The organism is Chryseobacterium sp. CFS2 (assembly GCF_036543225.1).
Classification (GTDB): domain Bacteria; phylum Bacteroidota; class Bacteroidia; order Flavobacteriales; family Weeksellaceae; genus Chryseobacterium; species Chryseobacterium culicis_A.
Genome location: NZ_JAZHQU010000002.1, coordinates 1 through 57671 on the forward strand (window position 1 = coordinate 1; position 57671 = coordinate 57671).

Annotated in this window: 51 protein-coding genes and 1 riboswitch (1 of these 52 running past the window's edge); of the genes, 12 read left to right on the forward strand and 39 right to left on the reverse strand. The window is 36.4% G+C overall.

The window, feature by feature from the left end; translation table 11 throughout:
- Positions 1-771 precede the first annotated feature (771 nt).
- From cysS to folE, 3 genes are all read right to left on the reverse strand, one after another.
- On the reverse strand, positions 772-2238 hold the full coding sequence (cysS, locus tag ODR02_RS03385) for a cysteine--tRNA ligase (RefSeq protein WP_209786118.1): 1467 nt from the start codon (positions 2236-2238) through the stop codon (positions 772-774).
- Positions 2239-2363: 125 nt separating this feature from the next.
- A complete protein-coding gene (locus ODR02_RS03390) occupies positions 2364-2795 on the reverse strand; it encodes a DinB family protein (protein ID WP_209786119.1) in 432 nt (143 codons plus the stop codon).
- Positions 2796-2798: 3 nt separating this feature from the next.
- Positions 2799-3467, reverse strand: coding sequence for a GTP cyclohydrolase I FolE (gene folE / locus ODR02_RS03395; RefSeq protein ID WP_047376638.1), 669 nt, complete (start codon positions 3465-3467; stop codon positions 2799-2801).
- A gap of 101 nt (positions 3468-3568) precedes the next feature.
- Here folE and ODR02_RS03400 point away from each other — a divergent pair, with 101 nt between their 5' ends.
- Positions 3569-4720 (forward strand): hypothetical protein, encoded by a 1152-nt coding sequence (locus ODR02_RS03400; RefSeq protein WP_309511627.1) that lies wholly within the window; start codon positions 3569-3571, stop codon positions 4718-4720.
- 268 nt (positions 4721-4988) lie between these two features.
- Here the strand turns inward: ODR02_RS03400 and metF are convergent, their stop codons facing one another.
- The 8 genes from metF to ODR02_RS03440 form a co-directional block, all read right to left on the reverse strand.
- A complete protein-coding gene (gene metF, locus ODR02_RS03405) occupies positions 4989-5948 on the reverse strand; it encodes a methylenetetrahydrofolate reductase [NAD(P)H] (RefSeq protein WP_105683388.1) in 960 nt (319 codons plus the stop codon).
- A 7-nt stretch (positions 5949-5955) separates the two neighbouring features.
- Positions 5956-8616 (reverse strand): methionine synthase, encoded by a 2661-nt coding sequence (gene metH, locus ODR02_RS03410; RefSeq protein ID WP_309511628.1) that lies wholly within the window; start codon positions 8614-8616, stop codon positions 5956-5958.
- A gap of 1 nt (position 8617) precedes the next feature.
- On the reverse strand, positions 8618-9709 hold the full coding sequence (locus ODR02_RS03415; protein ID WP_309511629.1) for a fatty acid desaturase family protein: 1092 nt from the start codon (positions 9707-9709) through the stop codon (positions 8618-8620).
- A gap of 83 nt (positions 9710-9792) precedes the next feature.
- The gene (locus tag ODR02_RS03420) at positions 9793-10803 is read right to left on the reverse strand and encodes a homocysteine S-methyltransferase family protein (RefSeq protein WP_105683385.1); all 1011 of its coding nucleotides are present in this window, start codon (positions 10801-10803) and stop codon (positions 9793-9795) included.
- Complete coding sequence (locus tag ODR02_RS03425; RefSeq protein WP_209786124.1) at positions 10778-11161, reverse strand: four helix bundle protein; 384 nt, start codon at positions 11159-11161, stop codon at positions 10778-10780. Before ODR02_RS03425 ends, ODR02_RS03420 begins: the two co-directional genes overlap by 26 nt.
- Before the next feature lie 27 nt (positions 11162-11188).
- Positions 11189-12349 (reverse strand): O-succinylhomoserine sulfhydrylase, encoded by a 1161-nt coding sequence (locus tag ODR02_RS03430; protein WP_309511630.1) that lies wholly within the window; start codon positions 12347-12349, stop codon positions 11189-11191.
- Positions 12350-12473: 124 nt separating this feature from the next.
- Positions 12474-14012 carry an ACT domain-containing protein gene (locus tag ODR02_RS03435; protein WP_309511631.1) on the reverse strand — a complete coding sequence of 513 codons (1539 nt, stop codon included), beginning with the start codon at positions 14010-14012 and terminating at the stop codon, positions 12474-12476.
- Positions 14012-14956 carry an alpha/beta fold hydrolase gene (locus tag ODR02_RS03440; protein WP_309511632.1) on the reverse strand — a complete coding sequence of 315 codons (945 nt, stop codon included), beginning with the start codon at positions 14954-14956 and terminating at the stop codon, positions 14012-14014. Before ODR02_RS03440 ends, ODR02_RS03435 begins: the two co-directional genes overlap by 1 nt.
- Positions 14957-15016: 60 nt before the next feature.
- A riboswitch (SAM riboswitch) is annotated at positions 15017-15124 on the reverse strand.
- A gap of 188 nt (positions 15125-15312) precedes the next feature.
- Between ODR02_RS03440 and ODR02_RS03445 the strand changes: the two genes are divergently transcribed.
- Positions 15313-17928 carry an MGH1-like glycoside hydrolase domain-containing protein gene (locus tag ODR02_RS03445; RefSeq protein ID WP_309511633.1) on the forward strand — a complete coding sequence of 872 codons (2616 nt, stop codon included), beginning with the start codon at positions 15313-15315 and terminating at the stop codon, positions 17926-17928.
- Between the two features lie 78 nt (positions 17929-18006).
- Here ODR02_RS03445 and ODR02_RS03450 read toward each other — a convergent pair whose 3' ends face one another.
- The 8 genes from ODR02_RS03450 to ODR02_RS03485 all read right to left on the reverse strand — a co-directional run bounded on the left by ODR02_RS03450 (position 18007) and on the right by ODR02_RS03485 (position 25291).
- On the reverse strand, positions 18007-18426 hold the full coding sequence (locus tag ODR02_RS03450; protein ID WP_209786129.1) for an OsmC family protein: 420 nt from the start codon (positions 18424-18426) through the stop codon (positions 18007-18009).
- A gap of 27 nt (positions 18427-18453) precedes the next feature.
- Positions 18454-19776 (reverse strand): DUF58 domain-containing protein, encoded by a 1323-nt coding sequence (locus ODR02_RS03455; RefSeq protein ID WP_209786130.1) that lies wholly within the window; start codon positions 19774-19776, stop codon positions 18454-18456.
- A 67-nt stretch (positions 19777-19843) separates the two neighbouring features.
- The gene (locus ODR02_RS03460) at positions 19844-20194 is read right to left on the reverse strand and encodes a four helix bundle protein (protein ID WP_309511634.1); all 351 of its coding nucleotides are present in this window, start codon (positions 20192-20194) and stop codon (positions 19844-19846) included.
- 64 nt (positions 20195-20258) lie between these two features.
- Positions 20259-21290 carry an AAA family ATPase gene (locus ODR02_RS03465; protein ID WP_309511635.1) on the reverse strand — a complete coding sequence of 344 codons (1032 nt, stop codon included), beginning with the start codon at positions 21288-21290 and terminating at the stop codon, positions 20259-20261.
- A gap of 118 nt (positions 21291-21408) precedes the next feature.
- On the reverse strand, positions 21409-22566 hold the full coding sequence (locus tag ODR02_RS03470) for a hypothetical protein (protein ID WP_309511636.1): 1158 nt from the start codon (positions 22564-22566) through the stop codon (positions 21409-21411).
- Between the two features lie 11 nt (positions 22567-22577).
- Positions 22578-23369 (reverse strand): DUF4129 domain-containing protein, encoded by a 792-nt coding sequence (locus tag ODR02_RS03475; RefSeq protein ID WP_309511637.1) that lies wholly within the window; start codon positions 23367-23369, stop codon positions 22578-22580.
- Positions 23362-24324: a DUF4013 domain-containing protein gene (locus ODR02_RS03480; protein ID WP_309511638.1), complete on the reverse strand. Its 963-nt coding sequence runs from the start codon at positions 24322-24324 to the stop codon at positions 23362-23364. The genes ODR02_RS03475 and ODR02_RS03480 overlap by 8 nt, the downstream gene beginning before the upstream one ends.
- Positions 24308-25291, reverse strand: a complete 984-nt coding sequence (locus tag ODR02_RS03485; RefSeq protein WP_105683373.1) for a stage II sporulation protein M — start codon at positions 25289-25291, stop codon at positions 24308-24310. Before ODR02_RS03485 ends, ODR02_RS03480 begins: the two co-directional genes overlap by 17 nt.
- Positions 25292-25319: 28 nt before the next feature.
- On the opposite strand from ODR02_RS03485, the gene ODR02_RS03490 reads away from it, so the two are divergent.
- Together ODR02_RS03490 and ODR02_RS03495 are read left to right on the forward strand one after the other, a co-directional pair.
- A complete protein-coding gene (locus ODR02_RS03490) occupies positions 25320-26069 on the forward strand; it encodes an RDD family protein (RefSeq protein ID WP_209786136.1) in 750 nt (249 codons plus the stop codon).
- Positions 26070-26231: 162 nt separating this feature from the next.
- On the forward strand, positions 26232-26522 hold the full coding sequence (locus tag ODR02_RS03495) for a GNAT family N-acetyltransferase (protein ID WP_105683371.1): 291 nt from the start codon (positions 26232-26234) through the stop codon (positions 26520-26522).
- Here ODR02_RS03495 and ODR02_RS03500 read toward each other — a convergent pair.
- The 5 genes from ODR02_RS03500 to smpB form a co-directional block, all read right to left on the reverse strand.
- Positions 26511-27482 (reverse strand): glycosyltransferase family protein, encoded by a 972-nt coding sequence (locus tag ODR02_RS03500; RefSeq protein WP_309511639.1) that lies wholly within the window; start codon positions 27480-27482, stop codon positions 26511-26513. The genes ODR02_RS03495 and ODR02_RS03500 overlap by 12 nt on opposite strands.
- Positions 27483-28307: a UDP-2,3-diacylglucosamine diphosphatase gene (locus tag ODR02_RS03505; protein ID WP_105683369.1), complete on the reverse strand. Its 825-nt coding sequence runs from the start codon at positions 28305-28307 to the stop codon at positions 27483-27485.
- 57 nt (positions 28308-28364) lie between these two features.
- Entirely contained in the window at positions 28365-29105 is a 741-nt protein-coding gene (locus ODR02_RS03510) for a YebC/PmpR family DNA-binding transcriptional regulator (RefSeq protein WP_105683368.1), read from the reverse strand.
- Positions 29106-29200: 95 nt separating this feature from the next.
- Positions 29201-30712 carry an OmpA family protein gene (locus ODR02_RS03515; RefSeq protein WP_209786139.1) on the reverse strand — a complete coding sequence of 504 codons (1512 nt, stop codon included), beginning with the start codon at positions 30710-30712 and terminating at the stop codon, positions 29201-29203.
- Between the two features lie 77 nt (positions 30713-30789).
- On the reverse strand, positions 30790-31248 hold the full coding sequence (gene smpB / locus ODR02_RS03520; protein WP_105683426.1) for an SsrA-binding protein SmpB: 459 nt from the start codon (positions 31246-31248) through the stop codon (positions 30790-30792).
- A 121-nt stretch (positions 31249-31369) separates the two neighbouring features.
- Between smpB and ODR02_RS03525 the strand changes: the two genes are divergently transcribed.
- On the forward strand, positions 31370-32992 hold the full coding sequence (locus ODR02_RS03525; RefSeq protein ID WP_209786140.1) for an ABC-F family ATP-binding cassette domain-containing protein: 1623 nt from the start codon (positions 31370-31372) through the stop codon (positions 32990-32992).
- Between the two features lie 81 nt (positions 32993-33073).
- Here the strand turns inward: ODR02_RS03525 and ODR02_RS03530 are convergent, their stop codons facing one another.
- Positions 33074-33886: a M48 family metalloprotease gene (locus ODR02_RS03530; protein ID WP_209786141.1), complete on the reverse strand. Its 813-nt coding sequence runs from the start codon at positions 33884-33886 to the stop codon at positions 33074-33076.
- Between the two features lie 109 nt (positions 33887-33995).
- Between ODR02_RS03530 and recJ the strand changes: the two genes are divergently transcribed.
- The 3 genes from recJ to ODR02_RS03545 all read left to right on the forward strand — a co-directional run bounded on the left by recJ (position 33996) and on the right by ODR02_RS03545 (position 36849).
- Positions 33996-35708 carry a single-stranded-DNA-specific exonuclease RecJ gene (gene recJ / locus ODR02_RS03535; protein ID WP_209786142.1) on the forward strand — a complete coding sequence of 571 codons (1713 nt, stop codon included), beginning with the start codon at positions 33996-33998 and terminating at the stop codon, positions 35706-35708.
- Positions 35709-35841: 133 nt separating this feature from the next.
- Entirely contained in the window at positions 35842-36426 is a 585-nt protein-coding gene (gene nadD, locus ODR02_RS03540; RefSeq protein WP_209786143.1) for a nicotinate (nicotinamide) nucleotide adenylyltransferase, read from the forward strand.
- An 84-nt stretch (positions 36427-36510) separates the two neighbouring features.
- On the forward strand, positions 36511-36849 hold the full coding sequence (locus ODR02_RS03545) for a DUF3817 domain-containing protein (protein WP_079240268.1): 339 nt from the start codon (positions 36511-36513) through the stop codon (positions 36847-36849).
- Positions 36850-36910: 61 nt separating this feature from the next.
- Here ODR02_RS03545 and ODR02_RS03550 read toward each other — a convergent pair whose 3' ends face one another.
- Positions 36911-38692, reverse strand: a complete 1782-nt coding sequence (locus ODR02_RS03550; RefSeq protein ID WP_309511640.1) for a carboxypeptidase-like regulatory domain-containing protein — start codon at positions 38690-38692, stop codon at positions 36911-36913.
- 323 nt (positions 38693-39015) lie between these two features.
- On the opposite strand from ODR02_RS03550, the gene ODR02_RS03555 reads away from it, so the two are divergent.
- From ODR02_RS03555 to ODR02_RS03565, 3 genes are all read left to right on the forward strand, one after another.
- Positions 39016-41277, forward strand: a complete 2262-nt coding sequence (locus tag ODR02_RS03555; protein WP_309511641.1) for an outer membrane beta-barrel family protein — start codon at positions 39016-39018, stop codon at positions 41275-41277.
- Between the two features lie 45 nt (positions 41278-41322).
- Positions 41323-43590 carry a TonB-dependent receptor domain-containing protein gene (locus ODR02_RS03560; protein WP_309511642.1) on the forward strand — a complete coding sequence of 756 codons (2268 nt, stop codon included), beginning with the start codon at positions 41323-41325 and terminating at the stop codon, positions 43588-43590.
- Positions 43591-43671: 81 nt separating this feature from the next.
- Positions 43672-44532 carry an alpha/beta hydrolase gene (locus ODR02_RS03565; protein ID WP_309511643.1) on the forward strand — a complete coding sequence of 287 codons (861 nt, stop codon included), beginning with the start codon at positions 43672-43674 and terminating at the stop codon, positions 44530-44532.
- A gap of 49 nt (positions 44533-44581) precedes the next feature.
- On the opposite strand, the gene ODR02_RS03570 is transcribed toward ODR02_RS03565, so the two are convergent.
- From ODR02_RS03570 to ODR02_RS03620, 11 genes are all read right to left on the reverse strand, one after another.
- On the reverse strand, positions 44582-46336 hold the full coding sequence (locus ODR02_RS03570) for a discoidin domain-containing protein (protein WP_309511644.1): 1755 nt from the start codon (positions 46334-46336) through the stop codon (positions 44582-44584).
- A gap of 27 nt (positions 46337-46363) precedes the next feature.
- Complete coding sequence (locus ODR02_RS03575) at positions 46364-47389, reverse strand: hypothetical protein (RefSeq protein WP_309511645.1); 1026 nt, start codon at positions 47387-47389, stop codon at positions 46364-46366.
- 9 nt (positions 47390-47398) lie between these two features.
- Complete coding sequence (locus tag ODR02_RS03580; RefSeq protein WP_309511646.1) at positions 47399-48925, reverse strand: NAD(P)/FAD-dependent oxidoreductase; 1527 nt, start codon at positions 48923-48925, stop codon at positions 47399-47401.
- 37 nt (positions 48926-48962) lie between these two features.
- Complete coding sequence (locus ODR02_RS03585; RefSeq protein WP_309511647.1) at positions 48963-50477, reverse strand: polyamine aminopropyltransferase; 1515 nt, start codon at positions 50475-50477, stop codon at positions 48963-48965.
- Entirely contained in the window at positions 50470-50685 is a 216-nt protein-coding gene (locus ODR02_RS03590) for a DUF350 domain-containing protein (protein WP_045491052.1), read from the reverse strand. Before ODR02_RS03590 ends, ODR02_RS03585 begins: the two co-directional genes overlap by 8 nt.
- Positions 50686-50697: 12 nt before the next feature.
- Positions 50698-50898, reverse strand: coding sequence for a hypothetical protein (locus tag ODR02_RS03595; RefSeq protein WP_209786152.1), 201 nt, complete (start codon positions 50896-50898; stop codon positions 50698-50700).
- Positions 50895-52229, reverse strand: coding sequence for a DUF4178 domain-containing protein (locus tag ODR02_RS03600; RefSeq protein ID WP_309511648.1), 1335 nt, complete (start codon positions 52227-52229; stop codon positions 50895-50897). Before ODR02_RS03600 ends, ODR02_RS03595 begins: the two co-directional genes overlap by 4 nt.
- A gap of 129 nt (positions 52230-52358) precedes the next feature.
- On the reverse strand, positions 52359-52718 hold the full coding sequence (locus ODR02_RS03605) for an S-adenosylmethionine decarboxylase family protein (protein WP_105683354.1): 360 nt from the start codon (positions 52716-52718) through the stop codon (positions 52359-52361).
- A gap of 20 nt (positions 52719-52738) precedes the next feature.
- Positions 52739-53662: a citrulline utilization hydrolase CtlX gene (gene ctlX, locus ODR02_RS03610; RefSeq protein WP_309511649.1), complete on the reverse strand. Its 924-nt coding sequence runs from the start codon at positions 53660-53662 to the stop codon at positions 52739-52741.
- Between the two features lie 58 nt (positions 53663-53720).
- On the reverse strand, positions 53721-54125 hold the full coding sequence (locus tag ODR02_RS03615; RefSeq protein ID WP_209786155.1) for a four helix bundle protein: 405 nt from the start codon (positions 54123-54125) through the stop codon (positions 53721-53723).
- A gap of 105 nt (positions 54126-54230) precedes the next feature.
- Complete coding sequence (locus ODR02_RS03620) at positions 54231-55145, reverse strand: dimethylarginine dimethylaminohydrolase family protein (RefSeq protein WP_209786156.1); 915 nt, start codon at positions 55143-55145, stop codon at positions 54231-54233.
- A gap of 290 nt (positions 55146-55435) precedes the next feature.
- Between ODR02_RS03620 and ODR02_RS03625 the strand changes: the two genes are divergently transcribed.
- Positions 55436-55600 carry a hypothetical protein gene (locus tag ODR02_RS03625; RefSeq protein WP_158521335.1) on the forward strand — a complete coding sequence of 55 codons (165 nt, stop codon included), beginning with the start codon at positions 55436-55438 and terminating at the stop codon, positions 55598-55600.
- 116 nt (positions 55601-55716) lie between these two features.
- Here ODR02_RS03625 and ODR02_RS03630 read toward each other — a convergent pair whose 3' ends face one another.
- Together ODR02_RS03630 and eno are read right to left on the reverse strand one after the other, a co-directional pair.
- Entirely contained in the window at positions 55717-57003 is a 1287-nt protein-coding gene (locus ODR02_RS03630; protein ID WP_105683347.1) for a citrate synthase, read from the reverse strand.
- Positions 57004-57091: 88 nt separating this feature from the next.
- Positions 57092-57671, reverse strand: partial view of a phosphopyruvate hydratase gene (gene eno, locus ODR02_RS03635; RefSeq protein WP_105683346.1) — the final stretch only. It continues 713 nt past the right edge of the window; only the last 580 of its 1293 coding nucleotides appear in the window; its start codon lies off the right edge, out of view; the stop codon is at positions 57092-57094.

The window sequence follows — 57671 nt, forward strand, 5'->3', positions numbered from 1 at the left end:
AAGCATGCTAATATTGAATATGATTGTAGTGAGAATGGGTATTGGTTGGGATGCGTGGTTATTTTTTCCCACAGATGGCACGGATTTGCACAGAGGATGATGGATATAATATAGGTATACAAAAAAAGTGTGTAATGAAAACGGGATCAAGCAACGCTAATATTGAATATGATTGTAGTGAGAATGGGTATTGGTTGGGATGCGTGGTTATTTTTTCCCACAGATGGCACAGACTTGCACAGAGGATACTGGATATAATATATAATATAGGTATACAAAAAAAGTGTGTTATGAAAACTAGATAAAGCTTGTTCTTATGGAATATAAATACTGATGAGGATAATATAAAATGAGGATCGTAATAATACGAAGCCTGAAAATCCGGAACTCAAATATCAAAAAACAGAACACGAAACCCGAAACTCAAGACCCAAACCCCGAATTCATCATTCATCATTCATCATTCATCATTCATCATTTATAATTAACAACACCTCTCCCCTAGCCCTGATAGAAATGGTTACCCCGCAGCTTGGGTTGGAGAGTGGATGGGTCTGAGTGTGGGAGCGTGCAGGCGTGAGGAGTATGAATGGATAGCAGGAAATAGCTCCTCATTAAGTTTGAGGGTTTGAGAGTTTGAGAGATTGAGAGATTGAGAGTTGATGAGTGAAAGAAGTAATTTAATATTTGTAAAAGGGGTAAAAAAAAACATTCCGTAAGAATCCTAAATGTGGGACTCCTACGGAATGGGTATAAAACGAAGTTATATTTTTAGTTCAGAACGTATGATGTTCCGTCTCTTCCGTCTTTTAATTCGATTCCTTCAGCAAGCAGTTTGTCTCTGATCTGATCTGAAAGGTCAAAATTCTTAGATTTTCTTGCCTGGTTTCTCAGTTCGATCAACACCTTTAGGGTCTGATCAAGCTTTTCATTATTATTTTCTTCTATGGTCTGTAATCCCAAAACGTCAAAGATAAAGGCATTCAATGTTGATTTTAAATCTTCAAGATCTGCAGTTGAGATTGTTTCTTTCCCATCATTCAAAGCGAAGATGTATTTTACTGCTTCAAACAGGTGAGCAATCAGGATTGGTGAATTGAAATCGTCTGTTAAAGCTTCATATGCTTTATTTTTCCACTCCTTCAGGCTGAAACCGGATTGTTTTGTATCATCAGGCGTAATGGAATTCAATACTTTTACGGCTTCCATCAGTCTGATAAATCCTTTTTCACTGGCCAGCATTGCATCGTTTGAAATATCCAGCACACTTCTGTAATGTGCCTGCAGGAAGCAGAAACGTACAATTGAAGGGTGGAAAGGTTTTTCAAAGAAATCATTGTCTCCTGTAACCAATTGCATAGGAAGGATATAGTTTCCTGTAGACTTGCTCATACGTTGTGAGTTCATTGTCAACATATTGGCATGCATCCAGTAATTTACCGGTGCTGCGTCATTGCAAGCTTTCCCTTGTGCTATTTCACATTCGTGGTGAGGGAATTTAAGATCCATTCCTCCTCCATGGATGTCGAATGTTTCACCTAAATATTTAGTACTCATTGCAGTACACTCAAGATGCCATCCCGGGAATCCTTCTCCCCAAGGAGAGTTCCATCTCATAATGTGAGCCGGAGATGCTTTTTTCCACAATGCAAAATCCTGCGGGTTTTTCTTTTCTCCCTGTCCGTCAAGATCTCTCGTATTGGCAAAAAGTTCTTCTATATTACGTTTTGAAAGTTCACCATAGTTCAATCCCCTTTTGTTGTATTCTAATACATCAAAGTATACTGAACCGTTGCTTTCGTAAGCGAATCCTCTTTCAATCAGTTTTTGAGTCAGCTCTATCTGTTCTACAATATGTCCTGTAGCTGTAGGTTCGATATTAGGAGGCAACAGATTGAACATATCCAATACTTTATGGAAGTCTACCGTATATTTCTGTACGATTTCCATGGGTTCCAGCTTTTCCAACCTGGTTTGTTTTACGAATCTGTCGTTATCTACATTCCCATCATCGGTAAGGTGACCTGCATCAGTAATATTTCTTACATATCTTACTTTATACCCCAAATGCGTCAGGGTACGGTAGATAAAATCGAAGGAAAGAAAAGTTCTTACATTTCCCAAATGTACATTGCTGTACACTGTAGGTCCGCAGACATACATTCCGACATTTCCTTCTAAAATAGGTTTGAATATTTCTTTTTCCGCAGTAAGAGAGTTATATATTTTTAATTGCATGTATTTTTAAGTTAAAAGATTTAATGATTTTAAAGATTCAAAATTGAGTTAAAAATTACTTTTGTCACAACAAATAATTGTTGTGATAAAAATCTTATGTGAAACTTTTTTAAATTTTATCATAATTAAATCGCTTTTAAATGATGCTGTAAATGATCTACATAATCATTGATAATAAACTCCAACGTATACACCCGAGGTTCTGTTTTAGTTGTATCGCAGGTTCTTTGTAATGCTTCATCCGGAATATTTTCCACGATATGAACAATCTGATAGTTCAAAGACTTCCAAAGATCAATAAGATCTGAAGTAGGAACATTCTGATAGTTCTGAGCTTTTACCCAGAAATTCTGGTCATATACAATATTTTCGTTCTCTTTGTATTGGGTTACCACAAATCTACGGATATTTGTAAAAGCACTGTCACAAAGATGACCAATAATTTCTTTTTTAGACCATTTTTCTGAAAAACTTCTATGTGACCATTCTTCTTCAGGGATATTTTGAAATCTCTGAAGTTCGGCATCAATAATGTTTTTAAGGATTTCGTATTTCATTGATTAATAATCCAGTTTGGCATGGCTTCCTACATAATGTAAGAACTCCTGTCTTGTAATAGGGTTTGTTCTGAAAATACCACTTAATTCTGCGGTAATCGTAGAACTTGCGGTGTCTTTTATTCCTCTGCAGTTTACACAAAGGTGTTTTGCATCAATGATACAGGCTACATCTTTTGTTCCCAATGCTTCTTTCAAAGCATCTACAATCTGCATGGTAAGTCTTTCCTGAACCTGTGGTCTTTTCGCATAGTAATCAACAATTCTGTTGATTTTTGAGAGACCGATTACTTCACCATTGGAAATATAAGCTACGTGGGCTCTTCCTATGATGGGTAAAAAGTGATGTTCGCAGAAAGAGTATACGGTGATATCTTTTTCCACCAACATCTGGCGGTATTTGTATTTATTGGAGAAAGTAGAGATTCCTGGTTTGTTTTCAGGAAGAAGTCCTCCGAAAATCTCGTTCACATACATTTTGGCAACACGTCTTGGAGAGTCTTTCAGAGAATCATCTGTCATATCCATTCCTAGTGTTTCCATAATCTCCCCAAAAAGCTCAGTAATTTTTTCTATTTTTTCCTGTGGCGATTTATCAAAAGCATCTTTCCTTATAGGCGTATGTTCTTTTCCAGTGAAAATATCATCGTCGTTATCAGTAAAATCAACCATTTTTATTTAATTTGCAGCAAAAATACGGATAATATCTATTTCTCTATTTCAAATAAGGTGAAAAACATTATCTTTTATAGCCATTTCTGATTAAAAAGCCTATGATTATTGTCGAGGAAGTACAAAATAAACACCATAAAAGGGAATTTCTGGAATTCCCAGTCCGCCTTTATGAACGCGACAAAAATTATATCCGCCCTTTAGATCAACATATTGAGGAGATTTTTGATCCTGAAAAAAATAAGTTCTTTAAAAATGGGACATGTAAAAGGTTTCTGTTTAAAAAGAACAATCAAACAGTAGGTAAAGTAGCCGTTTTTATCAATGGGTGTTATGAGCAAAAGCAACCTACGGGAGGAATTGGTTTTTTCGACTGTATCAATGATCAGGAAACTGCCAACTTTATTTTTGACCACTGTAAAAACTGGCTTCTGGAAAAAGGTATGGAAGCCATGGACGGACCTATCAATTTTGGGGAGCGGGATAAATTCTGGGGACTTTTAACGGAAGGTTTTATTGAGCCTTTATTTGGGATGAATTACAATCTCCCTTATTACAAAGAGCTCTTTGAAAATTATGGGTTTCAGGTTTATTTTGAACAGCTTTGTTTTACCCGGCTTGTATTTTCAGAAGTTTCGAGGATTTTCACCATTGCTCACGAAAAAAACAGAAGAAATCCTGCTATTTCAGCGCAACCCATGAAAAAGAATAACCTGGCTAAGTTTGCGAAAGACTTTACTGAGGTTTATAACAAAGCATGGGCCTGCCATGGAGAAGGAAAACAACTGGAAGAAGCCAAGGTTCTGAAAATGTTCAACACAATGAAACCTATTATCAATGAGCATATCTCCTGGTTTGTGTATGAGAATGAAAAACCTATTGCCATGTGGATTAATATGCCTGACCTCAATCAGTGGTTTAAATATCTGAATGGGAAGTTTGGAATTTTCGAAAAACTCAAGTTCTTGTTTTTAAAACGATTTAAAAAGAATGAGAAAATGGTGGGGCTTGTTTTTGGTGTTGTACCGGAATGGCAGAAAAAGGGCATTGACGGGTATATGATCTGGGAAGGAACTCAACATTTGAGAAAGCATACAGATTTTACGATTACAGAACTGCAGTGGATTGGTGATTTTAATCCCAAAATGATTAAGATTGCTGAAGCTCTTGATACAACCGTTACCCGAAAACTGGTAACTTATCGATATTTGTTTGACAGGAATAAGGAATTTGAGAGACATGAGATTCTTTAGGGTAAGGAAGATGGGAGTTATTGAAGCGTGTTTATTAACTAAAAGTTCAAGTTTACTTTTTTTTAATACTGTAAGCTATTTGATGCAGAGTCTTTATTTGCAACTGTTATATTTTTGATGGAGCAAAGGTTGAATCAACTTTATTGATTCTTTCTAAGCGGATGTATAGCCTGCGGCTTACTTAGTTCATCTTATTTTCTGTATCGGATTCTGATTAAAATAAAAACCCTGCCTTTTACAGCAGGGTTCCTTCATTTTGGTACTTTTATTAGAATAGCTCACCGGCTACTTTTTTTATGTTATCGCTTTTACCCATTGAGTAGAAATGCAAAACAGGAACTCCGAAATCCAGCAGTTCTTTGCATTGAGCAATGGACCATTCTATTCCGATCTGCTTTACAGCTTCATTATTTTTTGCATTTTCCACTTCACTAATCAGTTCTTCGGGAAGGTCTATTTTGAATACCTGTGGCAGGATTTTCAAATGTTTCTTGGTGGCAATAGGTTTGATCCCCGGAATAATAGGAACGGTAATTCCCATTTCTCTTGCTTTCTGAACGAATTCAATGTACTTTTTATTGTCAAAAAACATTTGAGTAACGATATAATCTGCTCCGGCATCTACTTTTTGCTTCAGCCATTTCAAGTCATAATTCATGGAAGGAGCTTCCATATGTTTTTCAGGATATCCGGCAACTCCGATACAGAATTTATTTAATTCATCACAAACCTGTTCTTCGTTATGAAGGTATTTTCCTCTTCCAAGGTTGTTAATCTGATTCACCAGATCCATAGCACTTGCATGCCCGCCATGAGTAGGTTCAAAATATTGATGTCCTTTCATAGCATCTCCTCTCAAGGCCATTACATTGTCTATCCCCAGATACATACAGTCTACCAACAGATATTCTGTTTCTTCCTTGGTAAAACCTCCACAAAGAAGGTGTGGTACTGTATCTACATTGTATTTATGCTGGATTGCCGCACAAATTCCTAATGTTCCCGGACGCATTCTTGTAATACGGCGTTCCATCAGGCCGTTTCCTTTGTCCAGATAAATGTATTCTTCTCTGGATGTGGTAACGTCAATGAAAGGCGGTTTGAACTCCATTAGCGGATCTATATTGGTATAGAGATCTTCAATCCCGATTCCTTTCTGTGGCGGAACAACTTCTAAGGAGAATAAAGTTTTTCCATTTGCGTTTTTAATGTGTTCTGTTATCTTCATGTCAATGTTAATCTGCTAAATTGGGTGACAACCATTTTCTCGCTTCCTGAATGCTACAACCTCTTCTTGCTGCATAATCTTTAAGCTGGTCTTCTGTAATTTTTCCTAATCCGAAATATTTGGCGTGCGGGCTTCCGAAATAATATCCGGAAACTGATGCTGTTGGGAACATGGCAAGGCTTTCTGTAAGGAAAACGCCTGTATTTTCTTCTACTTTTAAAAGATCCCAGATGGTTTTCTTTTCCAGATGATCAGGGCAAGCCGGATATCCCGGAGCCGGACGGATTCCTTTGTATTTTTCGGCAATCAATTCTTCGTTGCTTAAACTTTCCTGATTGGCATATCCCCAATACTCGGTTCTTACTTTTTTGTGTAAGAATTCTGCATAGGCTTCTGCAAAACGGTCTGCCAGGGCTTTCACCATGATGGAATTATAGTCATCATTAGCCTTTTCATATTCGTTGGACAATTCATCTGTTCCAAATCCGGTGGTTACGCAGAATGCTCCCACGTAATCGGTTTTTCCGGAACTTTGAGGAGCAATGAAATCACTTAGCGCTAGATAGTCTTTTCCTTTTGATCTCTGAGCCTGCTGTCTTAGGGTTAAAAATTTAGCCTGCTCATTATTATTTTCATCAAAAATTAAGATATCATCGGATTCATTGGAATTAGCTTTAAAAATTCCGAAAATGGCTTTTGCTGTTAAAAGCTTTTCATCAAGAATTCTCTTTAGAATCACCTGGGCATCTTTGAATAATTCTTTCGCCTGAACGCCTACGACCTCATCTTCCAGGATATTCGGGTATTTTCCGTGAAGATCCCAGCTTCTGAAAAACGGTGACCAGTCGATAAAAGGAAGAAGTTCTCTCAGATCCTGATTTTCGATCACTTTTATTCCTATCGTATTCGGAGTGAAAATTTCTTCGTTTTCCCAATCAATTTTAAAATGATTCTCTCTTGCTTCTTCAATGGAGACATAATCTTTATCTACCTGTCTGTTCAGAAACTTTTCCCTGAAATCGGAATAGTCATTCTTTAAATCCGAAACATATTCTTTATTCCTGTCGCCCAGCAATGAGCTTACTACGTTTACAGCTCTTGAAGCATCATTCACGTGAACGACAGCATTTTTATATTTTAAATCGATTTTCACTGCAGTATGTGCCTTGGACGTTGTAGCACCACCTATCAATAACGGAAAATCTAAATTTTGTCTTTCTAATTCTGAAGCGATGTATACCATTTCATCCAAACTTGGGGTAATCAGTCCGCTCAGCCCGATAACGTCTACTTTTTCTTCAATAGCAGTCTGGATAATCTTTTCAGCGGGAACCATTACTCCAAGGTCAACGATTTCATAATTGTTACAACCTAAAACGACACTCACAATATTTTTACCGATATCATGAACGTCACCTTTTACAGTTGCCATTAATATTTTTCCGTTGGCAGGTTTTGCTCCGTCTTTTTCAGCTTCAATGAAAGGCTGTAAATAAGCCACGGCTTTTTTCATTACCCTTGCAGACTTTACAACCTGTGGTAAGAACATTTTTCCGCTTCCGAATAAATCTCCCACCACTCCCATTCCGGTCATCAGATTGATTTCTATGACATGAAGCGGTCTTGCGGCCAATTGTCTTGCTTCTTCTACATCTTCTTCAATAAAACGGTCAATACCTTTTACCAGGGCATAAGTAATTCTTTCCTGTAATGGATTATTTCTCCATTCCAAGTCTTCGGTCTTTTCTTTTTTTACAGATTTGTGTTTTTCCGAATAGTCGAGAAGTCTTTCTGTAGCATCTTCTCTTTTATCCAAAATTACATCTTCTACAAGTTCCAGAAGTTCTTTATTGATTTCATCATACACCTCCAGCATCGCCGGGTTTACAATACCAATGTTCATTCCTGCCTGGATGGCATGGTAAAGGAATACAGAATGCATGGCTTCTCTCACCGTATCATTTCCACGGAAAGAGAAAGAAACATTACTCACTCCCCCACTTACGGATGCATAGGGAAGATTTTGTCTTACCCAGCGCGTAGCTTCAATAAAATCGATGGCGTTTCTTCTGTGCTCATCCATTCCTGTTGCCACCGGAAAGATATTTAAGTCGAAAATGATATCTTCTGCCGGGAAGCCAATTTGGTTCACCAGAATATCATAAGAACGTTTTGAGATTTCAATTCTTCGTTCAAAACTGTCAGCCTGCCCTACCTCATCAAATGCCATTACAATAACTGCTGCACCGTATCTTTTAATGGCTTTGGCATGTTTGATAAATTCTGTCTCTCCTTCTTTTAAACTGATAGAATTCACTACACATTTTCCCTGAGCAACCTGAAGACCTGCCTCCAGGATTTCCCATTTGGAAGAGTCTACCATGATTGGAATTCTTGCGATATCCGGTTCTGAAGCAATTAAGTTCAGGAATTTGATCATGGATGCTTTTCCATCAATCAATCCATCATCGAAGTTGACATCCAGAATCTGGGCACCTCCTTCTACCTGATGGCGGGCAATATCTAATGCTTCAGAGAATTTCTCCTCTTTAATGAGTCTTAAAAACTTTTTGGATCCGGCAACGTTAGTCCTTTCACCAACATTGATGAAATTACTTTCCGGCGTTATGATAAGAGGCTCGAGGCCTGATAATCTTAAATATTTCATTTTATTCTTCTAAAATATAGTAGGCATTATGGGCATTCTGCCTCAATAAATCCCTATGCTTGCTTAAAGCTGTAATCAGGGGAAACCTTTTGTAAGCTAAATCATGTTCTTTAGCAAATTCCTCAATCTCCTCTGTGATCTCGTTATAATACATATAACTGTAATTCGGGAATAGATGATGGGCTACATGAAAATTGAAATTTCCCAACACATTTCTTACCCACCAGTTATTTTCTTTTAAATCATTGGTCACTTCAAACTGGTGACGAAGCCAGCTAAACGGGAGACCATTTTCCTTATTTAATTTTGGAAAGGCATTATCAGGAAGCGGATGCAAAGGCAGTAAAACAAACAATGCAAAAATACTTGCTGAAATCACCTGTAAAAACCATGCTCCTAAAGCCAATCCTATTGATACTTTAAAGAACATCACAGGAACCACAATCTGATAAAAGAAATAGAACAGTTTATAACTGATCATTTTTACTTTCTCAATGACCGGTATTCTTCCCTGGGTCTTTAAAATCACCCTTTCCTTATCAAAGAAGTCCCTGAAGTCTCTTATAAACATCCAATTGAATAGATACAACGGATAGACTAAAAAGAAAAACTTATCCTGATATTTCTGTACTCCTTTTGCTTTGATCCATGGCACAATTAAAAGCAATCCGCTCTGTTCAATATCTGTATCCCATCCATCCACGTTAGGATAGGCATGGTGGCTTGCGATATGTCTTTTTTTCCAGATGTAGGAATTAGCTCCTATAAAATCAAAAATGTGAAGAACCAGCGTATTCAGTCTTTTACTTTTATAGATATTATTATGAGCGGCTTCATGAATTAAGTTTAAATAAATTAAAACCAAAAAAATTCCCATTAAAACAAAACTCAGAATGTAGATCCAATGCTTTTCGGCATTCAAAAGAGCCAGGAAATACAACCCGATATAGACCAATGGCAGCACAACCGCTTTGATCTGAATGTAGATATCTCTGTTCTCAGAAATGGCTTCCACTCTCTGGTTTACTTTCTTTCTCAGCTCATTAAATAATCTGATATCTTCCGAATCTTTTAAATAAATTGGCTTTTCCATAATATTTAACTTTGTGGTTTACATAAAGTTACTATTTATAATTTAGCCTTCATTCTTGATTTTAATTAAAAAAATCTATCAAATCACACAAATTCCTTCAATTTCCTTGGTGGATATTGTTCTACCAGGTCCGCAATTGCCTTAATATGCTCAGGTGTAGTCCCACAGCATCCTCCGATAATATTGATTAATCCTTTTTCTACATATTCTTTGATCTGTCTTGCCATATCTTCCGGGGTCTCATCATATTTTCCGAAAGCATTGGGTAAACCGGCATTCGGATAGGCTGAAACGTAGAATTCTGAATTATGGGCCAGTGTTTCAAGGTAAGGAGTCAGCTGATCTGCTCCCAATGCACAGTTAAAGCCTACACTTAATAAATTCAGATGGGAAACTGAGATCAGAAAAGCTTCTGCGGTCTGACCACTCAAAGTTCTTCCTGAAGCATCGGTAATCGTTCCTGACACCATGATTGGAATTTTGATTCCTCTTTCATCCTGTAGTTCGTCAATAGCAAACAAGGCTGCTTTTGCATTCAGGGTATCAAAGATGGTTTCTACCAACAGAATATCTGAACCACCATCCAGCAAAGCTTCACACTGCTGCTTGTAAGCCACTCTCAATTCTTCGAAAGTGATGGCTCTGTATCCTGGATCATTAACGTCTGGACTTAAACTTGCTGTTCTGTTTGTTGGCCCGATAGATCCTGCTACGAATCTCGGTTTGTCCGGATTTTTTGCCGTGTACTCGTCACAGGCCTTTCTGGCAATTTTTGCCGACTCATAGTTCAGGTCATATACCAATTCTTCCATGTGATAATCTGCCATCGCAATGGTAGTTCCTGAGAAAGTATTGGTTTCAATGATATCAGCTCCTGCTTCCAGGTATTTCTTATGAACTTCTTCAATAGCCTGAGGCTGTGTCAGAGAAAGCAGGTCATTATTTCCTTTCACCGGATGTTCCCAATCTTTGAAACGCTCTCCACGATAGTCTTCTTCTTCGAACTTGTATCTCTGAAGCATAGTTCCCATCGCACCATCAAGAATTAAAATTCTTTCGGATAGAGCTTTATATAATTGTTCTGAATTTTTCATTTTCTATCAATTTATAGTTTATAAATCCGCTCACCAGTTTTTTACATAAGAGGATTTTTTTATTGATTATTTCAAAATCTTCTTTAGAAATATAGTGTTGGTCTAAAGCCAAATGGAATTGAGTTTCCAGTTTATAAAGAGATTTCCCGGCCATATGCAGGAATTGTAAAGTATCTTCAGGAGCCTGTGTTCTACTTCCTTCCGTTATATTGAACGAAACTGAAGTTGCCATTCTTCTTATGTGACTCGTTAAAGCCAATAATTCTTCTTTAGGAAAATTTGCAGTAAGAATATAAGTTAGAGTAACCAACTGTCTTCCTTCTCTCCAAATTACTAATTCTGTGTAGTTTCTATCCATTTGGCTCTATAAACTGTGAACGATTAATTAATCTAAAGCCTGTTTCAAGTCTGCAATGATATCCTCTACATTTTCCAGTCCTACTGAGCAACGAACCAATCCTGCCGTAATCCCTACTTCATTTCTTTCTTCGTCTGAAAGTTTGGAGTGGGTTGTAGATGCCGGATGGGTAACGATCGTTCTTGTATCACCTAAGTTAGCCGACAGTGAGCACATTTGTATCTTATCTAAAAAGTTTCTTCCGCCCTCTATTCCGCCTTTGATTTCAAATGCTACGATATTTCCTCCAAGCTTCATCTGCTTTTTCGCTACTTCATAACTCGGGTGAGATTTCAGGAATGGATATTTTACTAATTCTACGTTGGGATGGCTTTCTAAAAACTCTGCTACCTTCAATGCATTCTCACAGTGCTTTTCTACACGAATAGACAATGTTTCCAGACTTTTTGATAATACCCATGCATTAAAAGGAGACAATGCAGGCCCTGTATTTCTTGCGAAAAGATAAATTTCTCTGATCAGGTCTTCTTTTCCTACTGCTATTCCTCCTAACACTCTTCCCTGTCCGTCAATCAGTTTTGTTGCGGAGTGTACAACAATATCTGCACCATATTTAATCGGTTGCTGAAGGTAAGGCGTTGCAAAACAGTTATCTACAATAAAGATAAGATTGTATTTTTTTGCAATCTGCCCGAAGAACTCCAGATCCAAAATTTCAATCGCCGGATTGGTAGGAGTTTCAAGGTATAAGATCTTTGTATTGGGTTTAATATATTGTTCAACATTCTCAGCATCTCCTGCTTTGAAATAAGAAGTTTCAATATTCCATTTCGGGAAATATTTGGTAAACAATGTGTGTGTAGATCCAAAAACTGACTGGCAGCTTACGATATGATCTCCGGCATTCAGTAGGGCAGCAAATGTAGAATAGATGGCTGCCATTCCCGTTGCAAAGGCATATCCTGCTTCTGCACCTTCCATTTTAGCTATTTTATCTGTAAACTCTGTTACATTCGGATTGGAAAAACGGCTGTATAGGTTTTTAGGTTTTTCTTCGGCAAAGCTTGCTCTCATATCCTCTGCATCCTGGAATATAAAACTGGAAGTAAGATATAATGGCGTAGAATGCTCATCAAACTGAGATCTTTCAGTCTGGGTTCTTATTGCTGATGTTTCAAAATTTTCCATATAGTTTTAATTGATTTACCAATATAGCAGTCTAACAATGTACCAATGAAATTCTTCGCTTTGCTCAGAATAACGACACCAATTATTGGTAAACTGATACATTATTAGATTGTTATATTAAATATTATTTAGTTTCACTTACTCTTAAAATATCTCCGAATACCCCTCTTGCTGTTACCTGGGCTCCGGCTCCGGCTCCCATGATCACAATCGGATTTTCCCCGTAACTTTCTGTATAAATTTCAAAGATGGAATCTGAACCTTTTAACTGTCCTAATGCTGAAGTGGCAGGAACAGAAATCAGTTTCACATCCAGTTCTCCTTTATCTTTCTGCAGATCACCATGTAAATCACCTACATATCTCAGCACATGACCAGGCTCCTGATTTTCCTTAATTTTCTGGTATTCTTCATCCAATTCATCCAATCTTGAAAGGAATTCTGATTTTGAAACTTCAAGCAGGCTTTCAGGAACCAGATTTTGTATATTGATATCTCCAAATTCATTGATTAAGTCCAGTTCTCTTGCCAGGATTAATAATTTTCTTGCTACATCATTTCCGGATAAATCTTCTCTTGGATCCGGTTCTGTGTACCCTTTTTCCAAAGCTTCGCTGATGATGGTTGAAAATTTATCGTCTCTCAAAGAAAAATTATTGAAAACATAGCTCAATGTTCCAGAGAATACGCCCTTGATTCTTGTGATATTTTCTCCTGAAAGGTGTAATAACTTGATGGTGTCAATTAACGGAAGACCAGCTCCTACATTAGTTTCATACAGATAACGTCTGTTATTTTTACTCAACGTATATCTTAGTTTTCTGTATTCCTCAATAGGAAGGGTATTGAAAATTTTATTGGAAGAAACCAAATCGAATCCGTTTTCTGCCAAAGCGTGATAGTTTTTCACAAAATCCTTACTTGCAGTGTTATCCACAACGATCAGGTTCTCCAGTTGATTTTCATTGGAGAAATTAATTAATTCTTCAACGTTAGAAGAATGTTGCGCGGCCAAAACCTCATCCCCCCAATTGGCATCAAATCCTTTTTTATTGAAGGCTATTTTCTTTGAGTTGGCTACAGCAACTACTTTAAGATCTATTTTTTTACGTTTCTTAATTTCTTCTGCAGATCCCAAAACCTGTTCTATCAAAGTCTTTCCTACGTTTCCGTGACCAATAATTGCCAGATGAACTGTTTTTGGTTTTTTGAAAATTTCAGATTCTATGATATTTCTTGTTTTCTCATCCTGTGAAGAAGTCACTACGATGTTGACTCTGTTTTCTCCGGCTACCTGATTCAGCAATAATGGGAAAACATTGTTTCTGGCCAGTTCAGCAAAGACTTTATTGAAATCTTCTGCCACAAAACCAATCACAGAAACATTATTGATACTATAGATCTGAGAAACTTTTCCAGATTTCCTTTCTGTTTCGAATTCATCAATAAGACAAGCAACCGCTTTTTCTGCATCATTTTCCTGAACCAAAATAGAGATTCCGTTTTCTATAGCTTGTTGAGAAATTACTCCTACACTGATACGCGCTAAAGTAAGCGCCTTAAAAATACGTCCGTCAATCCCGATTTCTCCAAGGAAATCTTCTCCTTCAAATTTGACGATTGATCTGTTCTTCAAAAATTTTATTTCGTTAGCATTTTTCATTACTTCTGTAAAATGTTTTTTATGATATTATTTAATTGTTGATATTCCATTAGGAAGGCATCATGCCCGTGTATAGATTGGATCTCGTGATAAGAAACATCCTTATTTTTCTCTTTTAAGTTTTCAAAACACATTCGGATTTCAGAAGCCGGGAAGAATAAGTCTGTATCTACGGAGATCATGTGCATTCGTGCCTGTATGCTCTCCAGTGCTGTTTCATCAGCATTGATATTCATCAGGAGATGATTCATCAGCTTGTACGCTTGTAAACTAAACCTTTCGTTTAATGCATTACCATGATAAACCAACCAGTCTTCTGATTCCAGGCGTTGATTTTCCTTATTATATTGGTTTTGAAATCTGTCATTGAGTGATTGTGGAGTTCTGTAACACAACATGGCATGAATTCTTGCTTTCTGTAATGGTTCTTCTTTATCATTCAATAAAAATTTCTGAACCAGACATTGGGCATGCAGCCAATCGTGTGTTCTGTAATCACAGGCTATGGGAATAAATATTTCTGCGAGATCCGGCTGCTTGGCAAGCATTTCCCAGGCAATCCCTCCTCCCAGAGAACCTCCAATAATGGCATATATATTTTTGATATGTAAAGCTTCAAGCCCTTTCAGAAATATCGCAGCGATATCTGAAGGAGTGAAATCTTCATAGTCTTCAATTAAAAAATTGTCATATCCGTTTCCGGGTATATTGAAACACAGAACAGTGTATTGATCAGTATCAACAATCTGATTTTCTCCTACCAATTGTTTCCACCAGCCTTTTTCTCCGGATACATTTGAATTTCCGGTAAGAGCATGGTTGATTAAAATGATCGGGGCTGTAAACAGATCTTTCCCAAAAAGCTGATAGCTTAATGAGATATTGTATTCCTTTTGAGAATAAGTTTGATACGAAAGATTAATATAGTTTAGTTCTGTTTTCAATTCTATTAAATTTTAATACAATTGAAAATGCCACAGGAAATGGCTGAAAAGAACTTCAGTAAGTTATCTGTCCAAAATAATTTTGGTAGAACGTAGCACCTTCTTTGCTTGCACAAAGGGTTGCTAAGGTTTCATAGGGTCTAATCCCTCAACCTTTCTTGATAACATTTTCAATATTTGAATGAACGAATGGTGCAAAGGTAGTTCTTTTCTTTTAATTTCAAAAAAAAATTATTTTAATATTTTTAAAAGCCCTTAAACACAAGTATTTCAAGACTATATTAATAATTATTCAGATGAAAAAAATTGGAATTACTTCTCAAAAAAACTAACTTCGTATGGAAAAATGATGAGATATGACCGCTGAAAAAGAAAGATTACAAGATACCAAATGGAAAAACTGGGGACCTTATGTAAGCAACCGGCAGTGGGGAAATGTACGCGAAGATTATAGCCCAAACGGAAACGCCTGGAATTTTACCAACCATAATAATGCTGAAAGCTACACTTACCGCTGGGGAGAGGAAGGCATCGCCGGAATTTCTGATGTAAAGCAGCTGTTCTGTTTTGCTTTTTCGTTTTGGAATAAGAAAGATAAAATGGTAAAAGAACGATTCTTCGGATTGAGTAACCCTCAGGGGAATCATGGAGAAGACATCAAAGAAATCTTTTATTATCTGGATAATACACCTACTCATAGCTATATGAAGATGGTATATAAATACCCGATTAATGAATTTCCTTATGATGAGCTTGTTGCAGAAAACGGAAAACGCAGCAAGAAAGAACCGGAGTATGAAATTTTCGATACCGGAATTTTCGATAATGATGAATATTTTGATATTTTCATCGAATATTGTAAAGCAGATCACAATGATATTCTGGCCAGAGTAACAGTCTGCAACCGAAGTCAGCATGCTGCCCCTATTCTTGTGGCTCCTACTGTATGGTTTAGAAACAACTGGAAATGGGGATACAATACTTATAAAGGAGAGCTCAATACTTCTCACGACGGAAGTATCAATATTGGACACGACAGTATTTCAATCAAAAAACTGTATTCCCGAAATTCAAATGCACAAAGTGTATTTTGTGACAATGAAACCAATACTCCAAAGCTTTACGGAGCTCCCCCATTTGAAAACACCTATTTTAAGGATGGAATTAATGATTTTATTATTCATCAGGGAAACACTGTAAATCCTGGAAAAAGAGGAAGCAAAGCTGCTTTTCTTGTTGATGAGATTATTGATGGCGGGGAATCAAAAGTTTTTGAGTTCAGGCTATGTCCGGATGAAGAAGATAAGCCTTTTGAAAACTTTGACCCTATTTTTGAAACCCGTAAAGCTGAAGCCGAAGAGTTTTATAACGGAATTCAGAATGATACCGTTAACGAAGATGAAAGAAATGTTCAGCGACAGGCTTTTGCAGGGCTTCTCTGGAATAAGCAGTTCTATCATTACAATATCGGAAAATGGCTGAAAGGAGATCCTAATTTGGAAGCTCCAAGAAACTTCAATGAATATGTAAGAAATACAGAATGGAATCATCTTCATAATAAAGATATTATTTCCATGCCTGATAAATGGGAGTATCCGTGGTATGCTACATGGGATCTGGCATTTCACTGTGTGCCTTTCTCCATTATAGATGCAGAATTTGCCAAAGGACAGCTTTTGCTCCTTACCAAAGAATGGTATATGCATCCTAACGGACAGCTTCCTGCTTATGAATGGAATATGAGTGACGTGAACCCGCCTGTACATGCGTGGTCGTGCTTCCGTGTTTTTAAAATTGATGAAAAAAATAATGGAAAACCGGATTTACTATTCTTAGAAAAAGTATTCCAGAAACTGCTTCTTAATTTCACCTGGTGGGTAAACCGAAAGGATAAGAACGGAAAAAACATCTTTGGTGGAGGATTTCTTGGTCTTGATAATATCGGAGCCTTTGACCGGAATATGGAATTAAAGGATGGCCAGCATCTTGAACAGGCTGATGGCACAAGCTGGATGGCGATGTATGCATTGAATATGATGCGTATTGCCATGGAACTGGCCCAGTATTATCAGGTATATGAAGATATGGCTATTAAATTTTTTGAGCATTATCTTTATATCGCCGAGGCCATGGAAAATCTGGGTGAAAGCACGAAAGGCCTGTGGAATGAAGAAGACGGATTTTTCTATGATGTTCTGCAGCTGGGAAATGGAGAAAGCGTTTCTTTAAGATTAAGAAGTATTGTAGGTTTGATTCCTATGTTTGCGGTTGAAATTGTAGATCATCATTTATTGGAAAAGATGCCGAATTTCAAAACCAGAATGGAATGGATTCTAAAAAATAAACCGGAACTCACCAAACTGGTCTCTCACTGGGATGAGGAAGGACATGGAAGAAAACACCTGATGAGTATTCTGCGAAAAAACAGACTGACAAAGGTATTGACCAGAATGCTGGATGAAAATGAGTTTCTAAGTTCTTACGGAATTCGGGCAATGTCTAAAGTATATGAAGAAAATCCTTTTGTATTCTCTGTACACGGATCAGAAAATATGGTGTATTATACTCCTGCAGAAAGTGACAGCCGGATGTTTGGTGGAAACAGCAACTGGCGAGGTCCCATCTGGTTTCCTATCAACTTCCTGATTGTAGAAAGTCTGCAACGCTTCCATTTTTATTATGGAAATAGTTTAAAAGTAGAATTTCCAACCGGAAGTGGTGATAAAAGAAATCTTGATGAAGTGGCACAAAACATCAGCAAAAGGCTCTGCTCCATATTTTTAAAGGATGAACATGGGCAAAGGGCTTTCAATGGAGGTAATCCAAAGTTCAATTATGATGAGCATTTCAGAGATTATATCACCTTCTTTGAATATTTCCATGGAGACAACGGCCGCGGTGTAGGAGCTTCTCACCAAACAGGATGGACTGCTACTGTGGCGAAATTGATAAAACCAAGACTTACCTTCTAGATGAGTAATCAGTAACAGATAATGAGTAATAAAAAAGCCGGATGATTCATCCGGCTTTTTCTATTTTTAAATAAGAGATTATATTTTTTCTCCGTTCACATAGACTTCGTAACCGATTTCGACATTAGGTTCTAACGTTTTGGATACAGAACAGTATTTTTCAAAAGAAAGTTCTGCAGCCTTTAATGCTTTTTTAGGATCAATTTCTCCTTCTAAAAGGAATTTAACGGTAATTGACTTAAAAGGTTTTGCATCTTCTACCTGTATTCTTTCTCCTTCTACCTCTGCCTGAAAACTTTTGATATCCTGACGCTGTTTCTTTAAAATAGAAACCACATCAATTCCGCTGCAGCCTGCTACTGCCATCAGTACACTTTCCATTGGAGAAACTCCTTTTGCTCCTGGCTGGGAAGTATTATCCAAAAGAATGGAATTCCCTTGTGCATTGGTACATTCAAATAAAAAATCGTCGTTTATTCTGTTAAGTGTAATTTTCATTGCTTATTGCTTATTGCTTCTACAAAGTTATAAAATTCCTCTCGCTTTTATCTCCAGATATTTATTGATAACATCAATATTCAAATTTTCCGGAAGGGTATAAACGGTATAGATTCCGTATTTGCGGAGTTCCTGAATGATCAGTTTCTTTTCAAATTCGAACTTTTCAGCAATGATCTCATCATAAATTTCCTGCATATTTTCAGGATTTTTGTTGATCAGCGTCTGCAGTTCTGAGTTTTTGAAAAATACAACTACCAGCAAATGGTTTTTAGCAATTCCCCGGAGATATTTCAATTGTCGGTTCAATCCGTCCAACGTTTCAAAATTGGTAAAAAGCAGAATTAAGCTTCTTTGATTGATAGAATATTTTACATCCTGATACAAACGGTTGAAATCACTTTCAAAGAAATCTGTTTTAATATTATAAAGAGCTTCGGAGATTTTTTTCAGTTGTCCTGATTTATTATCAGCAGCAATTTTATTTTCAGCTTTTTTAGAAAAAGTCATCATACCGGCTCTGTCACCTTTTCTTAAAATAATATGAGATAAGGCCATCGTGGCATTGATTGAATAATCCAGTAAGCTTAATCCGTTGAAAGGCATTTTCATGGTTCGTCCTTTATCAATCAACATAAAAATACGCTGCGATTTTTCATCCTGAAACTGGTTGACCATTAGACGATTTGTTTTGGAGGTTGCTTTCCAGTTGATTGTTCTGATATCATCTCCGGGTACATATTCTTTAATCTGCTCAAATTCCATAGTGTGTCCCAGCTTTCTGACTTTTTTGATTCCACCCAATAAAAACTCACTTTGAATCGCCATGAGTTCATATTTTCTGAGATGAATAAAAGACGGATAAGCAGGCAGCATCGCATCTTTCTGGAAAATGAATCTTTTTGAGATCAGTCCTAATGGGGAAGATGCATAGATATTTAAGCCTCCAAAATTATATTCTCCTCTTTCCTTGGGCTCCAGTGAGTATTGAAAGAATGTATTTGCTCCGGAAGCAATTTGTTTTTCAATCAAAAAATCTCTTTTCTGAAACTGGAACGGAATTTCATCAATAATCTTGGTGCTTATGCTAAAGCTGTAATTATTTTTAATATCAATTTTCACAAAATTCTCATCTCCGTTGGACAGCTTTTCCGGCAGAATCCTTTGAGCCTGCAATGCATTCTTTTGATTAAAAAGCAACAGAAAATCTACCATTGCTGCCAGAAAACAGATCAACAGTACGATATGGGCTGCCCACATCAGCACCGGAAAGAAAAATGCCAGAACATACAGAATCCCCACTCCGATGAGTGTAAAAAAGAAACGTGTATTGATGTATAAGTTTTTCATTGGTTAGGTTGCAGGTTGCAGATGAAAGGTTTTAGGGGGTCGTTTTTTAACTTTTTCACATTCATTATTATTGCAGGGAATTAATTAACCCATTCAACATTTTAGATATTTCTATAATCCTTTCATTTAATTTTAAATACTCATCTTCGCTTAAAAAATTGAGATTTTTTGAAATAACTAATTGTGTTTCTACTTCTGCACAACTGCCTCTTGATATTTTTAAAAATTGCAGATAATCTGGTTTACTTCGTCTAGAGTTTCCTTCGGCAATATTAGATGGTATAGAAATGGCGGCTCGTCTGATCTGTGATACTAATCCATAGATTTCGGCTTTAGGAAAAATTTCAGTAGTTCTATAAACTTCCGTCACAAAATCAATAGACTTCTGCCAGACTAAAAGTTCTTTAAAGTTTGCCATATATAATAATTTTGTAACTATTTAAACATTCACCACCTGCTACCTGCCACCTATTAACTACTCCCTACCTAGGAATCTCTATTCCTTCCAAAATCTGGCGGATAATTTCATCGGCAGTAAGCCCCTCCATTTCTCTTTCCGGAGATACAATGACTCTGTGTCTTAAAACAGCGTAGCTTGCTTCTTTAATATCTTCAGGCGTTACAAAGTCTCTTCCTTTTATAGCAGCAAAGGCTTTCGATGCCGTAAGAAGTGCCAGTGAAGCTCTCGGAGAAGCACCCAGATATAAGAATTGGTTTTCTCTTGTGTTGATGATAATCTTAGCAATATATTCCATCAGCTGATTTTCCACAATGATTTCTTTTACCAGATTCTGGTAGTTTTTCAACTGTTCAGCGGTGATAACACGGTTGATTCCTTCTGTTTTATCTTCTTTTTTACTTTCGTGCTGATTTTTAATGATGGCAATTTCCTGCTCAAGATTAGGATATCCTACATTGATTTTGAATAAAAAACGGTCTAACTGAGCTTCCGGAAGTCTGTATGTTCCTTCATGCTCAATAGGGTTTTGAGTCGCTATAACCAGGAAAGGTTCTTCCAGAATATAGCGGGTACCATCCATGGTGATCTGCCTTTCTTCCATTACTTCAAATAATGCTGACTGTGTTTTTGCAGGCGATCTGTTGATCTCATCAATCAAGATGAAGTTGGAAAAAATAGGCCCTTTCTTAAATTCAAACTCAGAGTTTTTCACATTAAATACGGATGTTCCCAGAATATCGGAAGGCATCAGATCCGGTGTAAACTGAATTCTGCTGAAACCTACATCAATTGTTTTGGCCAGTAATTTTGCGGTGATCGTTTTGGCGACTCCCGGAACACCTTCAATAAGGACGTGCCCGTTTGAAAGCAATGCCGCTAAAAGATGCTCAATCATCTTCTCCTGTCCTACAATTACTTTCCCGATCTCAGATTTTACTTTCTCCAGGCTTGCACGAAGTTCAATCATATCAATTCTCGACTGAAACTGCTCTTCCTGTTTATTAAGATTGATAGAGCTTTGGTTTTCTATATTGGGGTTATCAAAGTTTTCCATAATAAAATTTATTTACCGATCTAACGATTATCAATGCAATAATTACATCCCTTCCTGGGAATACTCATGATTGTCATTATCATTCGCTGCATCGTTATATTATTATCTAATTATTATATTATTTAAATATTTCATCAAGGAGTTTATTAATCCTTGTAAGGTCTTCTTTCATTACACTGGCGTAAGGATCCTGCGCTTTTTTGATAAGCAGTATAGCTTCATTGATCATCTCCATGGTTTTTCCGGTTTTCAGATGCAGTTTTTTGGCAAATTCTTCATCTATATTCTGGGTGTCTATCAACAAATCCATTCTCACTTTGTTCAGAAAATATTGAGCTTTCTTTGCCATCATATCATGAAAATCACCTTCCTGAAGATACAGATTTCCAATACTTTTCACAAAATCCAGGGAAGTATTTCTTAATGGCTCTGTGACAGGTACTATTCTCTGTTTTCTTTTTGCATTAAAGAAAATAAACAAGACAAGTCCTCCTAAAAACACCCACCAGGCATATTTTAAAGACGGATTTGACAATACAAATCTCATAAAGAAACGTGATGTTGAACTTTTGTTGGATACAAACCAAAGAGTTTCTCTATCCTGAAGATAGGAAAATACATCCTGTGCATATTTGGTATTCCCAGGTTTCAGAAGATAATAATTGGTCAGAAAAAGAGGTTCAGAGTGAGCATAAATAGTTCCTTTTCCAAACTTTACTTTAATAAAGTTGGCCTGATCTGTATTTTTTTTCTCCACCGTTTTTCCTAAAACTTCCACTTTAGGTTTTATAAATGAAAATCCTCTACCTGACGGAAATTTATCCAGTTTAATAAAATCATTCTGAAATTTTTTATCAGTCAGTTTCAATACATTTTCTTCTTCAAAAGAGATCTCGGAATCGTAATATCCGATGCTGTCTGAAATTTCTTTAGGCATACGGGTTACCATCAAAAAAGCATCTGAGCCTTCAGACACCTGAGTCAGTATCTTTTTCCATGACTCTCCATCGAGGTTGTTTTCAATAACAACAATATTGTGGGCTTGTTTTTTATGCTGGCTGTAGTATTCGTAAGGAACCTGCTCAATTTTCTTCAGGTTATTATTAAAAAGAGCTTTCGCTTCATTATTAAAAACAAACAGTCCGAACGGAGATTTTTCATTGATATCAAAATTCTTGCGCCAGTCTGTCGTTTCTTTTTTGTTAACTTCAAGCAATGCCAGAATAACCATCACAATGATGAAAATTGCAGCATATGTTTTGAAAGTTTTATTCATGGTTGTTATTGTTATGGTTTAAATGCCTGATACTGATTTTTAAATTTCTGGTAGCTCTGTTCTTCAATACTGAATTCTCCATACCAGACATAATCAAAAATATAAGACAGATTAGAGAAATCGTTTTTCAGATGGGGAGCCTTTATCTCTGTGGCATAATCCTTATTGGTTTTTTCCGGATTCCAGTTAATCAGTTTTTTGTCACTCAGTTTTTTAAGAATAAACAGAAACTGATAACGGACTGCTGAACGGTAATCTCCTACATGTTCAAATTTTGCAATACTTTCAGGGAAATTGATTTCATGGATATTCTCATGGAGTTCCTGAACGTTAAGATCCAGCTTTTTATTCTTTTTACCAAAAATAAAATTTCCATCTCTTCCCATGATGTATTTAATAATGAAGTAAAGCAGAAAACCTACAAGAATAATGGCAAACAGACGAATAAGAACCGTTGTAAACTCTGCAGACTTCGTTAATGTGGTTTCACCAAAAATTCCCTGTATAATCTGATTAAGCTTTCGCATCAACTTTTGAAAGAAAGATTCCCTAGGTTTTGATACTGAATAATCAAACTCATTTCCTTTATATCTTGATGGAATATTTTCTTTGAATGTTTTCGGATACACCTCATTTTCTGATACCGGATATTTCATCAGTACAGAATCTGCACGCAGCATATTTCTATAATGCCCGGTTGTATATAATGAATCTACCAGATCATCAGCAGTAGGATTGTCGTCCTGAGCGCGAACCAACCCAAGAGAGAAAAAAAGCAGTAATAAAAAAAGAATTTTATTCATTGATTCCAATCGTGTCTATTTCTGCAAGTTCTACTTTCTGATGAAGGTCTGTTCTACTGTCGTAATACATTAATCCTGCATTCACATACATCAGGTTTGAAAGAAAAAATGAAAGCAGCATTGAAATTCCGTAGAAAACAAAAAACAAAATGCCGACCGTTCCGGTAAAAGGATTTTGTTCAAAGTTTCCATCCGGTGTTGTCGTAAGGAGCGATCCGTAAAAGAATATCATCGGAATAAATGTGAAGATTGAGGTTACAATGTAAATAATAATAAACATTACAAATGCAGCACCCCAATATTTCCAGTATGGTGATTTTTCACTGCCATTCGGGTAAGAAAACTGTGATCTTAAAGCATAGCTCAGGCTTTCCCAGAAACCTCTATCCGAATTAAAATAATCATACATCAGAAATGTAGTGAAATTAAATATGGTAGGATAAAGAAGCATTATCAGGAACAATCCGATAATAATAAAAATAAGGATGTAAGAAAACCCTACGACGAACAATATGATCGGAGTAACAATAAAGATCATTCCCAGACACAGCTTCGCAATTCTTCCGGCATTATTCTTAAAGTCACCCAGAATTTCATCAGCTTTTATCTTTTCTGCACCTTGTGCAATTCTTTTTAAGTAAAAGACCGGATACAGATAATTGACGATCATCAGAACCATGAAAAGCAGGAAGGTAAGCAGCCCTACGGTAATCAGCATACCGGAGTTTTCTGAAAAATATTGTTCAAAATAATAGCTCTCACCGCCTAGATTAGATCCGAATATCTGTGAAAAGAGTTCTTTATACCCAAATACTACAACAGTTATCATTAAAATCAACAGTAAGCCATTGATCAGGATATAGTTTTTAAAGTAATTCTTTCCGTATAATTTGAAAAAATTGAAACTGTCACTGATAAAAGTTCCAAAATCTCTTTTTTTATAAAATTGTATCATTGATGTGCTTATTAGTTTTTTTATAGACAACAGACGGATATACAAAATAGTAGAATCCTATAATTGCCAGTGAACCAAAAATAATGATTATGTTCAGAAACAAAGGCATCTTCAGTGCATGTCTTGTGACATAACCTTCTATGATCCCCGCACAAATAGTGAAAGGAACTGTACTTAAAAATATTTTAAATGAATCTTTAAATCCTTTTTTAAAAGAGTTGAATCTTGAAAATGTTCTCGGAAATAAAATAGAAGCTCCCAGAATCAATCCGCACATCGCTTCTACTACCATCGCAAAAATTTCAAAAACTCCATGAAGCCATATTCCTCTTGCACTGTCTTTCAATGCTCCATAATCATAGAAAAAGTATTGGAAAGCTCCCAGCATCACACTGTTGGAAAGCAATGCAAATAATGTCCCTACTCCTCCTGCAATTCCATAAATATAAAGTTTTGCCCCTACCTGAATATTATTGAAAATAATCCCGATTGTACTGCCCCAGGTACTTCCGCTCTGATAAACCCCTACAGCATTATTATTTTTAATATTTTCAATGGTTTCGTTTACATATCCTTCCCCCAAAATAATATTCACAAAGTCTTTGTCGTAAATGGCAGAAAGTACTCCTATTGAAGTAAATAATATGAAAAAAAGAAACGCATACATCAGATATCTCCGGTACTGATACATCAGCAATGGGACCTCAGTTTTGAAAAAATAAATGAACCTGTTCTCCTCTACCCTTTTTGTTTTATAGATCTTCTGGAAAATCTGGGCAGATAAATGATTCAGATAAACTGTAGTATTGCTTTTAGGATAATAAGTCTGGGCAAAAGAAAGATCATTGATCAGGTTTATATACAATGAAGACAGGTCATCAGGATTTTTTTTAATTTTCCCTTGAATAACCTGTTCTATTCCCAACCATTTTTCTTTATTTTGTTTAATGAAATAAACTTCTCTCATAATTGTTAAGGCTAAAATAATAAAAAATATGTCTCAAATTGCGATAAATACCTCACAAAATGTAAATATTAATTTTAATATTGCAGGCGTAGGAGAAAGGATGCTTGCCTTCATTATTGATCTTCTGATCAGGATTGCTTATGTGGTGATTATCCTGTATTTGTTCTTCAATATTTTCGATTTGGGATATTTGTTAGATGGCCTTGATGACTGGTCCATACGAGCGGTATATCTCATTCTTACTTTCCCTATTTATATTTATCCTCTTGTACTGGAAAGCCTTATGGAAGGGCAAACTCCCGGTAAAAAACTCATGAAAATCAAAGTGGTAAAGATTGACGGTTACCAGGCCAGTTTCGCGGATTATATGATCCGTTGGGTTTTCAGAATTGTAGATGTTTCATTTGCCGGAGTAGTAGGACTTATTTCTATGATTGTTTCTAAAAACAACCAGCGTTTGGGTGACATTGCTTCCGGAACAGCTGTTATTTCTCTAAAAAACAATATCAATATCTCCCATACCATCCTGGAGAATATCCATGAAAATTATATCCCTTCTTTCCCACAGGTAATTGCTTTGAGTGATAATGATATGAGGATCATCAAAGATAACTATACAAAAGCCTTAAAAGTTGATGACCGCCAGATCATCAGTAAACTGTCTGATAAAATCAAAAGCATTCTGAAACTGGAAGTAGACGCCACTAAAATGACGGAAAGACAGTTTATTAATGTTATTATTAAGGATTATAACTATTATACGGGGAAAGATAATTAGTCCGGTCAATCGTGAATTTTGCTTCGCAAGTGAATTGTCAATCGAGAATTGATAGTATTATAAATTGACCATTGATTGTTGATTGTTGATTGTTGATTGTTGATTGTTGATTGTGCAAAGGTCGGTGCAATTTTTGTATCTTTAATCCTAAAGTTCAGAATTATGAAATTTGAAAACAATAAATCCGGAAACGGCGGAGTTCTTACTTTAAATAACGAAATAAAAGAAGTTGGTAGGCTTACCTATACCATTTTTCCTGAAGACCATAAATTCATTATTTCTTTTGTACTTGTACATCCGGAATTTGAAGGAAGAGGAATGGGAAAATTTTTAGTAGAAGAAGCCATCAGATTTGCCAGAGAAAACAACTGGAAAGTATATCCTCACTGTTCTTACGCAAGATCCGTAATGATGAGAATGAGTGATGTGGACGATATATTTTTAAAGAATTAAAACTTCATTGAGCAAGATATCTTCAATATCATCCTGATAATCCACTTTTAGATGATGGTCAGAAGCTACCCACTCCATAATTTCCTGAAGATCTAAAACCTTGGAATTGGGAATCCCCATTTTGTCCAGAGCACATGCATTACATTCCTGTTCATATTGATTGTGGATAGGAATCACAAATAGTTTTTTATCCATAAACAGTGCTTCTGCCGGAGTTTCAAAACCTGCGTTACATAATATTCCCTCGCATCCTTCGAAATATTTCAGATACTGGCTTTCATCTATAGGAAATACTTCTACATTTTTTACTTTTACCTGTACCTTGCTGTATTTTGAAAATACTTTCCACTCCACAGGAATCTTTCTTAAAACCTTAATGATATTTTCATCTGCAAAACTGGGAAGGTAAACAAGATAATATCCCTGTTTATAAGGATTAAGATTTCTTATTTTTCTTCTGATCACAGGTTTTTTAATCTGTGGATGATAGTTTTCAAAATGAAACCCGATTTTCCTTTCACTGGGAACGTAGTATTTTAAAATCATTTCACCCAGAAAATCCTTTTCCTTTGGCTTGGGTGTTTCCGCAAAACTCATGGAAGCCTGATGGCTAAGCTCTATCATCGGGAGCTTTTTCAGCTTGGAAGCCCAGCCTGTCAAAGGCTCATAATCATTAATTATTAAATCATATCGGGAGAGTTCCAGTTCTCTGATTGTTTTGGCAGCTTCAAAGAATTTATTTTCCGTGAACGTTTTTCGGTAGGATAAACCGCCTGTTTTGTTATAAAGAAGTGAAATACCCCTGTATTGGTAATTAATGTCGAAATCAGCCTTTAATTGCGACTGGTGTCCACTGATCAGGGTATCAACAGATGCATATTTTTTGAGAAGAGGAATAATTTCCTGTGCTCGGGCAACGTGGCCATTTCCAGTACCCTGGAATGCATACAAAATCTTCATTTAGGAAAAGTTGGTTACAATTTTTAAAAGCGCAGAATTATCCATTTCAGGAATGTCTTCTACTTCATCATCTTTCAGTAAATGTTTATGCTCGTCATAATAAAAAATCTTCCATTCTTTATCATGATATTCTAAAGCAGAGAGATTTTCAATCCAGTCACCTGAATTCAGATAAGTGCAGGATCCTTTTTTATTAACCACCTCACGAATCTGTGGCTGGTGGATATGGCCACACACCACATAATCATAGTGATTGTCAATAGCCAGCTCAGAAGCGGTCAGTTCAAAATCACCGATATATTTTACTGCTTTTTTCACATTGTTTTTGATCTTTTTCGAAAACGAGTATTTCTCTTTACCCATTTTTTCTAAGAACCAATTTACAACATTATTGATAACAATTAAAAGGTCATACCCTTTTCCGCCAAGTTTGGCGATCCATTTTGAATGCTGGACGGATGCATCGAAAACATCTCCATGAAATATCCAGGTCTTTTTCTGATCAATATTCAGACAGATCTTATTACAGACTTTCAGCTTTCCCAATTCAAAATCTGTGAACTTACGGAACATTTCATCGTGATTGCCTGTAATGTAATAGACATCTGTGTTCTTGGTAGCCAATGAAAGAATCTTTCTGATTACTTTCAAATGAGGTTTAGGGAAGTAAGACTTTTTAAACTGCCAGATATCAATAATATCACCGTTTAAAACTAAAGTTTTAGGCTGGATGGAATTGAGATATCTCAACAATTCTTTAGCCTTACATCCATAAGTTCCCAAATGAACATCCGATATAACAACTAATTCAACGTTTCTTTTCATAGTTTTGTACAAAGAAACTAATTGAAAATTAACTGTATATGAATGCTATATTATTTTTTATAAAGAGTTCATCAGCTCTTCTGTGATTTCCATGTTGTGGTAAACGTTTTGCACGTCGTCATCCTCTTCGAAACGTTCAAGCATTTTCATATTAGCTTTGAACTGTTCTGCATTAACTTCTTTTGTATTGTTTGGAATTCTTTGAAGTTCTGCACTTTTTGCTTCAATCCCCAGATCATCTAACTTGTGAGATAGCAAACCGAAATCTTCAAAAGCAGTTGTAATCATTACTTCCTCTTCGTCTTTTTCTACGTCTTCAGCACCGCCATCAATCATTTCCATTTCAAAATCATCCCAATCCATTTTGATCTGAGCCAAATCAATTGTGAAAATTCCTTTTCTGTCGAAGATAAATGCCAGTTCACCATTTTTCCCAAGGTTACCATCAAACTTATTGAAAACAGCTCTTACGTTGGCAACCGTTCTTGTTGTATTGTTTGTAGTACATTCTACAAAAAAAGCAACACCACCTTGTCCGTAACCTTCATATGTGATTTCTTCATAGTTCTCAGCATCAGCACCACTAGCTTTCTTAATTGCACGTTCTACATTATCCTTAGGCATGTTTGCTCCTTTCGCATTCTGGATACATCTTCTCAGGGCCGGATTGGATTCCGGATCTGTTCCACCAGCTTTTACAGCTAATGCAATATCCTTTCCTATTTTAGAGAATGTTTTGGCCATTTTATCCCATCTGGCCATTTTAGACGCTTTTCTATATTCAAATGCTCTTCCCATTTTAATTTTTAAATTTCCAACAAAATTACTCAAAAGTCAACAAAAAAAAAATACCTCCAATCAAATTGGAGGTATTCATTATTTAGAAAAATTAATTATTTTTTCTTTTTAGCAGCAGCTTTTTTCTTAGCTGGAGCTTTTTTAGTAGCTTTTTTAGTAGCTTTTTTCGCTGGAGCAACAACATCAGATTTCTGATATTTGTTCCATTCGCTGTCATCACCAATGTATCTAACAGTTACTTTTCTATCAGCTTGTCTTTCAGCATCAGAAGCAGATTCTGCAACTTTAGCATTTTGCTCTCCAATACCAACTGATTTTAATGCGTTGATATCTACACCTCTTGCATCTAAAGCAGCAACTACAGAAGCAGCTCTTTCTTTAGATAATTTCAAGTTGTAAGCATCACTTCCTTTTTTGTCAGTTTCACCAACTAATAGGAATCTACCACCATCTTTCTTAATGATTTCAGAAGCAGTATCTAAAGCTCCTTTAGATTCAGGCTTGATTGTAGCTTTGTTGAAATCGAAGTATACACTCTTAAGGTTTTTCTCAACATCAGTAGCTGTTACTTCTTTTGGTTTAGGACATCCGTTGTATTCTGGAAGACCTGGAACAGTAGGACAAGCATCATCTTTATCTAGGATACCGTCACCGTCTGTATCTGGCCAAGGACAACCATTGTTTTCAGCAGGACCTGCTACTGTAGGACAAGCGTCATCTTTGTCGATTACACCATCACCGTCAGTATCTGGCCAAGGGCATCCGTTGTTTTCAACTGGACCTGCCACTTCTGGACATTGATCGTCTTTATCTGGAACTCCGTCACCGTCAGTATCAGGACATCCTTGGAATTCTGGTAAACCTGGAGTATCTGGACAAAGGTCATCTTTATCTAGGATACCATCCTTATCTCTGTCTCTGTTTCCAAATCTGAATAAGATAGAAGCAGAAGCTTGCCAAAAGTTAGCAACAGTAGATTTGTCACCTGGAGTTGATACGTAATCTCCTTGTACACCAAGACCGAAGTTTTTAGTTACCCAGAAGTTAGCACCAGCACCTGTAGCTACAGTAAAGTGGTTAGCTTTACCGTTTTCATTACCATCCTTACCGTTAGTTACAGTTTCGATTGCGTTACCGTTAGCATCAACAGATGTTCTAGGGAAAGTAAGAGCTGTATAGTCATGTCTTAAGTAGTTAGCACCAACTCTTAAATATGGATCAAACCAAGATTCTTCGTTCCATAAAAGACCTGCAGCGTGAGCCTGGAAACCAAGACCTGTCATTAGGAAAAATTCTTTCCCCATGTTGAATCTTTTGTTTTCAACATTTCCAACAGAAGTTTGCCAGTCAATTACTAAACCTTTACCAACGTTTCTAGCAACTGTTAACTTAGATAGTGGAGGTGTAATAGAAAAGTTGTTCACATTGAACATACTTTTTGTCAAATTGTTAGCAGAGAACGTATTACTGAAGTTACCTCTTGCTGCTACATGGTTTTCAGCATGAGCACCAACTCCGATTAACCACGGATTGTTGGTAGTCTGTGCGAAAACAGTAGAGGCAACAGTAAGCGCCAATGCTGAAATTCCTAATTTTAGATTTTTCATAGAATTAAATGATTAAATAATTGATAATGCAAAATAAATATAATTTTTCTTTATATACAAAGTTTTTCAAATGATTTTTAACTTTTCTTTAATATTCTGTCGAGGTTCCGTTTATTTTCTCTATCTTTTATTGCTTCCCTTTTATCGAAAAGCTTTTTCCCTCTACCAAGCGCTATCAGCACCTTCGCTTTCCCTCTTTCAGTGATATATAATTTTAAAGGTACTATGGTGTTCCCAGCATCCTTTAACTTTTTTTCAAGTTTTTGTAATTCTTTTTTGTGCAAGAGCAATTTCCGTTCCCTTTTTGTTTTATGATTGTAAAAAGTTCCTAATTTATACTCATCAATCATCATGTTGATGATGTACAATTCCCCATCAATAAACTGACAGAACGATTCTGTTATAGATGCTTTGGATGAACGTAAAGATTTTATTTCTGTACCCGTCAAAACCATTCCGGCTTCGTATTCTTCAAGAATTTCATACTCAAAGCGGGCTCTTTTGTTTAATATGTTAACTGTTTTCTCAATCTTCATCATTTTAAAATTTCGTTAATGAAATATATAAAAAATACCATACATTTAAAAACTTGACTATTATAATATTACAAAATACCCAAATTCTTTTCGTATTTTTGCGCCAAATTTACAAAACTATATGTTAACAGTATCTAACTTATCTTTACAATTCGGGAAAAGAATTCTTTTTGACGAGGTAAATATTATGTTTACCAAAGGAAACTGCTACGGAATCATCGGAGCAAACGGTGCGGGAAAGTCTACATTCCTGAAAATATTAACAGGAAAGCAGGATCCTACAACAGGACACGTATCTCTGGAACCAGGGAAAAGAATGTCAGTTTTGGAGCAGGATCACTTTGCTTATGATCAGTTTACTGTTCTTGAAGCGGTCTTAAGAGGTAATAAGAAATTATTTGAGATAAAAGAGGAAATGGATGCGTTATACGCAAAAGAAGATTTCTCTGACGAAGACGGTATTAAAGCCGGTGAACTAGGTGTAGTTTATGATGAAATGGGAGGATGGACAGCAGAATCTGATGCTCAGACGATGCTTTCTAACGTAGGAATCACTGATGATATGCACTGGCAGCTGATGGGTGAACTCGAGAACAAAGACAAAGTAAAGGTTCTTTTGGCTCAGGCACTTTTCGGAAATCCTGATGTATTGATTCTGGACGAGCCTACCAATGACCTTGACATTGATACCATCTCATGGTTGGAGGATTTCCTTGCAGACTATGAAAACACAGTAATTGTTGTATCTCACGACCGTCACTTCTTAGATACGGTTTGTACACACATTGGTGACCTTGATTATTCTAAGCTTAACCTTTATACAGGGAACTACTCTTTCTGGTATCAGGCATCTCAGCTGGCAACAAGACAAAGAGCTCAGGCAAACAAGAAAGCTGAAGAGAAGAAAAAAGAACTTCAGGATTTCATCGCCAGATTCAGTTCTAACGTTGCTAAGGCAAAACAGGCTACTGCAAGAAAGAAAATGATCGACAAATTAAATATTGACGATATCAAACCATCTTCAAGAAGATATCCTGCCATTATTTTCGAAATGGAAAGAGAGGCCGGGGATCAGATTCTAGATGTAAAAGGTCTTGAGAAAACAAAAGATGGAGAATTACTATTCTCTAATATTGATTTAAACCTTAAAAAAGGAGATAAAGTAGCTGTACTTTCTAAAAACTCTTTAGCAATTACAGAATTTTTTGAGATTCTAGCCGGAAATGTTCAGGCTGACAAAGGAACTGTTGCTTGGGGAGTTACTACCAATCAGTCTCACATGCCTTTGGACAACACCAATTTCTTCCAGGAAGACCTAAGTTTAGTGGACTGGTTAAGACAGTTTACAAAAAATGACGAAGAGCGCCACGAAGAATTCGTAAGAGGATTTTTGGGAAGAATGCTTTTCTCAGGTGACGAGGCTTTAAAATCATGTAAAGTACTTTCAGGAGGTGAAAAAATGAGATGTATGTTCAGTAGAATGATGCTTCAGAAAGCTAACGTTCTTTTACTGGATGAACCAACCAACCACTTAGACCTTGAAAGTATCACCACTTTGAACAACTCTTTATCCAACTTCAAAGGAAATCTTTTACTGGCATCTCATGACCACGAAATGCTCTCAACAGTCTGTAACAGAATCATTGAACTGACTCCTGCAGGAATCATCGACAGAGAAATGACGTATGACGAATACCTTGCTGATAAAAAGGTAAAAGAATTAAGAGAAAAAATGTATTCTTAATCCGAACAACATTAAAATCTATATAAAAATACCTCAAAGCTGTGCTTTGAGGTATTTTTGTTTAAACAATAAATAAAATAATTATTTCGTCAATTTTGCTGTAGGTAAAGAAACCGTTCCCGGATCTTTCCATAACCCTTCTTTTTCAGCTTTCTTTTTAACAGCCTCTGCCCTTTTATTACTATCCGGGTGAGAATTGAACATTTTCTCAAAATTCGTTTGTGTACTTCCTTCTGAAAGTAAAGCTAGCTTTTTGAATGCCGTATAAGCTCCTACTACATCATATTTATTCGCTTTCATAAAATCATAAGAGTAAGTATCTGCTTCCGACTCCTGTTTTTTACTGTGGGAAGCATCTAAAAATGCATTGGCCATCTTTCCTACCTGAGTTTCATTAAGAGTAGCTACAGCAGAAGAAGCTGATGATGCGGCATCTAAAGCAGCAGCCTTCAGGTAAGCTGATTTCATCGCATCTTTGGTATCCTGATTTTTTACGTGACCTATTTCGTGTCCGATTACAGCGAGTAATTCATTATCAGTCATGATATCCATTAATGAAGAGAATACACGTACGCTTCCGTCTGCACAGGCAAATGCATTGATATCTTTCACTTTATAGACTTTATAGTTTAAGTTCAGACCGTCCTGAGATTTGTGTTTTCCAAACAATTTGTTCAGTCTCACAGTGTATGGATCTTTTGGTCCTGCTACAGGGTTATTTTTATCCATCCAATCTACAGATTCTTTGGATAATTTGATCGCATCTTCGTTGGTAAATGTTAAGGCTTTTGCACTATTTGAAACCATTCCGGCAGCTTTTCCGAGGTTAATTTTCTGTGCGTTGATCGAATACGCAGCCCCCACTAAAAGAAGGCATAGAGTAATTTTTTTCATAGTCATTTAAAATTTGGAGCACGAAGGTAGCTTTTTTTTAACAATTATTAAGTCAAAACTTCGTTTCAGTTCTTCACAGAATGCTATTTTTTTTCCTTATTTTTGTGAAATGAGTCAAAAATGGATTTACAAGCCTGAACCCGATGAGGAAGTTGTGGACAGACTAAGTTCGTCACTTGGTTTTGGTACTTTTGAATCTAAAGTCCTCGTTCTTAGGGGAATTGACAATTATCAAAAGGCCAGAGAATTCTTCAAACCTAATCTTAACGATATACACAATCCGTTTTTAATGGCAGACATGCAAAAAGCCGTAGAGCGTATTGCCACTGCAATTGAAAATGGTGAAAAAATATTGGTATATGGTGACTATGATGTGGACGGAACCACAGCAGTTGCCTTGATGTACCTATACCTCAGCAAAATTGTTGAGAAAAAATATCTGGACTATTATATTCCGGACAGAAATTCTGAAGGGTATGGAATTTCCACGGAAGGAATTGATTTCGCCAAAGAAAATGGTTTTTCATTAATCATTGCTCTCGACTGTGGAATTAAGGCAATTGATATGATCAACTATGCCAGTAATCTGGATATTGATTTTATTATTTGTGACCATCACCTTCCGGGCGAAGAGATTCCCAATGCAGCCGCTGTACTTGACCCTAAAAGAAGTGACTGCCGATATCCTTTCAAAGAACTTTCAGGATGTGGTGTTGGTTTTAAACTTTGCCAGGGACTTAATACAATCTATAAATTACCGGATGCAGAGTTATTTGAACTGACAGACCTGTTGGCCATCTCAATTGCCGCAGATATTGTTTCCATGACAGGAGAAAACAGAGTTTTGGCTAAAATGGGATTAAAAACCCTCAGAAAAACCAGAAATCTTGGTTTAAGATTATTGATCCCTGAGGATAAGCTTTCTCATTTTGAAATTTCCAATATTGTTTTTGAAATAGCTCCTAAAATTAATGCTGCAGGACGAATTTCTCATGGTAAAGCAGCCGTAGAACTTATGGTTTCCGACAATCTGAAACATGCGAATCAGATTGTAAATGATATCATGAACCTTAACGATGAAAGGCGTGAACTGGATATGAATTCCACACTTTCAGCCCTGAATCAGATTATAGAATCCCAGCAAGAGACCAAACATACCACCATCGTTTATCATCCTGAATGGAATAAAGGAGTAATTGGTATTGTAGCCTCCAGACTTATTGAAACGTATTACAAACCAACTCTTGTATTTACCGATGGTAATAATGGGGAAATGGTAGCTTCAGCAAGATCTGTTTCTGATTTTGATGTACATGAAGCGCTGGATATGTGTTCTGAATATTTTCTTAAATTCGGAGGTCATCATGCTGCCGCCGGACTTTCGATGGAGAAAGATAAGTTTGATGCTTTCAAGGAAAAATTTGAAAGAATTGTTTCTGAAAAAATCAAAGAGCATCAAAAAGAACCATCTATTACTATTGACACGGAAATTAAAGTTGATGAGATCAACAGAGAGTTTATCAATTTCCACAGAAAGCTGGCACCCTTTGGACCTCATAATATGAAACCTATTTTTACATTAACGGACCAGAAGCTTTCCGGGTATGTAAAAACAATGGGAAAAGATAATAATCACCTGAAATTTTATATCAGACAGGAATCTACGGGACGAAATATTGAATGTGTAGGATTCAAACTGGGACAGTTTGTTGAGGATTTTAAAAATAAAAATTTCGATCTTGCTTTTACCCTGGAAGAAAATCACTGGAAAGGCAATGTGACCCATTATCTCAATATCAAAGATGTAAAATTCAGAGAGTAACTGAGGTTGCAGGATTTAAGTTGCAGGCAAAATCAGAATCAACAGGAAACTCTGTCAACCTAAAAACTTGATTTCCTTGTTTATATTTTAAAGTACTATCACCTATTATCAGCTACCTACTCCCTAACAAAAAATGAAAAAAATCGGTTTATTTTTCGGATCATTCAATCCTATTCATATCGGGCATCTTATTCTGGCCAATTATATTCTGGAAAATTCTGATATGGATGAGCTTTGGTTTGTGGTAAGTCCACAAAATCCGTTTAAAGACAAAAAATCTTTACTGAATGACCATAACAGACTTGATATGGTACAGCTTGCCGTAAAGAATTACCCCAATATGAGAGCTTCAAATGTTGAGTTCTCCCTTCCTAAGCCTAGTTATACTATAGATACCCTTACTTATCTTCATGAAAAATATCCTGATTATTCTTTCAGTCTGATTATGGGAGAAGATAATCTGAAAGGCCTTCACAAATGGAAAAATTCTGATACGCTGATCAAAAATCATCATATCATTGTTTATCCGAGAGTATTTGAAGGAGAGAAAAAAGATTCTGACTATTTACAGCATGAAAATATCTCTCTCATCAAGGCTCCGGTAATAGAACTTTCCGCTACAGAAATCCGTAATATGGTCAGGGATGGTAAAAATGTAAGACCTATGCTTCCACCTGAAGTTTTTGAATATTTGGATGGTAGCAGTTTTTATAAGTAATTTTGCAAATCAGAAATGAGAGGCTAAAAACTGAAAGCCGGAGAAAGACTCTTACCTTTTAACTCTCACCTCATAACTCAAGAAATGGACTTCATCGAAAAACTTTTCTCAAAATATTCTCAGGAAAAAATTATCAAATGGTTTAAACAGATTTGTCTTGCAGAAGCCATTTCATGTCTTTTACTGTATGGTGTTGCGATGATCTGGATACGATATGATGAAAATTTATATTCTATTATCTTCATCAGCGTTATTGGCAGTTTACACGGATTATTTTTCACTCTTTATCTTTTGCTCTGCCTTCCGGCAAGAAAAATTTATAATTGGGATGATGAAGATTTTGTTTTTGCTTTATTATCTGCATTCTTCCCTTTTGCAACGGTTTGGGTAGATAAAAAGCTAGCCCGATTCGACAGAGAATAAATAATAGATATATTACATAAAAAAAGGACCTTTTCGGTCCTTTTTATTTTTACTACGATGATTAGAAATCCCGTTTCACATGCCCTGTTGCTGTGAAGGTATGATTTCCTGAATTATCGGTGTATGTTCCATTAACGGTAAAATCAATGTAGTCTCCTAAAGCTCCAAAAGAAGTTATATCGACAACCAAATTTCCATTATTTGATGTAATAGAACCTCCAGAAAATTCGAACCCGTAATATGAAGTAAAGCTTGCTGCCACTCCCGTCATATTGTTTTGGGTCATAAAGAAAGTGGGGCCAATTGGATTTATAGAAATTATTCTTAATTGTTTAGCTGGCAGATTAGGTGATGTAGAAGTAAGCCCTGTCCATTGCGCATTGAACGGTCCTGACAAATTAATAACAGGCTGATTATCAATTTTATAATTTATAAATTCATTCACAGAATTACAAGCCATGATATTCCCCAAATTTACTGTCGTAGATGTGGCCGTGAAAGTAACATCATTGGTACTCAATAAATTAACGTTATCAAATCCTTCATATCTAAACTGTGGATTTGGTGTACATGAATAAGTATTGAATGTAAAACCTCCGTTATTATCTACCGGGACTGACATATACTGGAAATAATTTGTACTTACTGTTGGTTTCAATTCTACATAACCATCACTCACATTGGCATTGGCACATGTTTTCAGAACTCCCTGAATGGTGTAGTTGGTAGATGCAGAAGGGTTTACAACAATATCTGAAATAGTCGTTATGACTCCAGTTGAAAACGGGCCTACGTTTGATGCATAAATTACATTGTTACAAACATCATAAACTTTTAAGCTAAGAACCTCACCTGCCGGAACAATTCCATAGACCATTCCTGCATTATCTGTCATCCCGTAAGTTTCATATGCTTGAGAAATTCTCATTAAAGCTACCTTAACATTGGGCAAAACCTGCCCTGCTGCATTTTTTATTGTTACTTTCAAGGTTGCCTGTGAAAACTGTGCATCACAATTCCACCAGGAAAAATGACTTACTGTTCCTACATAGGTATTTCCCATCTTTGTTGCAGAGCCTTCTTCTTTCCACATTCCGGTGTCTTCATTATAGGACCATAATGGTATTGTGGCTGGTGAGCTGGACGTTTGTGCAGCATCTACCGGAACAGTAATTTCTGCGTTATGGCCGTTTGCAATCTGAAGATTCTGCCCGGAACTTCCTGTTAATTGTACATGGAGCATCCCAAAAGTTTCCATCACTCTGGCATTTCCTGCTGAGTTGGTTGCCAAAAAAGATCCCGGCATTAATTCATTAAGATATGGGTTGGATGGTGCCAGGTGAAAAACTCCCACGCTCACATTTCCTGAATAGGTATTTCCGTTGGCATCTTTAAAACTTCCATCGAATTTTACTTTAGTTCCGTTAGGTAATGAAACGGTAGAGATAGAGCCTGTGGCAATTGTAGCTGTTGTGGTTACAGGAATCATCATGATATTCACTCTATTTATTCCGTTGGTAGGAACTAAAACCCGTGATGCATTTACAAAGCCTGCTTTTGTTACTTTTACATGGGCAAAATTTTCTTTTACCGAAGCATTCTTCAAGGTAAAAAGGCCTTTAAGGTTAGTTGTTGCCGTATTAGCTCCAATGGTAACTGTTGCTCCGGAAACCGGATTTCCGCTTGTATCAAGAACGAGACCCTGAAAATTCTTTTGTGCTGTATTCCCAAAATTATAATTAGATGGAGAATCTGATGGTTTTTCATCTATTTCTACGAAAGATTCACTTTTACAGGAAAATAACAAGATAAAGAATAAAAATAAAAGGTAAAATTTTCTCATATGGCATTAATTTTTAGTTTTCACTAAATTAATAATAAAATACCATCACCTACCTATTTTATTATTTTTCTTCATTTTAAAAAAAAAAATCTTCATTAATTTTTTGGTTTGATGTAACAATTAACATCAGTTATTTGTCTTATTATACAGAAAGGTTAAGCAAGCAATATTTTTAATGTAATTTTTATTAACTGATAATCAATTAATTATAATTATTCAAAAATATTTTTAAGTACTTTGTATTGCATGATACTTGATTTATTATATATCTTTGCAATGTTAAATAACTAACCATACAAGCTATTAATTAAAAAAGAATAATCATGAAGACTCAAATTCTTATTGCAGCACTATTTTTCGGTGGACTTATCACTGCCCAGCAGAAAAAAGACAGTATGAAAGTAAATGCTATTGATGCAGTGAATATCAAGAAGCAGGTTTTCAAAAAACAAGGAGACCGTTTGGTATATGATGTAGCTTCTTCATCTATTGCCAAAGGAACAAACACCTTTACTCTTTTAAAACAAACTCCGATGATTTCCAGTATTGATGGAAAAACGTTGAAGATCCTGGGAAAAAATGATGCGATCATCTATATCAACAATAAGAAAACCAATATGGATGCTGAGGCATTGATTGAAATGCTGAAGTCTACTCCATCTGAGGATATCCAGAAAATTGAGGTGATTACAGTTCCGGGAAGTGAATTCCAGGTTGAGTCTAAGGAAGGCGTGATCAATATTGTAATGAAAAAAAGCAAGAACAACGGGTACAACGGAACGTTGAAAATGCAGAATGAGCAAGCTTATTACAATAATCCCAATGCTGGAGCTTCATTTAATTTCAGACAAGGAAAATGGTCTGGGAATTCTAATTTCAGAATGGGAAGCTGGACAGACAGACAGAGATATACGTTGTCAAACGGAGATTCTACTTTCAAAAATGAATCTTTTGGATTTAATGATGATCCCAATAAAAATTTTGGAGGAGGCTTCAATGTTGATTATGAGATCAATAAAAAACACAGTTTTGGATTCTCTTACAACATGAGATATAATAAAAGTTTCAATTCTGTACTGGATATTACGAACTGGCAAAACGGCGTTTTAAATAACAGAACGGTCAATAATGAAGATGCACAGACCAGAAATCATTCTTTCAATTTGAATTATGAGATGAAAACAGATTCTCTGGGAAGTAAGCTTACCTCAAACGTTTCTTATTTATGGTTCAACAGGGATAAAGTAAGTTTCAATGAAAGTTTTCCTTTAACAAATGACACGATCAACAAATACTCCGCATTACATCAGGCTGTACCACAAATCATTAACAACTACGCTGCCAATATAGATTATCTGAAAAAAACAGCAAAGGGTTCAACATGGTTAATGGGAATCAGCTACAATCATACGAACACGGATAATGATACCAAACAAGACAAATTAATAGGTGGTGATTTTGTGATAGATCCTAAACAAACCAATCACTTCATTTATAAAGAAAATATACTGGGTATTTACCTGAACTATGAACGTAAACTGACTGAAAAAATATCCGGAAAAATAGGAGCCCGCTACGAGATGACCAGAAGTACCGGAGAGATTCTGGAAAAAACAGGATTCGAAAGAAACTACAACAATCTTTTACCTTATCTGAATTTAAATTATGCCATCAATTCTGATCATAATCTGAGTTATACTTTCTCAAGCAGAATCCGAAGACCAAGATTTTGGGAACTCAACCCGTCCAGAACCTACTTCACTCCTACGAATTATACACAGAACAATCCATTTGTTCTTGCTTCAAAATTTTATAATCAGGAGCTGAACTATATGTACAAAAATGCATTCTATGCCAATCTTAGCTTTAATATGGTGGAAGATGCATCTGCTTCGGACATGCTTCCGTTACAGGGAACTTTAACCACTCCAGAAAGGGATAAAAATGGAAATATAGTCTATGGCCCAGACGGAAAAATGATCATGAAAACAACAAGATTTTTAAGATATATAAGAACCAATTACGGTAAAAACAGAGAGCTCGCTCTTACGCTGGGAATGAACAAATCATGGTTCAAAGACATATGGACAACCAACTATTCTGTCAATTTAGGCTATGTTACCTACAAAGGCGGAGTATGGGAAGATCCAACTTCTCAACTGGGTCAGTACGAATCCGAGTCACTGGATCCTTATATCATTGATGTAAAAAACTACAATATGTCTGCAACGATCAATAACGTCATCAGGCTTTCATCTAAAAAAGACTGGTTCTTAGGAGTTAATTACTTCTTTGCAACCCAGACCGCAATGGAAGGAGGTATGATAGGCGCCAGACAAAGCTTTGATTTCAGTCTAAAAAAAATTGCAGGGGACTGGACGATTGTAGCGGAAGTGAGTGACTTATTTAATCAAAGCTTCTACAGAGTAAGAGGAGTACAGCCTAACGGAAAGTTTAATAATATCACCAACTTCAATTATCCAAGGCTCATGAGCATCGGTGTTACCTACAATTTCGGAAATCAGAAACTGAAAAAAGCAAGGGAAATGAAATCTGCGAATGATGCTGTAAAATCAAGAACCTAATCTATACAACGTATCCCACTAAATCCATTCTTAAATAAAAACAACATGAAACGTATAATTTTGTCAATGGCCATCGTATTTGGTACCTGCGCATTTGCTCAGGAAAAGAAATCTGATACGGCAAAAACAAAAAATATAGAAGGAGTTACCATCACAAAACAGGTTTTTAAAAAGCAAAGTGACCGTTTTGTATATGATGTAGCAGCATCTCCTGTAGCCAAAGGAAATACCACTTTTGATCTCCTTAAACAGACTCCGTTATTATCTTCCACAGATGATAAAACATTGAAAATTGCAGGGAAAAATAATGCACTGATCTATATCAACGGAAGAAAAAGCAATATGGATTCCGAATCTCTGGCTCAGTTTCTGAAAAATACTCCGGCTGAAAACATCCAGAAAATTGAAGTGATTACAGTACCCGGAAGTGAGTATCAGGTAGAATCATCTGATGGGATTATCAATATCGTTTTAAAGAAAAAAATGAGTGACGGTCTCAACGGAAACATGAGAATGTCTAATACTACCAATAAATATAACGGAAGCCAGGCAAGCTTCTCAGCCAACTACAGAAAAAACAAACTGGGAGTAAGCGCCAGTCTTAGTGGTGGTGAAAATATTGAGGCACAAACTTACACGTTAAGAAACGGAACAGCCAAGACTTCTAACGAATCTACGGGAGATATTAATGATCCGAATAAAAACATCGGGGGCTATCTGAATATTGATTACCAGCTGAACGACAAAAGCAATCTGGCTTTATCATGGAATACCTGGGCTAATAAAAGTTACAATTCAACGGTAGCTTTGTTTAATACCATAAAAAAAGAAAATGCAAAAGAACCAGAATATACATGGTCCAAAAACAAAGAAGATGCGCGATCTTATAACAATTCTGTGAATTTAAATTATGAATTAAAAACAGATTCATTAGGCAGTAAACTGAATGTAAATGCAGCTTATCTTAACTACAGAAGATTTCAGTTCACAGATAACCAAACCTTCGCTTCGGATATTGACAGAGTTGTAGGGACAAGAACAAGACAAGTCATTCAGGATCTTCCACAGATCATTAATAACTTCTCCGGAATGGTGGATTATAATCAAAAGTTTAAAAATGATCTGACAGTATCTATAGGTGGAAATTACAACAAAACCAAAACAGATAACGATTCTAAAAACACTACTTATTCTTTTAATCCCGTAAAAGCTCCGGATTCAAGACCTAACCATTTTATCTATGATGAAAATATCTACGGAATGTATATTACCGTTGAGAAAAAAATTTCCGACAAACTTTCTGGAAAAGTAGGAGCCCGATACGAGATTACAAACAGTTTGGGAACTTCTGACAACGCTCCCACAGAAGCTCTTAGAAGAATTGAAAGAAATTACAAAAACCTTCTTCCCTATCTAAGCCTGAACTATGCGATTAATGATAAAAACAATATCTCTTATTCCTTCTCTAGCAGAATGAGAAGACCAAGTTTCTGGGAACTTAATCCGGTAAGAAACATCCTGACAGATGATAATTATACTCAGAATGACCCATTTGTAAAGGCCTCTTCCACCTATAATCAGGAGCTTACTTATATGTACAAAAATTCATATTTCCTGATTTTAAACCATTCTTATATTCAGGATGCGATCACACAGGTTCCACTGCAAGGTTATCCTGTATCACCTGAAGGTAAAATAGGAGAAAATCCTGCTTTAAGGTATATCAGAACCAATTTTGGGAATAAGCAGGAAATGTCCGCAATGGTAGGTATTCAGAAATCGTTTTTCAAACAATACTGGACAACCAACTTTAATATTGGGGTGCAGCATAATATTAACAATGGGAGTCTTGATACTGACCCTACTACCGGAGACCGCTTCAAAGATGATAAAGGACCTGAAGGAAAATTTATTACCTACACCAATAAAACAAATTCTACCAGCCTTCTGATCCAGACCAACAATACCATCCGTCTTGATAAAAAGAAAACATGGTTCTTCGGACTTAATTACTTCTTTGTAGACAAGCAGCAGATTGAGCTTGGTTCTTTGAAAAATTTAATGAGTTTAGACCTCAGCCTTAAGAAAATGTGGAACGACTGGACTTTTGCAGTGAATGTAAATGATGTTCTTAATACCAACATCGTTAAAATTGAAGACTTCCAGGAAAACGGAAATTATAATTACATCCACCAAAACCGTTACAACAGAAGTTTAACAGTAAGCCTTACCTACAATTTCGGAAATCAGAAAGTAAAAAAGGTAAGAGACATCGAAGGGGCTTCAGATGCTATCAAAAGCAGAACAAGATAAAAAGAAATTTCTTTCTTCATATTCAATTATTCTTACAGTATCCGCTGATTCTTTTCAGCGGATTTTTTATATTTAATAGTTATGAAAAAAGATGTACCTATTATTTTGATTTGCCTGATCTTACTTTTTACATGGAATGGCTGTAAAGAAAAAAAGATAGAACTGGGCAAAGATATCCACTTTGATAAAGAAGAAAATATTCATTATGGAAACAGCCCGGAACAGATTATGGACCTCTATATTCCCGCCAAAAAATCTCAGGGTAAAAAAGAGGTGTTCATCATTATTCATGGTGGAGGCTGGCGTAGTGGAAATAAATCACAGCTCACCCTCTTCACCCTTTCTCTAATGCAGAAGTTTCCTGATCATGTTTTTGTTAATATGAACTACAGACTGGTTTCAGAAACCAATTATGGACTGCCTAATCAAATGAATGATATTAAAGAGGTTTCCGCTTTCTTAGAAAAGAAACTCAGGTACAACCCTAAATTAATATTATTAGGAAACAGTGCCGGAGGGCATTTATCCATGCTATATGCTTATAAATTCGACACAGATAAAAGGATAAAAGCAGTTGTTAATATTGTTGGCCCTGCTGACCTTTCCGATCCAGGCTTCAAAAATTATCAGGAATATTCTTTTGTGGAAAGAAGATTGGTAGATCCTAATGTATCAGGACTTGGAATATCCAGAATAGATTTTGCCAGTCCTGTTAAATGGATAAATGAAAATTCTCCTCCTACTCTATCTTATTACGGCAATTCGGATCGTGTGATTCCTTCTACTCAAGAAAAGATCTTAGATTCAACTTTAAATAAAAATCAAGTTATCCATGAATCTTATCAATTCAATGGCGGACATCTGGATTGGGATAAACAACCCAATGATCAATTTCTTATAGATAAAATTGAAACTTTTCTTAAAAAAACAGGCAAAAAATAACACGTTCTGATATTTCAAAACGTGTCATTTTTTTATCTTTTAAATTGATTTATTCAGATTTTGCCACAGCTGTTCTTTCGGAAACACCATTGGCGTTGAAAGCTTCAATCTGGAAATAGTAAGCATCCGTTCTGTCTGCTCCCGTGAAGAAATATTCATTCTTTCCGTAGACCATAATGCTTCCGTACAATTTATCCGGAGTTTTTCCAAAATAGATTACATAGCCGTCTGCTTCAGGATTCTGCTGCCATTTCATCCAGATACTTCTTCTTTCCCCATATTTTTTAGGATCGGCTCTTAAAGGTACGAAACCCTCTACTTTGGCAGGCTGCTTTCCGGCTCCTTTTCCAAATACTCTAAAACCGCTTAATGCAAATTTCCCGGTAGGCATTTTCATGTTTTCCATTTTAAGGAAACGGGCTTTTGCGGGTTGCTCCAATTCAACATAGTCGTGCGGAACATCTTTCGTATTCTTGCTTTTATCCACAATCACATTCCATTTCTTCCCGTCATTAGATCCATAGATTTTATACTGATGCATTTTTCCCAAAGTTTTCCCCATAAACTCTGCATCCTGATCTGCATAATTGATCTGAATGGCATTAATAGTAGAAACTTCACCAAGATCAGTCTGGAACCATTCTCCTGAATTTCCTGTTTTAGCACTCCAATAGGTCTTGATATCTTCATCCACAGCATAATTGGACTGATATCCTCCTAAAGTAGATGAAACCTGCACCGGTTTATTATAATTCAGCAGCATCCATCCGGCAAAAAGACCTTTTGTAAAATCTTTTCCCTGAGCATACTGTGGAAGATAAGTTGGATAATCTCCATAAGCCGTATTACAGTACATTACATCGTCTTTATCAAAACCTGCCGGCCAGATTCCCAGCCTTCTTTCAAAATTATTTTTGGTGGAAATAAAGATGGTTGAAATATGCCACCAGTTTTTATAATTGTCTTCAAAAGTAGCTCCATGGCCTGCTCCTCTGGCAAAACCACCCGGTTTATAAGAAAATGGATTATGCTGTTGGTATTCGAAACCTTCCAAAGGATTTTTACTTACGTATACTCCATCGGAATATCCACTGAATTCTGTTGCGGGAGCACCATACTGCATATAATATTTACCGTTATGCTTCGTCATCCACGCCCCTTCTACAAAAGGCTGAAGAAAGACATTGTCATTGTATTCCCCGAAACGTTCCCAGCCATGGTCTTCAGGTTTCAGTTTAAGAATGGGTTTTACAAAACCTTCAGACTGAAGATTTTTTACTTTCACCTCTGTTCCTAATAAAGGCCATTCGTTGCTTGAGCCCCAGTAGAGGTATAATTTATTTTTATCTTCATCATAATGAAATGCCGGATCCCAAGCTCCTACTTTTAGCGTATCCACTGCAATTTTCCAGTCATCTTTGGTTGGGTTTGTACTTTTCCAGATGGGAAAGTCCTGTTCCCACGTGGAACCATAGACATAGAGAGTATCTTTCATTGCCCAGACAGCCGGAGCATTAAGATCATGGGTATATTTATTATCTCTGAGGAATTTCCTTTTTACAAATTTCCAGTCCAGCATATCATCGCTATACCAGTATCCTTCCTGGTTTGTAGAAAAAAGAAACAGTTTATTCTTAAAATTAACAATTACCGGATCTGCTGTAGCACGGTGTTTTCCCTGTTTTGAAAAAACTTCGAAAGGAGTATAACCATAATCAATGTTAATAGGATTACAGAACGTTTTCTGCTGGGCTCCTACAATAATTCCAAGAAAAATTGCTAATGCCAGAAAATATTGTCTCATTTTTAGATTTTAAAGATTATCGCAAAGTTAGCTAACTTTTTTGGGTTTTCTCCAAATAAAGCCATCCAGGAGATAATGAGTAAGTTGTGGAACGACCAGCAATGGAATGAGAAACTGAAATAATTTTTCTGACACCATTATATTGAGGGAAAAATGTTCATTCCACACTAAAGTTTCCCATAAAAGTTCTTCCAAAAAGGCAAAACCTAAAATAACTCCTACAAACAAAAATATTCCTGAAGCGGATTTAAAAATAGACATCCAGTTCAGCTGGGGATTTTCTTTTTGTTTGATTTCCCGGATATAGATCAATGCGACATAAGGAATTCCGTGGGAGACGACATTGAGAAAAGTAAAAAGAAGATCATTGTTAAAGTAAACAATCCCAAAATACCAGGAAAGGAAAGTTCCGATGATCAATGCTGTTTTAGGAATATTAATATTCTTTGTTTTAAAAGCTTCAAAAGCAGTTTTAATCACCCAAATGGTAAGAATGGTGAAATATACTATGGTCATCAAAGGGACATAATCTGGAAGATTTTTAAGCCAGTCAAACTCATTGCTGACAAACCATGTAAAAGCACGCGGTGTTTTAAACCAATACAGCATGGGATAAATGGTAGCAGAATAAACGGCCACCTCATCTATTTTCTTACTCCAGTTATTTAGTTCGAAGCGGGCGTAGATTCTCATAAAACCATATTGCTGGCGTATAAAATGAAAAACAGCTACCAATGCAAGAACTGACCAGAATGTCAGGCTTCCCAATTGAAACAGAATAATTCCCAATATCCAGCTCACAAAGGGAATTCCCAGATAAAGCAGTTTATTTTTCTGAATTTCACCTTTTACAAAATACGTTTTGAACAGGGTGGAATATACGTGTGCCACATCCACAAAAACAATCAGAAAAAGCCATGTGTAAAAAGAATAATGGTTTTCCAGCCCCTGAATCTGTTTCTGAAAAAGAAAAATAATCAGCAGCACCACGAAAGGCGGTGATAAAATAAACCACCAGTCTGTTTTTGCGTTATGTATCCAGGGTTGTTTCATCGTATCATTTTATATCATTTGGCCCGCAGTCCGGATTCCCTGATAAAAGGCTTCTTCAAAAATAGATATTCCTGAAAGATCAGAATGGGCAAAGAAAATTTTATCTTCAATAGGTTCTTTTGCTGTTCGGGTTTCTTCTCCAAAAATCTGGTTAGGAACTGGTGCTATCATAGCATGTCCTATTTTATGGAACTGCATTTCCAGAATAAAATCTTCTATCAGAGGGTGTGCTTTCTTCAGATCATTTAAAACTAAATCTTTCAGTTCAGCGTCTTTCATGGCATACAGCTTTTTTCTTGCTTTTCTGCAATCTCCAGTTGAAAAACTCTTATAGTGGGTAATTACTTTTTCACCCATAATCTGGTTAAGATTCTGATGCTGATCAAAGATATAACCCAATCCGGAAGATCCGTAGATTACGTTATCCCAGGCCAACTCTTCATCTCCTCCGAATTCATTCTTCAAAGTAATGGTTGTTAAAAGCCAGGGTACATAATTGAATGACGATGCCTTTTTATGATTTAAAATTCTTTCATTGACAAACTGAGGTGATGCAAACAGTACTTTATCAGCAATGATCTTTTGGGTTTTCTTTTGTGTATTGTCAAAACTCAGTACCTCAACTTTATCATTGAGTTTTACCTCAAAGACAAGATTACCGGACAAATGCTTTCCTTCAGTATATTTTGAGAAATGTTTTGCCAGCCTTGCATTGCCTTCCGGCCATGTAAATACCTGATCTTTGTATTGGGTGCTCCAGTTATTTTTTCTTCCGGCGAAATAATGAATTCCAGCCCATGCCGAGACATAATCTATTCCTAATCCGAAATCGTCTCTGCAGGAATAGTCTAACAGCCAGAGAAGTTCTTCGGAGTGATAGTTATTTTCTTTGAGCCAGTCTTTGAAAATGAGCTTTTCAAGGTTTACAGCCTCATCATCTCTGCTTGAATCATGTACCGGAATGGCAAACCAATATTTCCCCTGTGCATCTTTCTTTACACGCAGTTCATCCATCAGTTTAAAAAAGCGGCTGATCTCTTGCTGTGTTTCGGGGGAAATACCTCTTTGGGGAACGATATCGTTTTGCCATGAGTTTTTATAAAACAGCCTTTCCTGTTGTGGAAAAGTCATTTGGTATTCATCAAGAATGGGTTCTCCGTTCTTATCACTTCCAAGACAGATTCCGCATTCTTTAAGAAATTCTATGATTTCTATGTTCTCTTTATTGGGTAAAGGCAGGTAATGCGCACCTAAAGGAAATTTAGAAAATGAATTTTGTCCGTTTGAAGAATTTCCTCCCAGATGGTTTTCCATTTCAAGGAGAAGGTACTCATTTTCGTTATTCAGGTTAAAAAAGCGACATGCCGAAAGCCCGGAAATCCCACCACCAACGATAAGATATTTTGTGTGGATAACTTCAGAAAACGGTGGAAAATCTTTTGCCCAAAGCTGATGCCCGAGAACATGATTTGTACCTGTTATCTTCAGTAATAATGACTTTACCTTCTTTCCACAATACTGGAGAAAAGGGAACATAATACTACCTAAAAATATAGTTTTAAGAAAATCCTTTCTACTGTACTTTTCCCCACTCTTCATCAAAATAACGAACTAATATCTGGTTGTCCAGACGGTTAACTTCTACGTCTTTCACTTTCATATCTTTATTAAAATAGGACATCTGTGAAAAGTTGTAATCATAATATTTTAACCCAGGAATTTTTCTGTAGATCCTGTTGTTGACCGGTTCAAACGAAGCCATAGAAAATCCCCATTCCCCAAAAGACGGAACATAGGTGTGATATGCGGCTGTGAAAGGAAAAATCTGATTGATCGTTTTTTCTATACACCAGAAAGATTTCGGAGCAAAATAAGGCGAGGTGGTCTGAACCACAATTTTCGTATCAAGAGTCGTCAGTCTCTCCAGTTCTTTGTAAAACTGCAGGGAATAGAGTTTTCCCAAGCTGTAATTGGATGGATCGGGAAAGTCGATGATAATGACATCAAACTTTTTTTTGTTCTCTTTAACCCAAATGTAAGCGTCTTTGTTGATGACTTCCACTTTAGGATTGGAAAAAGAACTTTGGTTCAGTCTGCGCATGGTTTCATTGGTCTTGAAAAACTGAGTCATTTCACCATCCAAATCCACAAGCGTTATTTTTTTAACGTCTTTATATTTCAATACTTCTCTTGCAGCAAAACCATCTCCTCCTCCCAGAATCAGAACATTATCAATATTTTTTGCCATAGACATCGCAGGATGTACCAATGCTTCATGATAACGGTATTCATCAGTGGATGAAAACTGTAAGTTGTTATTTAAATAGAGACGAAACTCATGCGTATTTCTCGTCAACACAATTCTCTGATAGGGAGAGCTTTTGGTATACACTACATTTTCACCATATAATTTTTCTTCGGAATAAGATAAAATAGTATCTGAGAAAATGAAAAGTCCCAGCAGAAAAACAAAGGCAGCAATAGACTTTACTTTTAAGGAGAATGGTTTCGACAATTCTTTTTTAAGGTAGTAACATAGAAATATGGCAATAGAGATATTAATCAATCCGAAAAACAAAGGCGTTTTTACAATTCCCAGCTTCGGAATTAACACCAATGGAAAAAGAATCGAAGCCAGTAAAGCTCCGATATAATCGAATGCAAAGACATTTGAAACTAAATCTTTAAACTGCACTCTGTCTTTCAGAATGTTCATCAAAAGCGGAATTTCTACTCCAACGAGGCATCCTGTGAAAAAGACAAAAAGATAGAGAACGCTTTCAAAATGGGCAAGGGTATTGAATAAAATAAACAGTACAACAGAACTGATTCCGCCCACTATTCCTACAAGGATTTCGATTTCAACGAATTTATCAATAAGATTTCCCTTGATGAATTTCGCAAAGTAAGAACCTACTCCCATTGAAAACAGATACACCCCGATAATGAAAGAAAACTGCTTTACAGAGTCTCCTAAAAGATAGCTCGCCAGGGCTCCGGCCACCAATTCATAAATCAATCCACATGTAGCAATGACGAATACTGAAAACAATAAAAGCAGCTCAAGAGGAATCCTCTTCTTATCCATGAATTGCAGCGCTTATAATCATTGAAATTCCGATGATAAATGCTCCGAAAACAATAGCCAGTGCTATATTTTTGTTCTGAGCGATCTCATGCCATGTTTTTTCCGGGGTAAGTTTTTCAATAATGAAATAGCATACCAGCAGAATAGCGATTCCCAGAAATGAGTAAAGTACCGAGTTTAATATGGGTAAGAAATTGATGTTGTCCATAGTTTTATATTTTTATTTGTGATAGTATCTGTAGAATCCAACTCCTCCTCTGGAGTGGCTTTTTGTAGTTCCGTCGCGGTATGTTTCTGTTTTGGCACAGTCACAGACCTGATTTCCCTGGTAGGTAAGGTATACAAACAGGGTTATGAAAAATCCTCCGATCAGGCAGAGCATCAGGTTTTGTCTTATGTAACTTAAAATATTGTTCATCATGATGTAGAATAAGGGGTGTTTGAACTGTTCTTCCATTTCTTCACATTAAAGGAATGTTTTCCCATAAGCATCGCTACAAACAGAATAATCATTATGAATAAAATAACTCCGAAATTCCAGAATGAGACAGGAAGCCAGGTTGCTTTGATCTTAACATCATTGTTTGATGCAACAATATCCGTTGTAAGCTTTAGTCCTTCAGCATTGATCAGGGAATCTATTTTTGAAGTTCCAAAGGATGCTTTCACCAGTTTACCCAATTCTGTGGTATCTTTTTCAAGGGTTCTTCCGTCTATGAAAGTGGTAGATTGTGCTGTATAGAGATCAGTAACATCCAGAACCCCGGATTTATCCCTGGAGATCAATACTTTCGAATCTGACGACTGAAGACCGGAAAATGCAGGTAATAATGATCCTTCTTTTTCAGCTGAAATAAGGAAATGATATTTTCCCGAGCTTACTCCACAGAGGTTGAATTCTTCCGACTGATTTCCTTCCGACCAGCTTTCGCCATCTTCATAACCGTGGTATTGTTCAATATCTTTTGAAGTATATACCACCTCGTTAGTATTCTCATTCACAAGACTCAGCTGAATATTCGCCCATGAATTATCAACCGCTGAAAAAGCATTGACTTTTAATGGTGCTGAGCCGCCCGAAAGGGTAAAGCTTTTACTGACAAGCTCTTTATCTTTTACATCAGCGAAGTTGATCGACTGCTCAAAAACAGTTTCGTTTGTTCTTGAGATATAAACATACAACTGAAGCAGACATATCATTAATGCTGCTACACAAAAGATGTTTAAAGCCTGTTTCATATCGAAATAATAAGGCTGAACGATTCCAACTCCTGTATAATAGGGCATATTAGCTATTTTAAAAGCTCTTTTAACCTCATATTTTGAAATATGCACCCCATAAAAATACTGACTTTTTTTGCTGCTCTTCTCCTGAGAGATCATGCGTGTTCCGTTGACGTATTCTTTATAGGTAGCAATGCTGAAATCCAGATGTTCATCAAAAAAACCGGCGGCGGCCTCAATGCTGCATTGAGAATTTTCGTACCAGCGATACGTTCGCCCGGCATAGGTTGGTAATTTCGAGCTTTTACTTTTAAAATCGTCAGGATGCATTGGAATCAGGAAAACCCAATGCCCATCACTTTCGCTCAGGAAAGCATCATTTCCTTTGCTGTCTTTGAGATAATATTCGCGCCAGAAAATACTGGAACCATACCGCTTGACAATAATGGCAACAACAGTATATTCTTCCTCTCCTATTTTTCCTTTTTGCCCGACATCCAACGCAACGTTTTCTGTAGGGACTTTCAAATGTTTAATTTTTTTGTTTTCAGCTACATCAATGAGATGAGAACAGGTATTGCAAACATATTCTTCAACAGGAAAAGTGAGGTCTAATTTATTTTCTGATTCGCATGCTGGGCAGACATAGTGCATTTGTTATCTGTAAATTTTGTGTTTCTGAATGGTATTAGCTTTAAAATACTGAACCACCTCATCTGCAATCTGCTCTACTTTTGTGGTATTGTCCTGTGAATAATTGCAAAGGAAAACATCAAAAGTAAGCTGTTTAAACTCCGGCCACGTGTGAATACAAAGGTGAGATTCTTTAAGGATTACTGCGGAAGTAAAGCTTTCATTTTCAAAAATATGATTGGTTACTCCTACAATTTCCACCTCTTTGGTTTTCAGAATTTCTTCTGTAAACTCGAGAAAACCTTTGCTGTCTAATAACAAATCTTCTGACTCTGTTTCCAAAGTCAGAAGAATATGTAAACCTTTACTTGATAATGGGTTCAATTAATTTTTTCGTAAATATATTATTTTTTTGGAAGAAAAACCTCAGCAAGCATACATCTTGCACTTCCTCCTCCATTTACTTCAATGGTATTCAGGTCTGAATAGATAATTTCGCAGTATTTTTCAATCGCTGCCACCTGATCTGCAGCTAAAGACTGGTAAGCAGTCTGGCTCATTACCAGGAATTTCTCTCCGTCTTTGTTTTGAACCTGAAGCATATTTCCCGCAAACTGCTGCATCTGCTCTTCTGAAATTTCTATAATTTCTTTTCCGGAACCTTTAATAGTTTCTGTTACTTTTTCTCTTTCCAGCTCATCATCAATACAGTCCAGGCAGATTACGACAAACTTATCCGCTACACACATCATGACATTGGTGTGGTAGATCGGAAGTCTTTCTGTTCCTACCGTCTGAAATGAGTGAAAAACAACCGGAGTGAACCCGAATTTTGTACAGAATTCTCTGAACAGTTTTCCATCCAGCCTCAAAGAAACGGAACCGTAAGCAATTTTATTATCGTGATCGAAAATCATACTTCCCGTGCCTTCCAGGAAATGTCCCTGAGTTTCAGGAAAAGACCAGTCATCAATTTCAGCGACTTCAAAGCCCTGATCTTTGATACTTTCAATAATATCTTCTCTTCTTTCCACTCTTCTGTTGGAAGCGAACATCGGATATAAAACTACTTTCCCGTCTTTATGGAAACTTACCCAGTTGTTTGGGAAAATAGAATCCGGAGTATGAGGATCCAACGTATCTTTTATCGTGATTACATTGATTCCTTTTCCTCTCAGTTTTCCAACAAAGGTGTTAAACTCTGCCAAAGCTTTCGACTGGATATCAGAACCCGTTTGTTCTACCTGAAAGTAATTGTTTTTCGCTGTTTCAGCGTTATAACCGAATGCAATCGGTTCTATCATTAATACTGTATCTGTTGTTTGCATTTATTCTAAGTTTGAGGGTGATAGCGTATGAGTGTTTGAGTGTTTTCACAACGGTTTATCAATTATTTTCTTCCTTTTTAATCGGAGAAAATGAACACCATTTTTCTGACTGACTCATCATATTAACTAACATTCCTATTATTTGATTATATTCTTTGTGCAGATGATCATACTGCTCTTCATTTATATACTTACAAGCAAAAGCGAATTGAAGCCATGTTTGGGTTTCTCTTGCTTCTCCCTCTGAATCCGTAAGCTTAGCGATGAAGGATTTTTCATATTTTCTTTTTCCCCAAGCCTCACTAATATTTGCAGTTACAGATCTTGATGATCTTCTTATCTGATCTGTAAGTGAATAAAGTTCTTCTTTCGGGTAGGATTTTGAGAATTCATAAATCAGTTGTGCTGTTTCAAATGATTTTTGATAAACTTTTAGGTCCTGATGAAATTTAATTGTTGACATACCTAATATTTGTTTAAAATTAAAAAAATATTTAAACCCACCAACACTATAACTCCCAGACCTTAAAACACTTCCACTCTCAAACCCTAAAACATTCCCACTCAATTATTCTCTCACAAGCGGCATTGTAGAGCATCTCAACAAGCCTCCCATTTTAGAGATTTCTCTGTAAGGAATTTCTTCAACGGTCATTCCCCATTCGTTTCTCAGGTGATCATTCATTCTGGTGAATGCTTTGTCTGAAACTACTACATCAGGTGAAATGGAGAAAATATTCGGAAACATTTCAAACATTTCTTCATCATTGATGTGGAAACAGTTTTCTTCTCCGAAAATATCAATGATTAAACGGTAATCGCTTTCATCCACAAACCCGTTTTTATAAATGATACATTTGTCTTCTCCTACCGGATTAAATGTGCAGTCCAAATGCAGAATACCTTCAAACGGAACTTTATCGTTTTTTTTCAGTTCCAGATCAATGATTCTTTTCTTTGGAAAATATTCTTTTAAGATTTCAATGGCATACTCGTTGGTTCTTGCCGTTTTATAGTTTCTGTAATCCTCGCTGAAGCAGGTTCCGATAAAAATAAAATCATTCCACACAATTACGTCTCCTCCTTCAATGTGTGCTGTTTCCGGAAGATTAATGATCTTTCTCCATGCTACTTTTTCAAAAACGCTTTTGTATGCTTCCTGCTCGTCTGCTCTGTCTGCGATCACATTAGAAATGATCATTTTGTCATCAATTACAAAGGCTACATCTCTGGAAAAAACCTGGTTGTAGTCTTTGATGATACTTGGACGCAGTACTTCAACGCCATACTTTTTTAACACTGCTTCAAAAGCATTCATTTCATTGATAATATCCTCTTCTTTAGGATAAATGTTGTGTTCGATTGAGTAATATGACTTTGCGTCATAACTTTCCTCTAGGGTGGGAACTGCTCCCAATGAATTAGGCTGGCCTAGAACTACTGACTTCAGCCTCCCCGTTTCGTTTTTAATGTTTAGTCTCATAAAGATTTATGCAATACTACAAATATAAGTAAAGGTCTCTATCTGTAAAACTTTTGCATTATTTTATGTATTAAATTTGGCTTACAAAACCAGCACCCTTCCACAAAATTTCCTTGTCTGTTCCGTCAACTGCAGTGAATAGTTCCAAAAACATCTACAACTTGCTATTTTCCATCTACATAAGAAGCAAAAAACAGATATTTATATTATTTAATTTCCTATATTAGTGATATAATTTTCGCGAAATTATAAACAGTAAAACGTAACTATTAACACCAAAAATCAAAGTCATGAACAAGAACAATCCAGTGCTGAAAAAAGCACAAAAATTAGGAAGAGATCAACAAAAATCGGTAATGGGAGGTGCTCCAATCTCAACAGGCAGAAGATGCTGCGAATGGGATGACGCAGGAAACTGCTATATCTGGACATGTGACAGATGCCAATGCCCATAATAAAAAACGAAAGCCTGCTTTTTCAAGCAGGCTTTCTTATTCGGTTTAGTTATATAAATTATAAACAAAGAATCCCAAAGCAAGCTTTGGGATTCTTTTTATGGTATAAGCAAATATTATCTGCTTGCAATATCGATGTAGTTTCTTTCCTGAGCACCTTGGTAAACCTGTCTTGGTCTTCCGATCGGGTCTCCTTTCAGTCTCATTTCTTTCCACTGAGAAATCCATCCTGGAAGTCTTCCTAATGCAAACATTACAGTAAACATTTCTGTAGGAATTCCTAACGCTCTGTAGATGATTCCTGAATAGAAATCTACGTTTGGATATAGCTTTCTTTCTACGAAGTATTCGTCTTCAAGCGCTACTCTTTCTAACTGCATAGCAATGTCAAGAGCTTTATCCTGGATTCCTAATGCGGTAAGGATATCATCAGCAGCTTTTTTGATAATTTTCGCTCTTGGGTCGAAGTTTTTGTAAACTCTGTGTCCGAATCCCATTAGACGGAAGTTATCACTCTTATCTTTCGCTTTAGCAACATATTTAGATACGTCACCTCCATCTTTTTCGATCAATTCAAGCATTTCGATTACTGCCTGGTTAGCTCCACCGTGAAGTGGTCCCCAAAGTGCAGAAACCCCTGCAGAGATAGAAGCGAAAAGACCTGTGTGAGCAGAACCTACCATTCTTACTGTAGAAGTAGAACAGTTTTGTTCGTGGTCTGCGTGAAGAATTAATAATTTATCTAAAGCACCTACAACTACCGGATCGATTTCGAAATCAGCATTTGGTAATCTGAATGCCATTTTGTAGAAGTTCTCTACGTAGTTTAGGTTGTTATCCCCGTGGTTTAATGGTAAACCTTGAGTTTTTCTGTAAGTCCAAGCACAAAGGTGAGAGAACTTAGCGATCATCAGCTCTGCAGCGTGATCCATTTCTTCTTTAGAGTTTACGTTAACTGCCTTTGGGTTGAAAGCGGTCAATGCAGAAGTCATAGAAGATAAAACTCCCATAGGGTGAGCAGAGCGAGGAAAAACATCAATGATCTTTTTCATTTCGTCTGCGATGAAGTTATATTTTTTAATGTTGTTGTCGAATGAAGTAAACTGATCCTGAGTAGGTAATTCTCCATGTAATAAAAGATACATTACTTCAGTGAAGTTAGATTTTTCAGCAATCTGCTCGATTGGATAACCTCTGTAGAATAATTCTCCTTTATCTCCGTCTAAGTAAGTGATGTCGCTAATAGTAGCTCCTGTATTTTTGTAACCTAAATCCAGAGTGATCAAACCTGTCTGGTCTCTTAATTTTGAAATATCAATCCCTCTGTCTCCGATAGTACTATCCACGATAGGATATTCATATGAATTACCGTCGTAATTCAATATTACTTTGTTGTCTGACATTATTTATTTATTTTTTTTAAATATACCACTTTCCATAAAATACGGCAAACTAAAAATTTCGCTTGCCGTTATTTATAAATTCGATTAATTATCTTTTGATTTTAAATGCTTCCAATCCTGGGAAAATTGCAGTTTCACCTAAAGCTTCTTCAATTCTCAATAACTGGTTGTATTTTGCCATTCTGTCTGATCTTGAAGCAGAACCTGTTTTGATCTGTCCACAGTTCATTGCTACTGCTAAATCAGCGATTGTAGAATCTTCAGTTTCTCCTGATCTGTGAGACATTACTGAAGTGAACTTGTTGTTCTGAGCCATTTGTACAGCAGCCATTGTTTCAGAAAGAGAACCGATCTGGTTTACTTTTACAAGGATTGAGTTGGCAATATTTTCTTTTACTCCTCTGGATAGTCTTTCTACGTTGGTTACGAATAAGTCATCTCCTACCAGCTGTACTCTGTCACCGATTTTATCAGTTAACATTTTCCAACCTTCCCAGTCGTTTTCCTGCATACCATCTTCGATAGAAATGATTGGATATTTTGCAGCCAGTTCCGCTAAGTAAGAAACCTGCTCGCTGCTTGAAAACTGAGCCGCATCCGGAGTCTGGAATTTTCTGTAATCATAAATTCCGTCCTTGTAGAATTCAGAAGCTGCACAGTCTAGTGCC

What these genes read in the sequence shown, in the direction of transcription:
- cysS (WP_209786118.1), bottom strand. Translation starts at nt 2,238, where the DNA reads ATGCAATTAAAAATATATAACTCTCTTACTGCGGAAAAAGAAATATTC.
- ODR02_RS03390 (WP_209786119.1), bottom strand. Translation starts at nt 2,795, where the DNA reads ATGAAATACGAAATCCTTAAAAACATTATTGATGCCGAACTTCAGAGA.
- folE (WP_047376638.1), bottom strand. Translation starts at nt 3,467, where the DNA reads ATGGTTGATTTTACTGATAACGACGATGATATTTTCACTGGAAAAGAA.
- ODR02_RS03400 (WP_309511627.1), top strand. Translation starts at nt 3,569, where the DNA reads ATGATTATTGTCGAGGAAGTACAAAATAAACACCATAAAAGGGAATTT.
- metF (WP_105683388.1), bottom strand. Translation starts at nt 5,948, where the DNA reads ATGAAGATAACAGAACACATTAAAAACGCAAATGGAAAAACTTTATTC.
- metH (WP_309511628.1), bottom strand. Translation starts at nt 8,616, where the DNA reads ATGAAATATTTAAGATTATCAGGCCTCGAGCCTCTTATCATAACGCCG.
- ODR02_RS03415 (WP_309511629.1), bottom strand. Translation starts at nt 9,709, where the DNA reads ATGGAAAAGCCAATTTATTTAAAAGATTCGGAAGATATCAGATTATTT.
- ODR02_RS03420 (WP_105683385.1), bottom strand. Translation starts at nt 10,803, where the DNA reads ATGAAAAATTCAGAACAATTATATAAAGCTCTATCCGAAAGAATTTTA.
- ODR02_RS03425 (WP_209786124.1), bottom strand. Translation starts at nt 11,161, where the DNA reads ATGGATAGAAACTACACAGAATTAGTAATTTGGAGAGAAGGAAGACAG.
- ODR02_RS03430 (WP_309511630.1), bottom strand. Translation starts at nt 12,349, where the DNA reads ATGGAAAATTTTGAAACATCAGCAATAAGAACCCAGACTGAAAGATCT.
- ODR02_RS03435 (WP_309511631.1), bottom strand. Translation starts at nt 14,012, where the DNA reads ATGAAAAATGCTAACGAAATAAAATTTTTGAAGAACAGATCAATCGTC.
- ODR02_RS03445 (WP_309511633.1), top strand. Translation starts at nt 15,313, where the DNA reads ATGACCGCTGAAAAAGAAAGATTACAAGATACCAAATGGAAAAACTGG.
- ODR02_RS03450 (WP_209786129.1), bottom strand. Translation starts at nt 18,426, where the DNA reads ATGAAAATTACACTTAACAGAATAAACGACGATTTTTTATTTGAATGT.
- ODR02_RS03455 (WP_209786130.1), bottom strand. Translation starts at nt 19,776, where the DNA reads ATGAAAAACTTATACATCAATACACGTTTCTTTTTTACACTCATCGGA.
- ODR02_RS03460 (WP_309511634.1), bottom strand. Translation starts at nt 20,194, where the DNA reads ATGGCAAACTTTAAAGAACTTTTAGTCTGGCAGAAGTCTATTGATTTT.
- ODR02_RS03465 (WP_309511635.1), bottom strand. Translation starts at nt 21,290, where the DNA reads ATGGAAAACTTTGATAACCCCAATATAGAAAACCAAAGCTCTATCAAT.
- ODR02_RS03470 (WP_309511636.1), bottom strand. Translation starts at nt 22,566, where the DNA reads ATGAATAAAACTTTCAAAACATATGCTGCAATTTTCATCATTGTGATG.
- ODR02_RS03475 (WP_309511637.1), bottom strand. Translation starts at nt 23,369, where the DNA reads ATGAATAAAATTCTTTTTTTATTACTGCTTTTTTTCTCTCTTGGGTTG.
- ODR02_RS03480 (WP_309511638.1), bottom strand. Translation starts at nt 24,324, where the DNA reads ATGATACAATTTTATAAAAAAAGAGATTTTGGAACTTTTATCAGTGAC.
- ODR02_RS03485 (WP_105683373.1), bottom strand. Translation starts at nt 25,291, where the DNA reads ATGAGAGAAGTTTATTTCATTAAACAAAATAAAGAAAAATGGTTGGGA.
- ODR02_RS03490 (WP_209786136.1), top strand. Translation starts at nt 25,320, where the DNA reads ATGTCTCAAATTGCGATAAATACCTCACAAAATGTAAATATTAATTTT.
- ODR02_RS03495 (WP_105683371.1), top strand. Translation starts at nt 26,232, where the DNA reads ATGAAATTTGAAAACAATAAATCCGGAAACGGCGGAGTTCTTACTTTA.
- ODR02_RS03500 (WP_309511639.1), bottom strand. Translation starts at nt 27,482, where the DNA reads ATGAAGATTTTGTATGCATTCCAGGGTACTGGAAATGGCCACGTTGCC.
- ODR02_RS03505 (WP_105683369.1), bottom strand. Translation starts at nt 28,307, where the DNA reads ATGAAAAGAAACGTTGAATTAGTTGTTATATCGGATGTTCATTTGGGA.
- ODR02_RS03510 (WP_105683368.1), bottom strand. Translation starts at nt 29,105, where the DNA reads ATGGGAAGAGCATTTGAATATAGAAAAGCGTCTAAAATGGCCAGATGG.
- ODR02_RS03515 (WP_209786139.1), bottom strand. Translation starts at nt 30,712, where the DNA reads ATGAAAAATCTAAAATTAGGAATTTCAGCATTGGCGCTTACTGTTGCC.
- smpB (WP_105683426.1), bottom strand. Translation starts at nt 31,248, where the DNA reads ATGAAGATTGAGAAAACAGTTAACATATTAAACAAAAGAGCCCGCTTT.
- ODR02_RS03525 (WP_209786140.1), top strand. Translation starts at nt 31,370, where the DNA reads ATGTTAACAGTATCTAACTTATCTTTACAATTCGGGAAAAGAATTCTT.
- ODR02_RS03530 (WP_209786141.1), bottom strand. Translation starts at nt 33,886, where the DNA reads ATGAAAAAAATTACTCTATGCCTTCTTTTAGTGGGGGCTGCGTATTCG.
- recJ (WP_209786142.1), top strand. Translation starts at nt 33,996, where the DNA reads ATGAGTCAAAAATGGATTTACAAGCCTGAACCCGATGAGGAAGTTGTG.
- nadD (WP_209786143.1), top strand. Translation starts at nt 35,842, where the DNA reads ATGAAAAAAATCGGTTTATTTTTCGGATCATTCAATCCTATTCATATC.
- ODR02_RS03545 (WP_079240268.1), top strand. Translation starts at nt 36,511, where the DNA reads ATGGACTTCATCGAAAAACTTTTCTCAAAATATTCTCAGGAAAAAATT.
- ODR02_RS03550 (WP_309511640.1), bottom strand. Translation starts at nt 38,692, where the DNA reads ATGAGAAAATTTTACCTTTTATTTTTATTCTTTATCTTGTTATTTTCC.
- ODR02_RS03555 (WP_309511641.1), top strand. Translation starts at nt 39,016, where the DNA reads ATGAAGACTCAAATTCTTATTGCAGCACTATTTTTCGGTGGACTTATC.
- ODR02_RS03560 (WP_309511642.1), top strand. Translation starts at nt 41,323, where the DNA reads ATGAAACGTATAATTTTGTCAATGGCCATCGTATTTGGTACCTGCGCA.
- ODR02_RS03565 (WP_309511643.1), top strand. Translation starts at nt 43,672, where the DNA reads ATGAAAAAAGATGTACCTATTATTTTGATTTGCCTGATCTTACTTTTT.
- ODR02_RS03570 (WP_309511644.1), bottom strand. Translation starts at nt 46,336, where the DNA reads ATGAGACAATATTTTCTGGCATTAGCAATTTTTCTTGGAATTATTGTA.
- ODR02_RS03575 (WP_309511645.1), bottom strand. Translation starts at nt 47,389, where the DNA reads ATGAAACAACCCTGGATACATAACGCAAAAACAGACTGGTGGTTTATT.
- ODR02_RS03580 (WP_309511646.1), bottom strand. Translation starts at nt 48,925, where the DNA reads ATGTTCCCTTTTCTCCAGTATTGTGGAAAGAAGGTAAAGTCATTATTA.
- ODR02_RS03585 (WP_309511647.1), bottom strand. Translation starts at nt 50,477, where the DNA reads ATGGATAAGAAGAGGATTCCTCTTGAGCTGCTTTTATTGTTTTCAGTA.
- ODR02_RS03590 (WP_045491052.1), bottom strand. Translation starts at nt 50,685, where the DNA reads ATGGACAACATCAATTTCTTACCCATATTAAACTCGGTACTTTACTCA.
- ODR02_RS03595 (WP_209786152.1), bottom strand. Translation starts at nt 50,898, where the DNA reads ATGATGAACAATATTTTAAGTTACATAAGACAAAACCTGATGCTCTGC.
- ctlX (WP_309511649.1), bottom strand. Translation starts at nt 53,662, where the DNA reads ATGCAAACAACAGATACAGTATTAATGATAGAACCGATTGCATTCGGT.
- ODR02_RS03615 (WP_209786155.1), bottom strand. Translation starts at nt 54,125, where the DNA reads ATGTCAACAATTAAATTTCATCAGGACCTAAAAGTTTATCAAAAATCA.
- ODR02_RS03620 (WP_209786156.1), bottom strand. Translation starts at nt 55,145, where the DNA reads ATGAGACTAAACATTAAAAACGAAACGGGGAGGCTGAAGTCAGTAGTT.
- ODR02_RS03625 (WP_158521335.1), top strand. Translation starts at nt 55,436, where the DNA reads ATGAACAAGAACAATCCAGTGCTGAAAAAAGCACAAAAATTAGGAAGA.
- ODR02_RS03630 (WP_105683347.1), bottom strand. Translation starts at nt 57,003, where the DNA reads ATGTCAGACAACAAAGTAATATTGAATTACGACGGTAATTCATATGAA.